At 42.9% G+C, this 50,501-nt stretch carries 45 protein-coding genes, 4 tRNA genes and 2 riboswitches; of the genes, 9 read left to right on the forward strand and 40 right to left on the reverse strand.

The window, feature by feature from the left end; genetic code table 11:
* Positions 1–437 precede the first annotated feature (437 nt).
* The 10 genes from DWW86_RS13285 to DWW86_RS13330 all read right to left on the reverse strand — a co-directional run bounded on the left by DWW86_RS13285 (position 438) and on the right by DWW86_RS13330 (position 12,547).
* Entirely contained in the window at positions 438–1,622 is a 1,185-nt protein-coding gene (locus DWW86_RS13285) for a phosphoribosylaminoimidazolecarboxamide formyltransferase (protein ID WP_117943655.1), read from the reverse strand.
* Positions 1,623–1,638: 16 nt separating this feature from the next.
* Positions 1,639–2,352, reverse strand: a complete 714-nt coding sequence (locus DWW86_RS13290; protein WP_072521547.1) for an IMP cyclohydrolase — start codon at positions 2,350–2,352, stop codon at positions 1,639–1,641.
* A gap of 87 nt (positions 2,353–2,439) precedes the next feature.
* Positions 2,440–2,520, reverse strand: a riboswitch (ZMP/ZTP riboswitch).
* A 52-nt stretch (positions 2,521–2,572) separates the two neighbouring features.
* On the reverse strand, positions 2,573–4,027 hold the full coding sequence (gene guaB / locus DWW86_RS13295) for an IMP dehydrogenase (protein WP_072521548.1): 1,455 nt from the start codon (positions 4,025–4,027) through the stop codon (positions 2,573–2,575).
* Between the two features lie 68 nt (positions 4,028–4,095).
* The gene (locus DWW86_RS13300) at positions 4,096–4,599 is read right to left on the reverse strand and encodes a DUF6106 family protein (RefSeq protein ID WP_117943656.1); all 504 of its coding nucleotides are present in this window, start codon (positions 4,597–4,599) and stop codon (positions 4,096–4,098) included.
* A 90-nt stretch (positions 4,600–4,689) separates the two neighbouring features.
* Entirely contained in the window at positions 4,690–6,315 is a 1,626-nt protein-coding gene (gene groL / locus DWW86_RS13305; protein ID WP_015540860.1) for a chaperonin GroEL, read from the reverse strand.
* A 170-nt stretch (positions 6,316–6,485) separates the two neighbouring features.
* Positions 6,486–6,770 (reverse strand): co-chaperone GroES, encoded by a 285-nt coding sequence (gene groES / locus DWW86_RS13310; RefSeq protein WP_015540859.1) that lies wholly within the window; start codon positions 6,768–6,770, stop codon positions 6,486–6,488.
* Between the two features lie 251 nt (positions 6,771–7,021).
* Entirely contained in the window at positions 7,022–7,810 is a 789-nt protein-coding gene (gene codY / locus DWW86_RS13315; RefSeq protein WP_015540858.1) for a GTP-sensing pleiotropic transcriptional regulator CodY, read from the reverse strand.
* A 130-nt stretch (positions 7,811–7,940) separates the two neighbouring features.
* Complete coding sequence (gene topA, locus DWW86_RS13320) at positions 7,941–10,010, reverse strand: type I DNA topoisomerase (RefSeq protein ID WP_072521551.1); 2,070 nt, start codon at positions 10,008–10,010, stop codon at positions 7,941–7,943.
* 62 nt (positions 10,011–10,072) lie between these two features.
* A complete protein-coding gene (gene dprA, locus DWW86_RS13325; RefSeq protein ID WP_117943657.1) occupies positions 10,073–10,960 on the reverse strand; it encodes a DNA-processing protein DprA in 888 nt (295 codons plus the stop codon).
* Between the two features lie 66 nt (positions 10,961–11,026).
* Positions 11,027–12,547 (reverse strand): YifB family Mg chelatase-like AAA ATPase, encoded by a 1,521-nt coding sequence (locus DWW86_RS13330; RefSeq protein ID WP_117943658.1) that lies wholly within the window; start codon positions 12,545–12,547, stop codon positions 11,027–11,029.
* 254 nt (positions 12,548–12,801) lie between these two features.
* Here DWW86_RS13330 and DWW86_RS13335 point away from each other — a divergent pair, with 254 nt between their 5' ends.
* Positions 12,802–13,017, forward strand: coding sequence for a helix-turn-helix domain-containing protein (locus DWW86_RS13335; RefSeq protein ID WP_015540854.1), 216 nt, complete (start codon positions 12,802–12,804; stop codon positions 13,015–13,017).
* Positions 13,018–13,100: 83 nt separating this feature from the next.
* Here DWW86_RS13335 and DWW86_RS13340 read toward each other — a convergent pair whose 3' ends face one another.
* The 10 genes from DWW86_RS13340 to DWW86_RS17430 all read right to left on the reverse strand — a co-directional run bounded on the left by DWW86_RS13340 (position 13,101) and on the right by DWW86_RS17430 (position 26,955).
* Positions 13,101–14,027 carry a YARHG domain-containing protein gene (locus DWW86_RS13340; RefSeq protein WP_072521554.1) on the reverse strand — a complete coding sequence of 309 codons (927 nt, stop codon included), beginning with the start codon at positions 14,025–14,027 and terminating at the stop codon, positions 13,101–13,103.
* A 48-nt stretch (positions 14,028–14,075) separates the two neighbouring features.
* Complete coding sequence (locus DWW86_RS13345) at positions 14,076–16,031, reverse strand: fructose-1,6-bisphosphatase (RefSeq protein ID WP_117943659.1); 1,956 nt, start codon at positions 16,029–16,031, stop codon at positions 14,076–14,078.
* Between the two features lie 84 nt (positions 16,032–16,115).
* Positions 16,116–20,591, reverse strand: coding sequence for a PolC-type DNA polymerase III (locus DWW86_RS13350; RefSeq protein ID WP_117943660.1), 4,476 nt, complete (start codon positions 20,589–20,591; stop codon positions 16,116–16,118).
* A 15-nt stretch (positions 20,592–20,606) separates the two neighbouring features.
* Positions 20,607–21,662, reverse strand: coding sequence for a flavodoxin-dependent (E)-4-hydroxy-3-methylbut-2-enyl-diphosphate synthase (gene ispG, locus DWW86_RS13355; protein ID WP_117943661.1), 1,056 nt, complete (start codon positions 21,660–21,662; stop codon positions 20,607–20,609).
* Between the two features lie 65 nt (positions 21,663–21,727).
* Entirely contained in the window at positions 21,728–22,900 is a 1,173-nt protein-coding gene (locus tag DWW86_RS13360) for a toxic anion resistance protein (protein WP_117943662.1), read from the reverse strand.
* Between the two features lie 65 nt (positions 22,901–22,965).
* Positions 22,966–24,162, reverse strand: coding sequence for a 5-bromo-4-chloroindolyl phosphate hydrolysis family protein (locus DWW86_RS13365; protein ID WP_117943663.1), 1,197 nt, complete (start codon positions 24,160–24,162; stop codon positions 22,966–22,968).
* Between the two features lie 137 nt (positions 24,163–24,299).
* Positions 24,300–25,325, reverse strand: a complete 1,026-nt coding sequence (locus DWW86_RS13370; protein WP_117943664.1) for a branched-chain amino acid aminotransferase — start codon at positions 25,323–25,325, stop codon at positions 24,300–24,302.
* Between the two features lie 93 nt (positions 25,326–25,418).
* Complete coding sequence (locus tag DWW86_RS13375) at positions 25,419–25,910, reverse strand: dihydrofolate reductase (protein ID WP_117943665.1); 492 nt, start codon at positions 25,908–25,910, stop codon at positions 25,419–25,421.
* 46 nt (positions 25,911–25,956) lie between these two features.
* Entirely contained in the window at positions 25,957–26,805 is an 849-nt protein-coding gene (gene thyA, locus DWW86_RS13380; protein WP_072521562.1) for a thymidylate synthase, read from the reverse strand.
* Between the two features lie 24 nt (positions 26,806–26,829).
* Entirely contained in the window at positions 26,830–26,955 is a 126-nt protein-coding gene (locus tag DWW86_RS17430; protein ID WP_286187732.1) for a hypothetical protein, read from the reverse strand.
* Between the two features lie 162 nt (positions 26,956–27,117).
* On the opposite strand from DWW86_RS17430, the gene DWW86_RS13390 reads away from it, so the two are divergent.
* The gene (locus DWW86_RS13390; RefSeq protein WP_072521563.1) at positions 27,118–27,651 is read left to right on the forward strand and encodes a VanZ family protein; all 534 of its coding nucleotides are present in this window, start codon (positions 27,118–27,120) and stop codon (positions 27,649–27,651) included.
* Positions 27,652–27,696: 45 nt separating this feature from the next.
* Here DWW86_RS13390 and DWW86_RS13395 read toward each other — a convergent pair whose 3' ends face one another.
* From DWW86_RS13395 to DWW86_RS13405, 3 genes are all read right to left on the reverse strand, one after another.
* On the reverse strand, positions 27,697–28,137 hold the full coding sequence (locus DWW86_RS13395) for a DUF308 domain-containing protein (RefSeq protein ID WP_072521564.1): 441 nt from the start codon (positions 28,135–28,137) through the stop codon (positions 27,697–27,699).
* The gene (malQ, locus tag DWW86_RS13400; protein ID WP_072521565.1) at positions 28,137–29,711 is read right to left on the reverse strand and encodes a 4-alpha-glucanotransferase; all 1,575 of its coding nucleotides are present in this window, start codon (positions 29,709–29,711) and stop codon (positions 28,137–28,139) included. The genes DWW86_RS13395 and malQ overlap by 1 nt, the downstream gene beginning before the upstream one ends.
* Positions 29,712–29,772: 61 nt before the next feature.
* The gene (locus tag DWW86_RS13405; protein WP_117943666.1) at positions 29,773–30,705 is read right to left on the reverse strand and encodes an alpha/beta fold hydrolase; all 933 of its coding nucleotides are present in this window, start codon (positions 30,703–30,705) and stop codon (positions 29,773–29,775) included.
* A 155-nt stretch (positions 30,706–30,860) separates the two neighbouring features.
* Here DWW86_RS13405 and DWW86_RS13410 point away from each other — a divergent pair, with 155 nt between their 5' ends.
* A complete protein-coding gene (locus DWW86_RS13410) occupies positions 30,861–31,958 on the forward strand; it encodes a DUF5067 domain-containing protein (RefSeq protein ID WP_072521567.1) in 1,098 nt (365 codons plus the stop codon).
* 94 nt (positions 31,959–32,052) lie between these two features.
* On the forward strand, positions 32,053–32,268 hold the full coding sequence (locus DWW86_RS13415; protein ID WP_072521568.1) for a DUF378 domain-containing protein: 216 nt from the start codon (positions 32,053–32,055) through the stop codon (positions 32,266–32,268).
* Here DWW86_RS13415 and deoD read toward each other — a convergent pair whose 3' ends face one another.
* The 4 genes from deoD to DWW86_RS13435 all read right to left on the reverse strand — a co-directional run bounded on the left by deoD (position 32,269) and on the right by DWW86_RS13435 (position 34,283).
* Complete coding sequence (gene deoD / locus DWW86_RS13420; protein ID WP_117943683.1) at positions 32,269–32,976, reverse strand: purine-nucleoside phosphorylase; 708 nt, start codon at positions 32,974–32,976, stop codon at positions 32,269–32,271.
* A 66-nt stretch (positions 32,977–33,042) separates the two neighbouring features.
* Positions 33,043–33,115 (reverse strand) — tRNA-Gly (locus DWW86_RS13425).
* 5 nt (positions 33,116–33,120) lie between these two features.
* Positions 33,121–33,191, reverse strand: a tRNA-Gly gene (locus DWW86_RS13430).
* A 159-nt stretch (positions 33,192–33,350) separates the two neighbouring features.
* Complete coding sequence (locus DWW86_RS13435; protein WP_072521569.1) at positions 33,351–34,283, reverse strand: serine O-acetyltransferase; 933 nt, start codon at positions 34,281–34,283, stop codon at positions 33,351–33,353.
* Positions 34,284–34,442: 159 nt separating this feature from the next.
* On the opposite strand from DWW86_RS13435, the gene DWW86_RS13440 reads away from it, so the two are divergent.
* Positions 34,443–34,530 (forward strand) — tRNA-Ser (locus tag DWW86_RS13440).
* 70 nt (positions 34,531–34,600) lie between these two features.
* Positions 34,601–34,671: transfer RNA gene (locus DWW86_RS13445), tRNA-Trp, on the forward strand.
* A 129-nt stretch (positions 34,672–34,800) separates the two neighbouring features.
* Here DWW86_RS13445 and DWW86_RS13450 read toward each other — a convergent pair.
* From DWW86_RS13450 to DWW86_RS13505, 12 genes are all read right to left on the reverse strand, one after another.
* The gene (locus tag DWW86_RS13450; RefSeq protein WP_083585480.1) at positions 34,801–35,394 is read right to left on the reverse strand and encodes a thiamine phosphate synthase; all 594 of its coding nucleotides are present in this window, start codon (positions 35,392–35,394) and stop codon (positions 34,801–34,803) included.
* Positions 35,375–36,634 (reverse strand): 2-iminoacetate synthase ThiH, encoded by a 1,260-nt coding sequence (gene thiH / locus DWW86_RS13455; protein WP_117943667.1) that lies wholly within the window; start codon positions 36,632–36,634, stop codon positions 35,375–35,377. The genes DWW86_RS13450 and thiH overlap by 20 nt, the downstream gene beginning before the upstream one ends.
* Before the next feature lie 15 nt (positions 36,635–36,649).
* Positions 36,650–37,414, reverse strand: a complete 765-nt coding sequence (locus DWW86_RS13460) for a thiazole synthase (protein WP_117943668.1) — start codon at positions 37,412–37,414, stop codon at positions 36,650–36,652.
* A gap of 48 nt (positions 37,415–37,462) precedes the next feature.
* Positions 37,463–37,657: a sulfur carrier protein ThiS gene (gene thiS, locus DWW86_RS13465; RefSeq protein WP_117943669.1), complete on the reverse strand. Its 195-nt coding sequence runs from the start codon at positions 37,655–37,657 to the stop codon at positions 37,463–37,465.
* Positions 37,658–37,896: 239 nt separating this feature from the next.
* Entirely contained in the window at positions 37,897–39,072 is a 1,176-nt protein-coding gene (locus DWW86_RS13470; RefSeq protein WP_117943670.1) for a cation:proton antiporter, read from the reverse strand.
* Between the two features lie 49 nt (positions 39,073–39,121).
* Positions 39,122–39,200: riboswitch (Fluoride riboswitch) on the reverse strand.
* A 438-nt stretch (positions 39,201–39,638) separates the two neighbouring features.
* Positions 39,639–40,268: a flavodoxin family protein gene (locus DWW86_RS13475; RefSeq protein WP_117943684.1), complete on the reverse strand. Its 630-nt coding sequence runs from the start codon at positions 40,266–40,268 to the stop codon at positions 39,639–39,641.
* Between the two features lie 25 nt (positions 40,269–40,293).
* Positions 40,294–41,439 carry an aldo/keto reductase gene (locus tag DWW86_RS13480; RefSeq protein WP_117943671.1) on the reverse strand — a complete coding sequence of 382 codons (1,146 nt, stop codon included), beginning with the start codon at positions 41,437–41,439 and terminating at the stop codon, positions 40,294–40,296.
* Positions 41,440–41,721: 282 nt separating this feature from the next.
* Positions 41,722–42,342, reverse strand: a complete 621-nt coding sequence (locus DWW86_RS13485) for a methylated-DNA--[protein]-cysteine S-methyltransferase (protein WP_117943672.1) — start codon at positions 42,340–42,342, stop codon at positions 41,722–41,724.
* Positions 42,343–42,379: 37 nt separating this feature from the next.
* A complete protein-coding gene (locus DWW86_RS13490; protein ID WP_117943673.1) occupies positions 42,380–42,919 on the reverse strand; it encodes a phosphohydrolase in 540 nt (179 codons plus the stop codon).
* Between the two features lie 273 nt (positions 42,920–43,192).
* Positions 43,193–44,551 carry a M20 family metallopeptidase gene (locus tag DWW86_RS13495; RefSeq protein WP_117943674.1) on the reverse strand — a complete coding sequence of 453 codons (1,359 nt, stop codon included), beginning with the start codon at positions 44,549–44,551 and terminating at the stop codon, positions 43,193–43,195.
* 78 nt (positions 44,552–44,629) lie between these two features.
* A complete protein-coding gene (locus DWW86_RS13500) occupies positions 44,630–45,112 on the reverse strand; it encodes a CinA family protein (RefSeq protein ID WP_083585482.1) in 483 nt (160 codons plus the stop codon).
* Between the two features lie 49 nt (positions 45,113–45,161).
* Positions 45,162–46,046, reverse strand: a complete 885-nt coding sequence (locus DWW86_RS13505) for a ferredoxin-like domain-containing protein (RefSeq protein ID WP_072521578.1) — start codon at positions 46,044–46,046, stop codon at positions 45,162–45,164.
* A 124-nt stretch (positions 46,047–46,170) separates the two neighbouring features.
* Between DWW86_RS13505 and DWW86_RS13510 the strand changes: the two genes are divergently transcribed.
* The 3 genes from DWW86_RS13510 to DWW86_RS13520 are packed head-to-tail and all read left to right on the forward strand — an operon-like array spanning position 46,171 to position 49,520.
* Complete coding sequence (locus tag DWW86_RS13510) at positions 46,171–47,082, forward strand: LysR family transcriptional regulator (protein WP_117943675.1); 912 nt, start codon at positions 46,171–46,173, stop codon at positions 47,080–47,082.
* Between the two features lie 36 nt (positions 47,083–47,118).
* A complete protein-coding gene (locus DWW86_RS13515; protein ID WP_117943676.1) occupies positions 47,119–48,147 on the forward strand; it encodes an RluA family pseudouridine synthase in 1,029 nt (342 codons plus the stop codon).
* Between the two features lie 32 nt (positions 48,148–48,179).
* On the forward strand, positions 48,180–49,520 hold the full coding sequence (locus tag DWW86_RS13520; protein ID WP_117943677.1) for an MATE family efflux transporter: 1,341 nt from the start codon (positions 48,180–48,182) through the stop codon (positions 49,518–49,520).
* Positions 49,521–49,528: 8 nt separating this feature from the next.
* Here DWW86_RS13520 and DWW86_RS13525 read toward each other — a convergent pair whose 3' ends face one another.
* Positions 49,529–50,170: a DUF4317 family protein gene (locus tag DWW86_RS13525; protein WP_117943678.1), complete on the reverse strand. Its 642-nt coding sequence runs from the start codon at positions 50,168–50,170 to the stop codon at positions 49,529–49,531.
* Between the last annotated feature and the right edge of the window lie 331 nt (positions 50,171–50,501).

Raw genomic sequence — 50,501 nt, forward strand, 5'->3', positions numbered from 1 at the left:
AGCCCCGTCTATCGCTCTTTTTATTTAAGAGTCAGGATAATTTCCTGATTCTTTTTTATTTTTAATAATGCACCTTTTATTACACAATGCCCTGTTAATCCTATTTCTTATATTATCAGCAACCTTCTATATATTTAATCTTATATTTCCTTCACCAATACCTCCCACTGCTTCGCTTTGCTCCCGTCCCCTATATACAGACCACCCGGTCATTTATGTATCTCGTTGAAAACCTCTGCAGAAAGTTCCAGATTTCTTAGTTGTATCCATCCTGTGTTACTCCCCCAACAATACACTGTCCGAACCTGTGAGTTTGTATTGTTGGGGGAATGCCCTTAACAGGATTGATACATCTTAGAAACCTGCACTTTCGAAGCCGTTTTCATACAGATACATAAATGACCGGGTGGTCGTAATATAAATATATACTCTTTTCTTTAATGATGGAACAGTCTGATTCCCGTAAACGCCATCACCATTCCATATTTATTACATGTCGCGATCACATCGTCGTCTCTGACTGATCCGCCTGGCTGTGCAATAAATTCCACACCGCTCTTATGTGCTCTCTCGATATTATCACTGAATGGGAAGAACGCATCAGAACCAAGTGTTACGCCTTTTAACTGATCCAGCCATGCACGTTTTTCTTCTCTTGTAAAGACTTCTGGTTTCTCAGTAAATCTTCTCTCCCATTCTCCATCAGCAAGCACATCCATATATTCCTCACCGATGAAAACATCGATTGCATTGTCTCGCTCTGCTCTGCTGATGCCGTCCTTAAACGGAAGATTCAGCACCTTCGGACTCTGACGAAGGAACCAGTTATCTGCCTTCTGTCCGGCAAGTCTGGTACAATGTACACGTGACTGCTGTCCGGCTCCAACACCGATTGCCTGACCGTCTTTTACGAAGCATACGGAGTTGGACTGTGTATATTTCAGAATAATCAAAGAAATCTTAAGATCACGTTTTGCCTCTTCTGCAAGAGTTTTGTTGTCAGTTACGATATTGGAGATCAGTTCATCGTCAATTGCCAGTTCCTGACGTCCCTGCTCAAAAGTCACACCAAATACCTGTTTGTGTTCCAGCGGTGCCGGTACATAATCAGGATCAATCTCGATCACATTGTAATTTCCTTTTTTCTTCTGTTTCAGGATTTCCAGTGCTTCTTCTGTATATCCCGGTGCGATCACACCATCAGAAACTTCTCTCTTGATCAGCATTGCTGTATCCTTATCACAGACATCCGAAAGCGAAATAAAATCACCGAAAGAGGACATTCTGTCCGCACCTCTTGCTCTTGCATATGCACATGCAAGCGGAGAAAACTCTTTCCAGTTCATATCATCTACCCAGTAGATCTTTGCAAGTGTCTCTGTAAGCGGAAGTCCTACAGAAGCTCCAGCCGGAGAAACATGTTTGAAAGAAGTAGCCGCCGGAAGTCCTGTGGCTTTTTTAAGATCACGTACAAGCTGCCAGCCGTTAAATGCATCAAGAAAATTAATATATCCCGGTTTTCCGGACAGAACTTTGATCGGAAGATCTTTTCCCTCCTCCATGTAGATTCTGGAAGGTTTCTGATTCGGGTTGCATCCGTATTTTAACTGTAATTCATTCATCTTCGTCTGTTCCTCCTTAGTGGTTTTTGTTTACGATCTTTGTTGTATAAGTACCTGTTGCAATATCAATATAACGTACAAACAGAGAAACTTTGTTGTCTTCATTCAGGCTGTTCCAGAGCAGTTCTGTAAATGCCTCTATATCATCTGGAATATCAACCAGTTTCGGTTCTCCTTCAAAGCTCGGAAGCGGATTTCCGTCACATTTGTATGTATGAATGAAACGGCCTTCGCCGGCAACTGCTTTTTCATAAGCGTATGTATAACGGAGACAGGAATCCGGATTTCCATTATCACTTTTCAGAATGGACATCGCATAGCTGTAATTTCCATTCTCAATGTGCATCACACCGGAAATTCGAGGTGTATAATTCGGTCCATCCGGTTCAAATTCACGAGATCTTAAGGACTGCTCAAAAGTAAGCTGTTTGTCCAGCCCTTCATAAATTGTATCGGTCTGATCACCATTTGTCACGATGGTTTTGTTTCCAAGAACACGCACCGGTGCATAAATGATCAGGCTCGGATCTGTCAGCTTAGAAGGATCAAACGCCTGTGTACGGATACCCTCTCCTTCTGTGACAAATACGCGGTTTCTGCTGTTTTCGCTTCTTCCCATGATAAAGTAAGCAGTTACTGCTTTTGTTCCGTCTGCAGAACGTCCGATGATAATTCCGCGTCCCGGATAAGAATTGCTTTTCAGTTCATTTTCCAGTGAGATTTTTTCCATGATCATTCTCCTTTTTTGTACATAATAGAATCGGATGCGCCACCTTGATTTTAAATCGAAAGTAAAGACCGCCTGGTCAGTCTGTTATCAGGCTGCCCAGGCGGTCGGCACATTCACTTACTGCACTCCCTGTAGTTCATCCTACTTCCGCCAGTCATGCAGTCGTTGTCTTCATAATATACTAATTTATTCAGTTTAGCAAGAACAAAAATTTAAACAATTATTCGTCTACGCTGTAGTTTGGAGCTTCTTTTGTGATATGAATATCATGTGGGTGAGATTCTTTCAGGGAAGCTGCGGAGATTTTTACAAATTTGCCGGTTGTCTTCAGTGTTTCGATATCTTCTGCTCCACAGTAACCCATACCGGAACGAAGACCTCCCATAAGCTGGAATACAGTATCCTCCAGATGTCCTTTGTAAGCCACACGGCCTTCTACACCTTCTGGAACAAGTTTCTTCGCATTCTCCTGGAAATAACGGTCTTTACTGCCGTTTTCCATAGCTGCGATAGATCCCATACCGCGGTATACTTTGTATTTACGTCCCTGATAAAGTTCGAATGTTCCCGGGCTCTCATCGCATCCTGCAAAGATGCTTCCCATCATGCAGACATTTGCTCCGGCAGCAATTGCTTTTGTGATATCTCCGGAATATTTGATACCGCCATCTGCGATGACCGGAATACCGTAGCGGTTTGCCACTTCATAACAATCCATAACTGCTGTGATCTGTGGAACACCAATACCTGCAACTACACGTGTGGTACAGATAGAACCAGGTCCGATACCAACCTTAACCGCATCTACGCCAGCATCAATCAGTGCCTTTGTAGCTGCACCGGTTGCAACATTACCTGCAATTACCTGAAGATCCGGATATGCATCCTTGATCTGGCGTACGGCACGGAGAATGTTTTCGGAATGACCATGCGCAGAATCTACTACGATTACGTCAACATTTGCTTTTACTAGAGCATCTACACGTGCAAGCACGTTGGATGTAATACCAACAGCTGCACCGCAGAGCAGACGTCCCTGCTCATCTTTTGCTGCAAGAGGATATTTGATCTGTTTTTCGATATCTTTAATCGTAATCAGACCTTTTAAATTAAAATCGTCATCTACAATGGGTAATTTTTCTTTACGGGATTTGGCAAGGATTTTCTTTGCCTCTTCAAGTGTGATTCCTTCTTTGGCTGTAATCAGTCCCTCAGAAGTCATGCATTCTCCGATTTTCTTTGTGAAATCAGTTTCGAATTTCAGATCTCGGTTGGTAATAATACCTACCAGTTTCTTGCCTTCTGTGATCGGCACACCTGAAATACGGAATTTTGCCATCAGATTGTTGGCATCTTCAAGTGTATGATCTGCGGATAAAAAGAATGGATCAGTAATAACACCGTTCTCAGAACGTTTTACCTTATCTACTTCCTCAGCCTGTGCTTCAATGGACATATTTTTATGAATGATACCGATACCGCCCTGTCTGGCCATTGCAATTGCCATTCTATGCTCAGTAACTGTGTCCATTCCTGCACTCATCATAGGAATGTTCAGCTTGATTTTTTTCGTTAAGTGTGTTGTAACATCTACCTGATTCGGAATTACTTTTGAATATGCCGGAACTAACAGGACGTCATCAAATGTAATGCCTTCACCGATAATTGTACCCATTGCATTTCCTCCCTTGTATTATGTTGTTTTGATTTTGATTCAAAGTGTAACAAAAAAGAACTGAGGTGTCAATCCAAAAAAACTTTGCTCGGAGCTGAATTTTTGATAGCTTTTGCCATCTCATCATCCGGCTCAATGATGATCCGGCTGTTCTCCCCACCGGCTTTCATGATGATTGCAAAGCGTTTGTGTTCCGGATTTCCCGAAGAATAATCCAGTGTTTTCATGCGGCTGTTTCCGTTGTAATAATCCATTTTGTGGGAATTCAGCGGAGCGATCAGATCTGCTTCTGACAGATTCACAGACATCACTTTTTTACGTTTGGACTTTGCCATAACCATGTCAATGTCAAATTCCCCGTTTACAAAAAGATACTCATACTCCAGATCCGTCCGCGGAATCACAAAATAACATGCAACTCCCAGCGCAATTGCCAGAACCAGAAGCAATGGACTGATAAACAGCCCGGCTCCTGCCGCAAGAATGGTCAGCACGATCAACCCGTACTTAACTATTGTATCCTTTGCTGTCGATTCTTTCTTCACCAGAAATTCTGAATAAAGGTCACTCATATCATCTTCTCCTTAAAGGTATTTTAAATAATTTTATCACAAAAAGGGATCAGCGTCTATGACGCCAATCCCTTAATTTTTGTACTTTATTTACATCATGCCGCCCATTCCCGGAGCACCTGCCGGCATAGCCGGAGTATCTTCTTTGATTGTGGCAACTACAGACTCTGTAGTCAGGAGTGTAGAAGCAACACTTGTTGCGTTCTGAAGAGCACTTCTTGTAACCTTAACCGGGTCAAGGATACCAGCACCTACCATATCTACATATTTCTCATTCAGAGCATCGAAACCAATGCCCGGTTCGGATTCTCTTACTTTGTTGATGATAACGGAGCCTTCCAGTCCTGCGTTTGCAGAAATGTGGAATAACGGAGCTTCCAGAGCTTTGAGAATGATGTTCGCACCAGTCTTCTCATCACCTTCCAGAGTTGTGGCAAGCTCAGCAACTTTTTTAGATGCATGGATGTATGCAGATCCGCCACCTGCGATGATTCCTTCTTCTACTGCTGCTCTTGTAGCTGCAAGAGCATCTTCCAGACGAAGTTTTGCTTCTTTCATCTCAGTTTCAGTTGCAGCCCCAACACGGATAACAGCTACGCCACCTGCCAGTTTTGCAAGTCTTTCCTGTAATTTTTCTTTATCAAATTCAGATTTTGTTTCTTCGATCTGTTTACGGATCTGAGCAACACGATCTTCGATTGCTTTCTTGTCACCAAGTCCATCAACGATAACTGTGTTTTCTTTTGCAACTTTAACGGATTTTGCACGTCCAAGCTGAGCCATTGTAGCTTCTTTGAGTTCCAGACCCAGTTCTTCGGAAATTACCTGACCGCCTGTCAGGATTGCGATATCCTGAAGCATTTCTTTTCTTCTGTCACCATATCCCGGAGCCTTAACAGCTACTACCTGGAATGTTCCTCTTAATTTGTTTACAATCAGAGTTGTAAGTGCTTCACCTTCTACATCTTCAGCGATGATGAGAAGTTTTGCACCGGCCTGAACAACCTGCTCCAGTAACGGAAGAATTTCCTGAATGTTACTGATCTTTTTGTCAGTGATCAGGATGTATGGATCTTCAAGGTTTGCTTCCATTTTTTCCATATCTGTGGACATATATGCGGAAATATATCCACGGTCAAACTGCATACCTTCTACAAGATCAAGCTCTGTATGCATGGTCTTGGATTCTTCTACTGTGATAACACCGTCGTTGGACACTTTTTCCATTGCATCTGCAACTAACTGTCCGACTTCTTCATCACTTGCAGAGATAGAAGCAACGTTTGCAATCTGAGCTTTTCCACTGATTTTCTGGCTCATCTCTTTGATTGCATCTACAGCAGTATCTGTTGCTTTTTTCATTCCTTTTCTCAGGATGATCGGATTTGCACCTGCTGCCAGGTTCTTCATTCCTTCATGAACCATTGCCTGCGCAAGTACAGTAGCTGTAGTAGTACCATCACCTGCTACGTCATTTGTTTTGGATGCAACTTCTTTGATAAGCTGTGCACCCATATTTTCGAATCCGTCTTCCAGTTCGATTTCTTTTGCGATTGTAACACCATCGTTTGTGATAAGCGGAGCACCAAACTGTTTGTCAAGTACTACGTTTCTTCCTTTTGGTCCGATTGTTACTCTTACTGTATCTGCAAGTTTGTTTACACCAGCTTCAAGTGCAGCTCTTGCTTCTGCGCCGAATTTAATTTCTTTTGCCATGATGACTGTCCTCCTGAATATTATTCATAACTGTTCAGTACCCTCTCAGTTACGAGTCAAAATGCATTCCAATTCACCTTCGGTGATAGCATTTTGCCTTGTATGTCTCGGGCTTTTGGCCAAAACATGCCAAATCACCTCGCGGGATACTACCTACTGAATGCTTACTACTATTCTACAATTGCCAGAATGTCGCTCTGTTTTACGATAATGTATTCTTCACCGTCAAGTTTTACTTCTGTTCCTGCATATTTGGAATAGATAACTTTGTTTCCTACAGCAACTTCCATCTTCACTTCTTTGCCTTCAACTACTCCACCAGGTCCTACAGCGATAACTTCTGCCTGCTGTGGTTTTTCCTGTGCCTGTCCCGGAAGTACGATACCGGATTTTGTTGTTTCTTCTGCTTCTAACTGTTTTAATACAACTCTGTCACCTAAAGGTACTAATTTCATGATCTATGTCCTCCTTTATTGTTGCCTTTTTATTACTAGCACTCATTTCGCTTGAGTGCTAATCACTGTCCCTATATTATTGAAATTCGTGATTTTGTGCAACTCTTTTTACAGTCATAAATCAATAGGTTTTTATTTATATTCTTTTATTTTCTCTTATTTTCTCTTGTTTTCTCACTTTCTTATTTTAAGCAAAGAAAAACCTCTCCCAAAATGGGAAAGGCTTTTGCTTTTTGTACGACTATATTCATTTATGAAGATTTTTTATTCCTCTGTGCCTTAATCTCTTCCAGTTCATCAAAGATCACTTCATTCAATACTTTAATGTACGTACCCTTCATTCCGGAGGAACGAGATTCGATAACTCCGGCACTTTCAAACTTCCGAAGTGCATTGACAATAACTGATCTCGTAATACCCACACGGTCTGCAATCTTGCTTGCAACCAGAATACCTTCCTCACCATCAAGCTCATCAAAAATATGAATAATTGCCTCCAGCTCGGAGAATGACAGCGTATTAAATGCGGATTTAACGACCTGCTGCTTACGATCCTCTTCTGCATTTTCTTCATGGACTGCACGCATCATTTCCAGACCGACAACGGTCGTGCCATATTCACTGACAATGATATCCTCTATATCATATGGTCTGTCATTTCTGTACATAAATACAGTTCCCAGACGTTCTCCCGCGATATCGATTGGATTGATGATACCATAGCAGCTGCTGTTTACATGTTCAAAGCCAAGTGTCTGAAGATTTACATTTTCTTTTGTAGATAATACGCCCAGAAAACGTTCATTCAACAGGGAATCAATATGTCCGCCTACGTTGTCCTCGATCAGTTCAGTGATTTCTTCGACACCCGGACACAGACTGATTCCAAGCACTTTACCCTTTTTGCTGAGCACCAGAATGTTAGAGCTTAAAGTTTCCATCAGAACCTGACAGATATCATTAAACACAACTTTACTGGAACTGCTGTTGTGCAAAAGTTTATTAATTTTTCTGGTTTTATCCAACAACTGAACGCTCATTACGGCCTCCTTCTCATGTTTTCTCGATGTTTCTGTCTTTATGTTTTAATTTTACACGTTTTATAGCGAAAACACAAGATATTTTTATATTTTTTTCGATTTTGTCCGCATTTTCAGAAAATTTGTATATTTAGTCTTCTTTAGACTTTTGCTCCACATAACCGCAAGTTGTCTCACTGCAGACAATCTTATTTCCTTTTTCGACCATATAGCTTCCACACTTCGGACATTTCTTTGCCGATGGCTTCTGCCATGACATGAAATCGCATTCCGGATTGTCAATGCAACCGTAATATTTACGTCCCTTCTGAGTCTTTTTCAACACGACATCCTTACCGCACTTCGGACATGCCACACCAATCTTTTCATAATATGGCTTGGTGTTTCTGCACTCCGGAAATCCCGGGCACGCAAGAAATCTTCCATGAGGTCCATATTTGATGACCATGTTACGTCCACAGACATCGCATACCTCATCACTGACTTCATCCTGAATCTCAACCTTTTCCAGTTCCTTTTCTGCCGCGTCAACATCTCGCTTCAGATCCGGATAGAAGTTACGCACAACTGTCTTCCACTGAACCGTGCCTTCTTCCACGCAGTCAAGCAGTCCTTCCATCATCGCAGTAAAACGAACATCTACAATACTCGGGAAAGCCTGTTTCATAATATTATTGACAACTTCTCCGAGTTCTGTCACGTAGAGATTTTTCTGTTCTTTAGACACATAACGACGGCTGATGATCGTTGTGATCGTCGGCGCATACGTACTCGGACGTCCGATTCCCTGCTCTTCCAGCGCTTTTACCAGAGATGCTTCCGTATAATGTGCCGGCGGCTGTGTGAAATGCTGTTCCGGCTTTAATTCTGTCAGTTCCAGTTTCATGCCTTTTTCGAGGCTCTGGCTTAATACATTGCCTTTCTGATTATCTTCTTCCTGCACATACACAGACATAAAACCATCAAATACAATCTTTGAAGCCGCAACTGTAAAGGTATATTCTCCTGCTCCGATTTTTACAGATGTTGTCTCATATTTCGCTGCTGACATGCGGCTGGCAGTAAAACGTTTCCAGATAAGCTGATACAGGCGGAACTGATCTCTGGACAAAGACTCTTTGATCATTGCCGGAAGTCTGGTAATATCGGTTGGTCGGATTGCCTCATGCGCATCCTGAATCTTCTGTTCCTTCTTGACAGTCTTACCTGTAGTGGAAACATAGTCGTCTCCATACTGCGCTTCAATATACTCTCTTGCTGCCTGATCTGCTTCCTGTGAGATTCGCGTGGAATCGGTACGCAGATAACTGATCAGACCAACAGTACCACTGCCCTTGATGTCCACACCTTCATACAACTGCTGTGCCAGACGCATAGTTTTCTGAGTGGAAAAGTTTAACGTCTTGGCAGCCTCCTGCTGCAGAGTACTGGTCGTAAACGGAAGCGGTGCATTCTTGGTACGCTCACCCTTTTTAACTTCTGTGATCTCATACTCCGCATTTTCCAGTGCTTTCAGTATTTTATCCATCTCTGCTCTGTTATGGACCGGAAGCTTCTTATCCGTACCGTAGAATTTAGCCTGCAGAGGTTTCTTCTCTCCCTTTATCTTGAACTCGCCGTCAAGACTCCAGTATTCTTCCGGAATAAATGAATTAATCTCCTCTTCTCTGTCACAGATAATACGCAGTGCAACCGACTGTACACGGCCTGCACTTAATCCTCTTTTGACCTTTACCCACAGAAGCGGGCTGATCGTATAACCTACCATTCGGTCAAGCATTCTTCTCGCCTGCTGTGCATCCACAAGATTCAGATCCAGATCGCGTGGCTGCTTGATTGAAGCTTTTACTGCAGTCTTTGTAATCTCATTGAAGGAGATTCGGCGCATTTTAGACGGATCTTCTTTCAGTGCCTGCATCAGATGCCAGGAAATTGCTTCTCCCTCACGGTCAGGGTCAGTTGCGAGATAAATCTTATCTGCTTTTTTGGCAGCCTTTCTGAGATTTGCCAGAAGTTCGCCTTTTCCTCTGATCGTGATGTATTTCGGTTCAAAATCATTCTCTACATCAATACCGAACTGGCTTTTGGGAAAATCCCGCACATGTCCGTTGGATGCCTGTACATCATAGTTACTTCCCAGAAATTTCTTTATAGTTTTTACTTTCGCAGGTGACTCTACTATCACCAGATATTTCGCCATGCTATCTCTCCTACTTATCCATTATTCATAAAAACTTCCGGGAAAATCATCGTCACCCATTGTTATGTTGTCTTTACGTAGTAGTGTCTGCCGACTTCAAGTGCCAGTCCTGACAATGTCAGTTCCAGCAAAAGACTGCCGATTTTTTCCGGCGGAAGTCCTGTTTTCTGAATCAAAAAATCCATAGATTTTGGTCGTAAATCGAGACAACTATACACCAATTTCAAATCGGTTGCAAGCCCTAAGTCATTTTTTGTCTTTATTTTAACAGGATTTTCATACTCTATTCCCATCTCACGGAGCAGGATTTCCGGTGTGTAAGCAATTCCTGCACCATCATAGATCAGTTTATGACATCCCATACTTCTCTCCTCATTGACCGGTCCCGGTACAGCAAAAACTGCCTTGCCCTGATCCAGGGCCCACTGTGCCGTTATCAGGGAACCACTCTTTTCACATGCCTCTACGATCAGAACAAGATCTGCCAGTCCACTGATAATCCGGTTTCTTGCCGGAAAAAAATAATTTCGTGCTTTTGTCCCCGGTGTCTGCTCGCTGATGATTCCTCCACCTGTACGCAGGATACGTTGATACAGCCCTCTGTTGCCTGACGGATAGCAGATATCAGGTCCGTTTCCAAGAACAGCCCAGGTTCCTCCTCTTCCTTCCAGAGCCCCTTTATGTGCCTCCGTGTCGATTCCGTAAGCCATCCCACTAATGACCTGTACTCCCGCCTCACTTAAGTATCTCGCATACCGAAATGCCTGTATACGCCCGTAAGGAGTTGCCGCCCGCGCACCGACAATCGCTGCTGTCGGTTTTTCCGGATCCGGAAAGTTACCTCTGATATATAACTTCTCCGGCATTCCAGTATACTGACGCAATTTTTCCGGATATTCTTTATCCTTCGCCCCTACTTCCCTGATTGGCATTTTTTGAGTTTCTTCCATATAAATATCTCCTCTATACATTATCTCTTTTACCTGATTTTTATTCTGAATGTTTTTAATCATTTTTCAGTTCCAGTATTTTTTGTCAAAGGAACGATACGATAAAGCTTCCCCTAAATGTTCTTTATTGATATTCTCCGAAGCCTCCATATCTGCAATCGTACGTGCCACCTTCAAAATCCTGTGATACGCTCTCACACTGAACGGCATATGCTGAAATGCCATCTTAAGAAGCCTGCCTGCCGAATCATCCAGATGGCAGAATTTTTCGACCTGCTTTCCGCTCATTTCTCCGTTAAACTGAATCTTCTCATCCTTAAAGCGTTCTTTCTGTATCTGCTGTGCTGCTTCTACCCGCATACGTATCTGTTTCGTGTTTTCGCCAATCTTTCCATTGCTCATCCCATCGAAATCTACCGGTGAAACATCTGCACAGAGATCCAGTCTGTCCAGAAGCGGCTGGCTGAGTTTCCCTAGATATTGCCCTACCTGTGCCGGTGTACATCTGCATCGGTTCATATCCGGATAATATCCACAGGGACATGGGTTCATTGCTGCACACAACATAAAATGTGCCGGAAAATCATACGTTCCATAAACACGCGAAATATGGATCACCTTATCTTCCAGTGGCTGACGCAGGATTTCCAGGCTTCTTCTGGAAAACTCCGGCATCTCATCAAGGAACAGTACCCCTCTGTGTGCCAACGTGATTTCTCCCGGACGTGGATTCCTTCCGCCGCCTGCCAGTGCCTGTGCAGAACAGGTATGGTGCGGACTTCGGAAAGGACGTATCCGGATCAGTGGGTCTTCTGCCGGCAGTAATCCGGCAATACTGTAAATTTTCGTCAGTTCCAGTCCTTCTTCTACTGTAAGCTCCGGCATGATTCCCGGAATTCGCCTGGCGATCATCGTCTTACCGGCTCCCGGCGGACCGATCATCAGAAGATTATGAAATCCACTGACAGCAATCTCGACTGCTCTTTTCAGACTTTCCTGTCCATGGATCTCACAAAAATCCACTGCATTTTCCTGTTTCTCTTTTCTTTTGGTCTCCACTGCCTTTTTATAAGAATCCGGTGCACCAACATAGCGGAGCATCTCCTGCAGATTAGATACACCGATCACTTTCATATCAGGGATCAGATGTGCTTCCCTCAGATTATCATACGGAACTACACAGAAACGACACTTTTCTTCCCTTGCCCGAATGATCATCGGCAGGATTCCAGATACCGCATGGATTTCTCCATTCAATCCGATTTCTCCCGCCATCATTACATTTCCCAACTGTGCTGCTGAAAGCACGCCGGCAGCCGCAAGTACAGCCGCTGCCAGTGGAAGATCAAAACCTGCGCCCTCCTTCCTGATATCCGCCGGTGCCAGATTAACGGTGATCCTCTTGGGTGGAAGCGCGATTCCGTTATTCTTAAGGGCTGTACGTACCCGATCCTGTGCTTCTTTTACCTGAGTCGACGGCAGACCGACCATAGTGAAGGAAGGAAGTCCGTCACTTACATCTGCTTCAACCTTTATGAGATGAACTTCCATTCCTGAAATGGCTGCTGAAAAAACACTTGCAAACATAAATCTCCTTTCTGTCTGTAAATGCTCCCGATTTGCATTTTCTTCTCAATGAACCTCATATAAATCTGTATTTTGTTATATCACTCATGGGATTTTAAAGATTTTAGCCCTCCATAAATAAGAGCGGCAAAAAAGATAGATAGAATTTGTATATAAGCCCTCTGTATTTCATTTCATTATAGTCCATTTTGCTCCCAAACGCAATAGCACATTTCGGTCTGTTTTATAATTGCAAAAAAACAGGAGGTGAGCTTATGAAGTTTCAACGTATTCAGGATCTTCGTGTAGATTCTGACCTTTCTCAGCGACAGCTTGGTGAAATTCTGCATATCAGTCAGCGTTCCTATTCTCATTATGAAACAGGCTCACGTGGCATTCCGATTGAAATGCTCATCCGCCTTGCTGACTATTATGACACAACGATTGATTATCTTGTAGGTCGTACCGACAACAAAGCACCTGTAAAATAGTCATTTCTGTTTCATCAACGAAAAAAAGAGGAAGCCATCCCGATTGGATTGCTTCCTCTTTTTCATTATAAAATCAAAATTTCTCAGTTTCCTTCACTTGCTTTTTGATCTTCCCACTGCTGGATTTTATTAATATTTGCGATTTCATACTCATTAAAAACAGAACCCTGTTCTGCATCAAAAGTCTCCGGATCTATCGTTCCCTGATACCAGGATTTGCTGTTAAAATAGTCCGCAATATAATCCGTCACGAACTGTCTTCCATGACGCGCATAAATCTCATTTTTTGCAAGCTCCAACTGATCTGAGGTATAGTTGGAAATTTCTTCATCTGTAAGATAACGGCTGCTACTCTCCGGGAAGAAATATTCCCCACTCTCCGCGGTGACCTGTGGCTGCTCTTCTGAAGGTGTCGGTGTAGCCGTCGGTTCCGGCGGGTTGATCACGACCTGATTTCTGCTCATGATACAGCTTACATTCGGATACACGGAAGATACCGGCTCTGCTGTAGTCACTCTCAGATAAAGCTGCCCATTATCAAATGTCAGATTACCTGACGCTGAGTTTCCCGCTGAATCACCGAAGGAAAACGCCGCTGCATTGCCGGCAACTTCTGCAGTTATATCCGCAGATACTGCCTGTGTCTGTCCTGCATCCGTCTGATAAAAACTAAATGATACGGTATCCTGACTGATATTGTAAATATTGATTGTTACAAGGCCATCTGTACTGTACCAGTAATCCCAGAAATTATCCGGATTAAACGTAACTCTCTGCTCCGGAACCGGAGTAGGTGTAGCCGTTGGTCTCGGCGTCGGACTTGGAGACGGTATCGCTGTAGGCTCTGCCGTTGGTGTCAGTTTTGCCGCATTTTCAATTGCTTCCTTTTTTTGCTTCGCTTCTCTCGCACTTCTCTGAAAGCTTGCCAGAAGAAGTGCCGCTGCCGCAAACATAATAAAGATCGATATCAGGATAATCAGCAGCATTTTCAGCCTGTTTTTTCTTCTCATTGGTACCACCTCTGTTTCAGTCTTACCTGTTGTGTTTCTTATTTCTGTCTATTTCTTTTCTTTTATGTATCCCTTACGATATGCATCCAAAAGCTGCATAAGTTCTTCAATACGCTCCCGCAGTGCCTTTCCGGTATCAGTGTCACCCACCAGGCGTCTCTTTGACGTATAATGTACGGACACTCTGTTTGATACGATGTCGCTTTCTTTTGAAACGGCATCTTCCTTGGATGTAAACGGTTCATGTGCACTTAAGATCAGCCCGTAAGAGTTGTAAATCAGAGTATAACCTGCAATTCCGGTCACCTTCTGATATGCCTTGCAGAAGCCGCCGTCAATAACGATCACCTTGCCATTGCATTTTACCGGGCTTTCTCCCTCTCCCTGATGTACCGGTACGTGACCATTGATAATATGTCCGTGCTCCGGAGAAAGGTCGAATTCCTGAAGCAGCGTATCCACTACTTTTTCATCTTCAAGCAGATGATAGTATGCACCTTTCGTCTCTTTGTGTGTTTCTTTATCTGCTATAAAATATCTCTCAAATGTGGTCATCTTATCCTTGCCAAATAATGGTGACGACGGACTTGCCCAGATAAACCAGAGAATATCCATCCCTTTTCGCTGTTCCATACTGTCCACTGCAAAAAATGCTCTTCTTACATAAGTCTCAAGTATGTCATACAGTTCACGCCCTTTGTATTTCTTTCCGTAAATCTGGATTTCTTTCAGGCTTCCATCCTCGTTCAACGGAATACATCCATGGAAAAGCAGATTTCCATTATATATCTTGTACAGGCCGCCTTTATCCAGAAGCAGGCGCATATGTTTCTGAAGTTTTTCGCAGTTGCGGAAAGCTGTTTCCATACGTTCTATCACATCACGCTCTCCTGCTGTCAGCTCATATGGATGTTTCCAGTCAATCGTCGGGAATTCTGTATCCAGCATCGGATATTCCTTTCCGTCCGGAAGCGTCACAGTTCCCTTCACCGGATCGATCCTGTGAAGCAGACAACGGTCTTCCATATGGAATTCCCTGTGTCTTCGGATAAGCTGTCCCTCCAGCTTGAACTGAATGATAGAAATCGCTTTGTGCATCTTCTGGCCGAGTTCTTTTTCCAGTGCATTATAATTAGAAGTACCTTTCATCTCAAAAGCACTGCACGGATCATCTTTGTAAACTTCCATGGAAAAGGTTGCAAGCGGCAGCATATTGATTCCATAACCGTCCTCAAGAATGTCAAGATTGCCATAACGAATGCTGTTGCGAAGTACCGTCGCAATGCATGCCCGCTGTCCCACAGCTGCTCCCATCCATACAACATCATGATTTCCCCACTGGATATCAAGGGAGTGATATTTCATCAGACGGTCCATAATAAAATGCGGTCCCGGTCCACGGTCAAAAATATCCCCGAGAATATGAAGATGATCCACAACAAGACGCTGGATCAATTCTGCAAGTGCAATGATAAAATTCTCTGCACGTCCGATCTGAATGATCGTATTTACAATTGAATCATAATACGCTTCTTTATCAAGAACCTCCGCCTTTTCCGTGATCAGTTCCTCGATCACATAAGCATAATCCGGCGGCAGGGCTTTACGTACCTTGGATCGTGTATATTTCGATGCCGTCGTCTTGCAGACTTCGATCAGTCGGTACAATGTAATCTTGTACCAGTTTTCCATATCATCTTCTGTTTTTTTGACCAGCTGTATTTTTTCTTTTGGATAGTAGATCAAAGTTGCCAGCGCTTTCTTATCGCTGTTGCTCAGGGTATGCCCAAATACATCATCTATTTTCTTTCGGACTGCACCGGAGCCATTTCGGAGCACGTGTGAAAACGCTTCGTATTCGCCATGCAGATCCGACATAAAATGCTCCGTGCCTTTCGGAAGATTTAAAATCGATTGAAGATTGATGATCTCCGTAGAAGCCTTCCCGATCGTCGGGTACAGTTCCGCAAGTCTCTGTAAATATCTCAATTCCTCTTTTTTCATGTTCTTCTCCTTTTTGCCATGTTAACATATACCACATTCCAATCAGTAATACAAACTTACTACATGACTTTTATATATGTAGGATCATGCAATTACCCCGTCGAACAGTGAAAACTGGTTCGACTGCGGAATATCTCCAAACAATCCCATATCATCCATAAGGTCGATGACTGTTTTGCTGACTTTTGTCCTGTCACGGAAGTCATCCTTTGACAGGAATTTTCCCTGCTTTGCCGCATCTACCACGGCCTCGGCAGCCTTATCTCCCATACCTTCAATACAGTTCAGTGCCGGCATCAGTTTCCCATCTATGATCTGAAAACGGTTTGCCTTTGCGCGGTAAAGGTCGATCGGCATAAACTCCAGACCACGCGCATACATTTCCTGTACGATTCGCATATCTTTGATAGTATCCTGTTCTTTCTTTGATGCTGCATCACCCTTTTTACGCAATTCTGCCAGATAAAAGTCCAGACGCTCACGACCCATACACATTGTCTCATAAGAAAATGCCGTTGCCCGGATACTGAAAAATGCCGCATAATATGCCAGCGGTTTAAACACCTTGAACCAGGCAATACGCCATGCCATCATAACGTATGCCGCAGCATGTGCCTTCGGGAACATGTACTTAATTTTTTTACAGGACCAAATATACCATTCCGGTACATTATGTTCTCTCATAGTTGCTTCCCACTCATCACGAAGTCCCTTTCCTTTACGGACGGCCTCCATGATAGTGAACGCAAGACTGCTCTCTACGCCCATACTGATGAGGTAGATCATGATGTCATCTCGTGTACAGATTGCGGTGGAAATCGTTGCTTTTCCCTCTTCGATCAAGGTCTGTGCATTGCCAAGCCATACGTCCGTACCATGAGACAGACCGGCAATACGTACAAGGTCAGAAAAATACTTTGGCTTTGTATCAATCAGCATCTGCATCGCAAAATCCGTACCAAACTCCGGCACACCAAGGCAGCCAAGCTTACAGCCGCCGATATTTTCCGGTTTTATTCCCAATGCCTCCGTACCTGCAAACAAAGACATAACTTCTTTGCTGTCCAGAGGAACATCTCTGGCACTTAAGCCGGTAAGATCCTCCAGCATACGGATCATTGTCGGATCATCGTGTCCGAGAATATCAAGTTTCAGAAGGTTTCCGTCAATGGAATGATAATCAAAATGTGTCGTGATGATATCACTGTTTTCGTCATTTGCCGGATGCTGCACCGGTGTAAATTTCTCAATCTCCTCACCAACAGGAAGAACAATGATACCGCCCGGATGCTGTCCGGTCGTTCTTCGGATACCGGTACATCCCTGTACGATACGGTTGATCTCACAGTAACGTTTGTGCTGTCCACGTTCTTCGTAGTAGTTTTTCACATAACCAAACGCTGTTTTTTCCGCAAGTGTACCGATGGTTCCTGCCTTGAATGTCTGACCCTTTCCAAAAATAACCTCTGTATAACGATGGGCATTTGCCTGATATTCACCGGAGAAGTTCAGGTCAATATCAGGCTCTTTATCACCTTTGAAACCAAGGAATGTTTCAAAAGGAATATCGAAGCCTTCTTTGTTCATCTTTGTTCCGCACTTCGGGCAGATACGGTCCGGCATATCACAACCTGCCATACCACCAAATTTTTTCACCTCCGGTGAATCAAAATCACTGTATTTGCAATTCGGACAAAGATAATGTGGCGGCAGCGGATTTACTTCCGTAATACCGGACATCGTTGCTGCAAGCGAAGATCCTACAGATCCTCGGGAACCTACCAGATATCCATCCTCATTGGATTTCCACACCAGTTTCTGCGCAATGATATACATAACCGCATAACCGTTGGAAATAATAGAGTGAAGTTCTTTATTCAGTCGGTCTTCTACAATCTGCGGAAGTACTTCTCCATACATCTCATGTGCTTTATTAAAACAGATATCCTTCAGATCCTGATCAGAGTTTTCAATGACCGGAGGATATTTATCCGGATGAATTGGTGAAATCTTCTCGATCATATCTGCGATTTTGTTTGTATTTGTAATAACGACTTCTTCTGCTTTTTCGCTTCCAAGATAGGAAAACTCTTCCAGCATTTCCTCGGTAGTACGAAGATAGAGAGGTGCCTGGTTATCCGCATCAGAAAAACCATTTCCAGCCATGATGATACGGCGGTAGATCTCATCCTCCGGATCCATAAAATGCACATCACAGGTCGCAACGACCGGCTTCTTGAACTGGTCACCCAGCTTGACGATTTTTTTGTTGATCTCGATCAGGTCTTCATTGGACTGAATACGGTCGTTCTTTTCATCTGCCAGCATAAATGCATTGTTTCCGAGCGGCTGGATTTCCAGATAATCGTAGAAATTAACAAGTCTTGCAATCTCCGGTTCCGGTGCATTTCGAAGAATTGCCTGATACAGTTCTCCCGCCTCACAAGCACTTCCGATCAGAAGCCCATCCCTGTGTTCGAGAAAAAGACTTTTCGGTACACGCGGACGACGGCGATAATATTTCAGGTGCGACTGGCTGACAAGCTTATACAGATTAATTCGCCCGGTCTCATTTCTTGCAAGAATAATTGCATGGTAAGTTGGCAGCTTCTTTATCGTATTGACCGAAACATTTCCCTGCTGATTCAGTGCATCCACATCATAAATATCGCGCTCTTTCAGCATTTCCACAAATCGTACAAAAATTTCTGCCGTACATGCTGCATCATCCACTGCCCTGTGGTGATGATCCAGAGATACGCCAACTGCTTTGGCAACTGTATCCAGTTTAAAACGGTTCAGCGCTGGCAGAAGAAAACGCGCCATACCGACTGTATCGACATATGTATACTCCTGTGGAAGCCCCTGTCTCTTGCAGTTTTCAATGATAAAACTCATATCAAAATCTGCATTATGCGCCACCATGACAGCACCCTCACAAAATTCCAGGAACTGTGGAAGTATCGTCTGAATATCCGGTGCATCCATGACCATTGAATCATTGATACTTGTCAGCTGCTCGATTCTGTATGGAATCGGTACTTTCGGATTTACAAATGTTGAAAAACGATCTGTGATCACCCCGTTTTCCACACGGACCGCACCAATTTCAATGATCTGACAGGTCAGCGGTGAGAAACCTGTCGTCTCGATGTCAAATACAACAAATTTTCCATCTATCAACTGTCCTTTACTGTTGGTCACAATACCTTTCAGGTCATCTACCAGATAAGCTTCCATTCCGTAAAGAACTTTGAAATCGGATTCCTTCGGTACACACCCGCCCCATGCATCAAAACAGTGATTCGCCTCAGGGAAGGCCTGTACAACACCATGATCCGTGATTGCGATTGCCTTATGCCCCCACTCGTACGCTCTTTTGACCAGATCTTTTGCAGTGGTAACACCATCCATATCGCTCATCTTTGTATGACAGTGCAGTTCCACACGTTTCTGCGGGCTGGTATCCATTCTCGTACTGCGGAAGTCAGCAATCTTTTTAATTCCGGAAATCGAACCGACAGTAAGTTCACTGTCAAATCTGTCGATTGTCGTAACACCTTTAAATTTCAGGAAAGCCCCTTTCTTCACAGATTCTGTTATCTCCGGCACCTGTTCATTACGAAGAAACATCTTGATCACAATGGAATCTGTAAAATCCGTCACAGGAAAAATCAAAATCGTTTTTTCGTTACGGATCTCCCTTGCCTCTACATCCATGACCTGACCGCGGATAATGACTTCGCCCATCTCACCTGTTATGGATTCCAGATCGATCGTATCACCCTCAAAATCTCTTCCATAAACCACGTCCGGATTGCTGTCCCTGCGGAAGCCGCCATGGAAATCCCCACGTGCACCTTTCTTTTCGAAAGTTTTCTGCTTCTGATCTGATTTAGCTTTTGTCTCTGTTTTTTGGCTGTCCTTTTGGGCTTCTGCGGCCTCTTCCGTCTTTTCTTCCTGCACCTCTTCCGGAGTCAGTTTTGCATGTTTTAATACGTTTGCAACTTCCTGTCGGATCTGCAGAGCTGCATTCTTACGGTATTTGCTTTCTTCTGCTTCAACAAACTGCAGATTGATCTTAAGGTTCATGCCACAACGCTCACAGAAGACTTTCTGCAGATATTCTACAAGAATCTCACTTTTTTCTCTGGAAATTACAGAATCTGGAAGTGTCAGATCCATCTGTTCGTCAGACGGAAAACTAATCTGCGAACGTTTAAACAGATTGTACTCAAGCATATTATAGTTCTTCAGCTCTATTTCCATGCTGGAACGGTAAACATCCAGAAAATTCGCCGGTGAATACTGTTTGGACAAATGGAACCGTTCGATCACTGTCACCTGCATTTCCAGCCCTGCAAAAAACTGTCGTTCAATCTGATTTTCCAGCGCCATGATATATTTCTTATGAATCCAGCGCTCACTGTGGATATACACCCACAGTCTGGTTTTCGCCGGATTGCATGCCACTCTCGAAACAGTAACCATCTCAAGCCATTCCTGCAGCTGATCATTCACTTTTAAGTTGGGAAATACATCGAAAAATTCTTTTTCCACGTTTTATGCCTCTCTTTATGCTTCCCAGTGGAGCAATTCCTCACGAAGTGTATCCAGGAGCTGATTTTCCGGTACCTTCCTTACAATTTCACCTTTTTTGATAAGAAGTCCCACGCCGACTCCACCTGCAATTCCGATATCTGCTTCCTTTGCCTCTCCCGGTCCGTTTACTACGCAGCCCATGACGGCAACTTTAATATCCAGCGGAATATCCTGTACCATTGCCTCAACCTGATTTGCAAGTCCGATCAGATCAATACGTGTACGTCCACAGGTCGGACAGGAAACGACTTCAATGCCTCCCTTACGCAGTCCAAGTGTTTTAAGAATGCGTTTCGCAGATTTGATTTCTTCCAGCGGTGCACCTGTCAGAGAAACACGTATCGTATCACCGATTCCCTGTGACAGAATAATTCCCAAGCCTACTGCTGATTTGATATTTCCAGAATAAAGAGTTCCTGCCTCTGTGATTCCCACATGAAGCGGATGATCTGTCTTTTCGGCGATCAGCTCATGCGCTTTGGCACACATCATAACATCAGAAGATTTGATACTGATCACAAGATTATCATACCCCATTTCTTCGATAATACGAACTTTGTCCAGTGCACTTTCCACAAGACCTTCTGCCGTCACACCATGATATTTTTCTACAAGTTCTTTCTCGAGGGAACCGCTGTTTACACCAACACGGATCGGAATGTTACGTTCTTTTGCCACATCCACGACAGCCTGAATCCTGTCTGTACTTCCGATATTTCCGGGATTAATACGGATTTTATCTGCGCCGTTTTCCATTGCTGCAATTGCAAGGCGATAGTCAAAATGAATATCAGCAACGAGCGGAATATGAATCTGTTTCTTAATTTCTTTTAAAGCCTGTGCTGCTTCCATCGTCGGTACTGCACAGCGAATGATATCACATCCGGCAGCTTCAAGTTCCAGAATCTGACGCACAGTTGCCTCTACATTTTCTGTTTTTGTGTTTGTCATAGACTGGATCAGGATCGGGTTTCCTCCGCCGATCTTTTTATTTCCTATCTGTACAACTTTTGTATGATCACGATACATAATCTTCTCTCCTTTTAGCGAAAAAGCGGAGCTGTCTATGTCAAACAGCTCCTCTTATCCATATGTCAGTGCTGGATTTCCAGCAGTTTTGCCTTCAGATCATTCTCCATCTTAAGCATTTCTGCCTCAGCAGCCTGTCGTTTCTCTCTGCCTTCTCTCTGAATTTTCATCACATCATCCAGTGTCTGGATCAGGTCGGCATTTGTTTTCTGTAAAGTTTCCATATCAACAATGCCACGCTCGGATTCTTTTGCAGTCTCCACAGATGCCATATGAAGTTTCTCAGCGTTTTTGCGAAGCAGTTCATTCGTAAGATCAGACACCTGGCTCTGTGCCTGTGCCGCCTCTGTAGAATGTGCAATACCAAGAGCAAGCACCATCTGGCTTTTCCAGAGCGGGATTGTGTTGACCAGTGTCGTCTGGATCTTTTCTGCCATCATTGTATCGTTATTCTGCACCAGACGGATCTGCGGTGCTGTCTGAAGGGAAATCATTCTGGTAAGTTCCAGATCATGAAGCTTCTTTTCGAATCTGGCACATTTGCTGTCCAGATCTTTTGCTGCCTGTGCATCTTCCGGAAGACCGGTTAGCTTTGCTTTCTCTTCCAATTCTTTAAGCTTGCCGTCCCGCATTCTGGAAAGGCTTAACTTGCCTGCCTGAATGTACATGGACAGTTCCTTGAAATACAGAAGATTCTGCTCATACATCTTATCCATCATCGCAGAATCCTTAAGAAGGCGCACCTGATGCTGCTCCAGTGTCTCGGAAATTTTTTCGACATTTGCCTCTGCTTTGTCATATTTGTTTTTCAGAGTTTCGATCTTGTTTGCCTGTTTCTTGAAGAAGCCAAACAATCCCTTTTCTTCTTCAGCATCAAAACCCTTTAATTCTCCGACTACTCCGGTCAGAAGATCGCCTACCTCGCCAAGATCCTGTGAACGTACATTTTTCAGTGCTTCATCAGAAAAATCAGCCATCTTCTTCTGTGTTCCAGCTCCATACTGCATAACCTGTGTCAGATTTTCCAGATCGATCTTTCCTGCAAAATCTTCGACCATCTGCTGTTCTTCCGGCGTAAGGACAGTCTGTGCCATTTTCTGCTGTACCGGATTCATTTCCTGCGTAACCTCCATCAGCTGTGCCTGTACTTCCGGTTCTTTTTCCTGTTCCATGACAAGTTCCGGCTCCAGTGTCAGCGACGGCATTCCTGTTTCTGCCTGCTTCATTTCATCACCCATAACGTTTTCCCTCTCATTTTCTGCATGTCGTATATCCTTGCTGCTTTTATTTTGAATTGCTTAAATTACTTTTTCTCAAAATCATTTACTGTCAGCCCCTCCTGTGCAAGCATGGTATGCAGAACGGATATATCACTTGACACATCCCATGCCGTATCCTGAAATACAGAATCCAGAAGTTTTGCAAATGCTTCGTTCAATGTATCCAGAGTATCCTCAATTTCTTTCTTTGAAGCCCGGATTGTCTCCCCCTGAATCGGCTGTCTGTCCATATCTTCATAAGCATCCAGAAGTTTCACTGTCATCGGAAGATAATAATCCATCATCTTTTTGAGATCCGGAATAATCTCCGGGTGCTCCTCTGCTCTCTGGAAAATCTGCTCTACGATCTGTTCCATTTTTGCAATTTTTGCTGAAATCTCTTCTCCCGGAATCGCATCATTACTTGCATGGATTTTCTTAATATATGCTTCACCCTTATCAAGGACTTCCTGCACCTGAGGACTGATCCGGCTCTGCTTTTCACTCTCCTGCATTCTCTTCTGCGCTTCCTCGGCACTGCGCTGTTCCAGCGCCTTCTGCGTTTCTTCATACTGTCTGTAGGTTTCATTGCTTGTGATCAGGCAGGTTTCCTTTGTATCTGTTCTTCCTTCCAGAAACCAGCTTTTCGCGATCATATAGTGAATATCTTTTTTGACTGATTTTATGCTTCTGCCGACTGTTTTCGCCAGATCTTCAAAACTACAATATGTTTTGTGTCCCAGTGTTTTTTTGTATTTCTGAAAACGTTTCAGTCTGCCCAGACCAGTGCATCCGCTGCCGATCATCCCGACTCCGGCAAGTGTACCGATCAGTGTCACAACTGTGGAACCAATACCTCCGTGTCCCATGACCGCCTGCAGGATCTGCACAGTCAGAAGCCCGATTGCCATACTTCCGGAAATAATTCCGCCAAACACGATCAACAGGATATCCTTTACTTTTTCTCCGCCGGTATTACCATAAAGCTCCGGATGCGTTTCTGTATTTTCGACAGTCCCCCGCACTTTCTGTGCCCCTGCTTCCGGCTTACGATATCCAGCCTTCTCCGGATGCTCTTTCTGATATTGTTTCAGGGTGCTGTTTACCATTCTTGTGATTGACTGGTTCAGTTCCTGATAATTGCTTGTTTTGACCGCATTTTCTATAGTTGTCTGAACTTCGCGGACTTTCTGCTCTACAAAGCTGAAATCCGATCCGTTGTCATAAGATTTTTTATCCATGCCATCCTCCTGTAAACTATTTCTTATTATACAGAAATACGGACAAAAAAACAAGGTACAGGAAAGCGTCCTGCACCTTGTCTTGAATTTATGAGTAAGCTCATATGGATTTAAATCTTTTGGCCCTGCATCATAAATTATTCGATAACTTTGATCCATCCTTCCGGAGCTTCGATGCGTCCCATCTGGATTCCGGTAAGTGTCTCGTAAAGTTTCTTTGTTGTCGGTCCCATTTCTTCCATTCCACTTGGGAAGCAGATTTCTTTGCCATGGTCTACGATCTTTCCAACCGGAGAGATAACTGCTGCAGTACCGCAAAGTCCGCATTCTGCGAAATCTTTTACTTCGTCCAGATATACTTCACGTTCTTCGACTTTCAGTCCGAGATAATGTTCTGCAACATATATCAGAGAACGGCGTGTGATGGATGGAAGAATACTATTGGACTTCGGTGTTACAACGGTGTTGTCCTTTGTAACGAAGATGAAGTTTGCTCCACCTGTCTCTTCAACTTTTGTTCTTGTAGCAGAATCAAGATACATATTTTCGTCATAACCCTGACGATGTGCATCCATAATTGCATGAAGGCTCATTGCATAGTTCAGACCTGCTTTGATGTGTCCTGTTCCATGCGGTGCGGCACGGTCAAAATCTGTAACACGGATCGTAATCGGTTTTGCGCCGCCCTTGAAATACGGTCCAACCGGTGTAGTAAGGATACGGAACTGATATTCATCAGCCGGTTTTACACCGATAACAGGGTTGCTTCCGAACATGTACGGACGTACATAAAGTGTTGCACCTGAGCCGTATGGCGGTACATAAGCTTCATTTGCTTTGATTGTCTGCACGACAGCATCAACAAAACGATCCTCCGGGAATACCGGCATTTCCAGTCTTCTTGCAGAATTTGCAAGGCGCTCTGCGTTGAGGTCCGGACGGAATGTTACAATATGTCCGTCTTCTGTTGTGTAGGCTTTCATACCTTCAAATACAGTCTGTGCATACTGGAATACACATGCACATTCGTTCAGTGTAACGTTCGGATCTGTGGTCAGAGTTCCTTCATCCCATTTACCATCTTTGAAGTTGGCAACATAACGATAGTCTGTCGGAATATAGCCGAATCCGATGCTGCCCCAGTCAATGTTCTTTTTTTCCATAATATATCTTCCTCCATTCGTATGGATATCTTTGCTACCCATTTTAGCACTTTATTGTGGTGACTTCAATGTAAAAATCACAGAGAAAAAGATTTATTTTACTCTTTCATATTTTACGAAGGAATATTCCAGATCAAAATATGTCTGTTCATCACTTTCTGCAGTGATTTTCCATTCCGGCATCTCATCAAGATTCGGGAAATAACTGTCTGCTTCATATCCAAAGTCAATCTTTGTCACATGGGCGATATCGCAGTAAGGAAGAAGCTGTTTGTACACACTGTCTCCACCGATACAGTATACTTCCTCTGACGGATATTTTTTAATTTCTTCAAGGAGTTCTTCAATAGTATGAACGATAATTGCATCTTTTACTTTATAATTTTTGTTTCCGGTAAGTACGATATTGGTTCTGTTTTTGAGCGGAAGCCCGTTCGGAAAACTTTCCAGAGTCTTGCGTCCCATAACAACGACCTTACCAGTCGTTTCCTGACGGAACATTTTCATATCTGCCGGAATGCTCACCAGAAGTTTGTTGTCTTTGCCGATTGCCCAGTTTTTATCTGCTGCTACGATAATATTCATTTTAACGTTCCTTTCTCCAGGTAGATTTCTTTCCCGTTCACACGGATCAGACTGCGATCGGAATATTTTTGATCTGCGGCCATGTCTGATAATTTTCTACGATCAGATCATCCGTTGTAAAATCATAGAAATTTTTGATTTCCGGGTTAAGTTTCACGGTCGGTGCCGGATAAGGTGTACGACTGATCAGTTCTTTGATCACCGGTACATGACGGTCATAAATATGACAGTCTGCGATCACATGCACAAGCTCTCCAGCCTCCATATCACATACCTGCGCAATCATCATCAGAAGGATGGAATACTGACATACATTCCAGTTGTTTGCAGCCAGAATATCCTGTGAACGCTGGTTCAGCACCGCGTTTAGTGTAAGTTTGTCTTTTCCCGGTTCTTTCGTCACATTAAAAGTCATAGAATATGCACATGGATACAGATTCATCTCGTGGAGATCCTGATGCACATAAATATTAGTCATGATACGACGACTGTACGGATTATTTTTGAGATCATATAAAACACGGTCAACCTGATCCATCATGCCCTCTTTGTACTGGTGTTTTACCTGCAGCTGATAGCCATATGCCTTGCCGATAGAACCATTTTCATCTGCCCAGCTGTCCCAGATATGACTGTGCAGGTCATGGATATCATTGGATTTTTTCTGCCAGATCCATAAGATCTCATCCATTGCACTCTTCAACGCTGTCCTACGTAGAGTCAGTGCCGGAAATTCTTTACGTAGATCATAACGGTTCACCACGCCAAATCGTTTGATCGTGTAGGCCGGTGTGCCGTCTTCCCATACCGGACGTACTTTCTCGCCTTCTGTACTTGTCCCGTTTTCTATTACATCTTTGCACATATTAATAAAAGTAACATCTGCCAAACTCATTGCATTTCTCCTTTCATTTCCCCATCATATAAACTTTATATTCTCCAGATCCGCTTTCGGTCCCGGCTCTGTATCATTTCCGTATAAATTATAACACATCACAACATAAGATGCACCTTCTGAAAATTCCGGTTCATCATAAATATTCATCTTTTTTCCTGACATTCTTTTTAACACTGTTTCCTTTCATTTTACCACCTATCGTTTTTTCTGTGAACCTTCGGATTCATTTAAAAAACATTGTATTTTTCAGCATTTTTGTCATTTTTTCCTATCTTTACTTTTTTCTGGAGCCATGCTATATTAAAACCCATGAAAATACTGATTACACTTTTGAAACCCTTATCTTTTCTTCCTGCGCTTCTTATGATGTATCTGATCTTTTCATTCTCAGCCCAGACCGGGGAGGTGTCCGGGGAATTAAGTTACAAGATCAGCTATAAAATTGTAGAAGTCAAGAACGAGGTTTTACACGAAAACAAGGATTCTTATGAATTAAGCTATGAAGCAGACAATATTCATTTTTATGTAAGAAAAGCAGCGCATATGACCGAATATTTCCTTCTGGCCGTAGCAATTTCTTTCCCACTTTACGTTTATCGTATCCGCGGTATCTGGCTGTTCCTTCTTGCCGGCATTTTCTGTGTCGGTTTTGCCGGACTTGACGAATACCACCAGTCCTTTGTCGGCGGCCGTGGTCCCTCTGTCAGGGATGTTTGCATTGACAGCTCAGGTGCATTGATCGGAATTATTCTGGTTCAGCTTTTTTGCTGGTCCTCCTTACATACACCTGGTTCTTCTTCACGCAAACGTAAAAAAAATCGCAAAAAGCGCCGCAGATCCTGATTCTGCGACGCTTTTTCTTATCTATAAGAATCTCTGTCGATATTCTTATTCTTCTTTTTCTGTATCAGCCTGTGTTTCAGTCTCCCCGACATCATCCAGACTTTCTGCAAGTCTTGCACGTTCTGCAATACTCATGGTCTTCTTTTCTTCTGCCGGCTGTGTTTCCCTGATAACCTGTGTCTGTGCTTCCTGTTCTGCACGTTTTTCCTTTTCACGGCGCAGATAATTCCTTCCACCTGTAAAAAGCATTACAGCACCGACGATGATAAATCCGACACCTGCCGCAAAAAATCCCCAACTGCCACCTTCTACACCCTCCAGCACATTCTTGCAAAGCCGATAGCCCGTATACAAAAGATAACATCCTGCCAGAATCATCAATATCATACTCCTGGTTGGTACTTCCGGTTTCTTTTCTTCCTGCGAGTTCTCACCAGAGGCAGTCACTTCTGTCTCCTGCTCTGTCATTTTATCCTGTTCACTCATTATGCCTCTCCTTTTTTCTCAGCCTTAGTGTCTGTTTCTGCCTTAATCTTTTCTTTCTCAGTTTCTTTTTCTTCGGAGACAACCGATTCTTTTGCCAGGCGGCCATAGATTCTGGTTACTTCTCTTATATGGTACAGTGTTGTCTCGGAAATCTGATTCTTTGTAAGTCTCCATTTCCAGTTATCACCAAGTGTAGACGGTGCATTCATACGTGCTTCATTACCAAGACACAGATAATCCTGAATCGGGATGATTGCAAGTTCTGCCACACTTGACAGTGCCGTACGTATCAACGCCCATACACAGTCATTAACCGGCTGTTCATAACAATTTATGTACTCTCTTACAAAGTTCAGGTCATGACCCTGAAGGTTTTCGAGCCAGCCTTTTGTTGTTTCATTGTCATGCGTTCCTGTATAAACGACACAGTTACTGTCATATTTGTATGGAAGATAACTGCTGTCCTCACTTCCGTCAAAGGCAAACTGTAATACCTTCATTCCCGGGAAACCGCTTTCTTTCAGCATGTCCAGAACACTCTCTGTAAGGAATCCCAGATCCTCGGCGATCACACGCAACTCTTTGATATCTTTATGCAGAGCGCGGAACAGATCCATACCCGGTCCCTTTTCCCATTCACCGTTTTCGGCAGTCTTGTCCCCATACGGGATCGCATAATACTCATCAAATCCGCGAAAATGGTCAATACGCACAACATCATAAAGCTTCAGACTGTGGCGCATTCGCTGAACCCACCAACCGTAATTGTCTTTTTTCAGCTTTTTCCAGTCATACAGAGGATTACCCCAAAGCTGTCCGCTTGCAGAAAATGCATCCGGCGGACATCCCGCAACAGCTTTCGGATTATAGTCTTCATCAAACTGGAGCATCTCTGGATTTGCCCATGCATCTGAACTGTCCAAAGCTACATAGATTGGCACATCTCCAATGATCTGGATTCCCTTTTTGTTGGCATATTTTTTAAGCTTGCTCCACTGCGTGGTAAAGCAATACTGCTGGAAACTATAGAATTCAACTTCTTCTGCCAGTTCTTTCTCTGCTTCTTTTACGGCTTTTGAATGGCGGTCCTTTAATTCTTCCGGCCAGTCGATCCAGCATTTACCATTCTGTGCATTCTTGATTGCCATAAACAGGCAGTAGTCCAAAAGCCAGTCTTCTTCTTGTTTCAAAAATGCAACATAATCCGGATCATTTTTTAAATTGGCTCTTTCATATGCTTTGCGGAGCAGTTTGAAGCGGGACAGGTACATCTTCTCATAATCAACATAAGATTCGCTTCCGCCCCAGTCACAGCTTTCACATTCTTCCTTTGTCAGTAATTTCTTATCGATCAAAGTCTCCAGATCAATAAAGTACGGGTTTCCTGCAAATGTGGACACTGACTGGTATGGCGAATCACCATATCCGGTTGGTCCCAGTGGAAGAATCTGCCAGTACTGCTGTCCGGCCTTCTCCAGCTGATCTACAAAATCATAGGCCTCCTTTGAAAAACATCCTATTCCATACTTTGACGGAACACTGGATATTCCCATCAAAATGCCACTTGCTCTCATTGTCTCTCCTCCAAATCTGGTAAATATTCACAAAAATCATTATACCAGAATTGTTGCTATTTTAAAATCCTTTTTTCTTTATGTATGCAGCAATATCCTTCCAGACTTTTTCGTGATCTTTTTCATTCAGAATTTCATGCCGCATACCCTGATAGAGCTTGCCTTTGACATCCAGATAACCGGCTCTGCGCATCGCATGGACAGCACCCGCAAACTTACGTACATTACCAAGACACGGATCCTCTGCTCCACTTATAAAAAGAACCGGCATTTTGGATCGTGTACATCTCCAGCCGTGAACATCATATGCCTTTTTCATCAGGTCAAACAATGCCAGATATGCATCATCCGTAAAGGTAAATCCGCATAAATCTGATTCAGTATATGCTTTATAAACTTCCGGGTCCGAACAGATCCAAGAATTTCTGTTCCCTTCGCCGCGGAATTTCATTGCATACGCGCCAAGCGACATTGCCTCAAGCAGTTTACTTTTATGATGCGCACCCAGAATTCTGCCTTCAACACAGGCAATCGCCTTACCGAGCGGTCTCGCCTTGTTTTCACTCGGAGAGCCACAGACAATCAGCATATCGATACAGTCATCATGCTCCGCTGCAAAAGCACGAACCGCCAGAGATCCCATGCTGTGCCCAAACAAAATCACAGGGAGGTCCGGAAAATGTCTGTGTATTTCTTTATTTACTGTCCCGATATCCTGAAGCATCGCCTCTGCTCCGCCGCCATACATATATCCCAAATCATCCGGATTCTTCACGCTCTTTCCATGTCCGCGATGATCATGAATAACTGTTATGTACCCTTTTTCCGCCAGATATTCCATAAAAGGAATATAGCGTTCTTTATGTTCGCTCATTCCATGAACCAGCTGAATCACTGCTCTGTACTCTGTCTTTTCTTCCGGCATGATGCATAATGCAGAAATTTCCAATCCATCCGCCTCAGACAAAAATGTGCCTTCCTGTTTTCTTATCATATTTTTCCTCCACAGTTTTATCGGTAGTTTCTTATATGTTATTAATCTTCATTGTAGAGTGGGGAATTGACCTTGTCAAGCAATGCCGGCTTCTGCTATAATGAAATTATATATAAATAAAAAACTTTTTAACCGGAACTTCATAAGGAGGAAATATGGATACAAACAATCAGGAATTTTTTGAGGATGAGGAAGTGCAGAAAACTCCAGTCCGAAAGAAAAAGAAGAAAAAAGGACTGATCATCTTTCTGGTCATCCTTGTTCTGGTTATCGCGGGCGGTGCCGGATATTACTTCTACGAGCGTCAGAAACCAATTGAAACCACCAAAGATTTTCTTGAAAACATGCGTGCAATGAATTTTGACGGCATGAAGGCTCTTCTGCAGAGCAATGACATGTCCGCCCTCGATGACGCAGACATCACGAGTAATGCCTACACCTCATTTTTCAAAAAAATCAATGAAAAAATGAGCTACAAAATCACGAAGACAAGTTTCCAGATCCAGAACGGAACTGCTTCTGTAACTGCGCACATCCGTTATATTGACGGTGCCGACATTTACAAAGAAACTATCACCGAGTTTCTGAAACAGATCGTTTCCACCGCATTTTCCGGTTCAACACTTACCGAAGAAGAAACAGAGCAGAAACTTGCTTCCCTTCTCGATGAGAAATCATCTACTGTAGAAGATAAATTTACAGAAACCGATATTACTTATCCGGTAATTGAATCCGATGGTAAATGGAAGATCGTTGCCCTTGATGCTGATACTGTAAGAGTCATGTCTGCAAACTTTACCAACGTACAGGATGAGATTGACCAGTCTCTTGCAGATCTGAACAATCCGGACGCTACAGTTGAAAATACAACACCGAGCAGTACCACAAGCATTGATATGGAAAATGATCATTTCACACTGAGACTGACGCAGTTCCGTATCGCACAGGAAATCGATGACAGCGACTGTCTGATGCTCTACTGTGATTATACAAACAACAGCAGTTCTACTTCCAGCGCGCTTGTCGATGTACAGCTTTCAGCCTCACAAAATGGAGAAAAACTTTCTCCGGCAGTACCGAAAGAAGATGATCCGGCAATCAACAACTACATCGCAGAAGTTGAACCGGGAAAAACCGTGACCATCTGTTACGCATTTTCTTTGAATGATAAATCCGATGTAACGCTGGAAGCATCCGAAGCGTTCGCATTCGGAGATGGTAATGTCACTTCACAGACAATCAAATTACAGTAAAATGAATTTTCAAAAAAATTCGCAGCAGAAAAATCTGCTGCGAATATTTTTTTTGCGATTATGGAATACTAGCACTGTGAAAGGATGGTGACTTATGGGAAATAAATTCTTACAGTATTTTTCACTTACAATTGCCATAATCGGTGCGATCAACTGGGGCCTGATCGGTTTTTTCAATCTGAACCTCGTTGCCCTTCTCTTTGGCAGTATGAGCTGGCTCTCCCGTATTATCTACGGTCTGGTCGGAATCTGCGGTCTGTATCTTCTGTCTTTTTACGGACTGATTGAGAAGGACAGAACAACTTCCTGATCAGCAGGATTCCAGAGCCACCTTCATCATATTTTCAAAAGATTCCTGTCTTGCCAGTGAAGAAAGCTCTTCATGTGTCACGAAAGAATCTGAAATTGTCAGAAGGCAGGCTGCATTTTTTCCAAGAAGCTTCGCATTGTGAAACAGTGCGAAGCTTTCCATTTCTACACACTCGCACTGATGTTTCCGATAAAGTTCCCGGAAATCGTCCATATTATCTTCTGCATAAAATACATCAGAGGAATGAACTCTCGCCGGTTTTACCGGTATCTGCAAGCGTTCTGCTGTCTCAAGGATCTTTGCATTAAATTCTTTTGACGGATACATTACATCATCCTGACATCCATTCTGTACTTTTGCAAAGCTGGATTGGCTCCATGCACTGTCCACAAGAACTACGTCATACACTGCCAGGTGGTCTGTATATGCGCCGGCCGATCCAATACGGATAATATTTTCCACATCATAAAACTTAAACAGTTCATAAGAATAAATCCCCATGGACGGCATGCCCATTCCACTTGCCATTACAGTAAGTTCCTTACCTCTGTAAGTTCCGGTATAACCATATACATTCCGGACTTTATTTACAAGTTTTGCATTCTCCAGAAAGTGCTCGGCTACATACTTGGCACGAAGCGGATCACCCGGCATGATGACCGTTCCTGCAATTTCCTCTTTTTTCGCTTCAATGTGTGGGGTTGGTATCGGCATATTTCATTCCTCCTTATTTTTATAATAGAAAAAGGACTCTGAAATCTCAGAGTCCTCAAGAGCGATAGACGGGGCTCGAACCCGCGGTCTCGACCTTGGCAAGGTCGCGCGTTACCAACTACGCCACTATCGCATAAGAGCGGGTGATGGGAATCGAACCCACGTATCCAGCTTGGAAGGCTGGTGTTCTACCATTGAACTACACCCGCATATCGCTGTGCTTGCGATGCGTTTTTGTTTCGCTCGCTTCAACGATATTGAGTATATCTTATAACTCATGATTTGTCAACAGGTATTTTTAAATTTTTTTAATTTTTTTTATAATATATTTTTTCCTGTTATTTTGGGTAGTTTTGTCAACTTATGTTTTAGTCCTGCCAGTCCCACACATCGGCTTTTGATACAGCATTACGCGGCTTCTTAATTACAAGTTCCGGACTCTTGGCGCTGACCTTTGTATTCGCCGGAATAGATTCTGTAATAAAGGTATTACCACCAATGATTGTATTCTCTCCAATCACAGTCTCACCGCCGAGTACAGATGAATTTGAATAAATCGTTACATTATCACAGATTGTCGGATGACGTTTGACATTTGCAAGCTGCTGTCCCTGTCTGGTAGAAAGTGCTCCCAGAGTCACTCCCTGGTACAGCTTCACATTGCGGCCAATTTCTGTAGTCTCACCGATTACCACACCGGTTCCATGGTCAATAAAGAAATAATCGCCGATCACAGCCCCGGGATTAATATCGATACCGGTCTTGCCATGTGCATACTCTGTCATAATTCTAGGAATATGAGGAACATTCTCCACATAGAGAATATGTGCCAGACGGTATACATAGATTGCAAACACGCCCGGATAGGAAGAAATAATCTCTTCTTTGCTCTTTGCAGCCGGGTCTCCATCAAAACCAGCCTGCACATCTTTCAGAAGTCTCTCCTGCACTTCCGGGAGCTTTTCAAAAAATCCGCCGCAGATACGATCTGCCTGCTCTGATGCCTCCTGCTGCTCTATTTCCTGATTTGCATACAGAAGTGCGATTTCAATCTGCTCTTTCAGTCTGTCGTAAAGATCATTTAGTCTGTAGCCTGTATAATATTCCGGAAACATGCCTGCTGCAGAATCTGACCAGAAATATCCCGGGAAGATTACAGCACGCAGCTCCTTTACTACATCAATGATCACTGCTCTGCTCGGAAGACTTCTTCCGTTCTTCGGCATAAATAATTCTTCATTTTTATAATTTTCAGTCAATGCAGCTGTTGCTTTTAAGATCGCATCTTTTTTTCTGTCCATAAGTCAACCTCTTTCCATTCAATTCAATGCTTTTATATTAACATATTATTATAGTATCCTTTTCACGTCAACAAAAAGAATTGTCCTTTCCGCATAAAAAAGATTGACCTTTCCCCCATCACCTTATATAATGGAACATGTTTGGTGGATATCAGACATGGAGATGTACCCAAGTGGCTGAAGGGTCCGCACTCGAAATGCGGTAGATCGGGCAACCGGTGCGAGGGTTCAAATCCCTCCATCTCCGCTTGACAACAACAGCGTTATCTGTTATAATTTCATTCGTTGCAGATGAAATAATTACACTTCGCTGATACAGGGGATTGGTCAAATGGTATGATAGGGGTCTCCAAAACCTTTGGTGGGAGTTCGATTCTCTCATCCCCTGCTCATTAAGAGCCTGAAAGCCTTTAACATCAAGGCATTCAGGCTCTTTTGTTTTGCCCGAATAGGGGCAGGGTACCACTCAGGGTACCACTCAGGATACCACCCTCTTATTCTGACAGCAGATTTTATGCTATATTTTCATAAAACCGGACATCATACATCCGCCGGCCGCACCTGCATCAATCACCTGCGGCAGACGCTCCATATTGATACCGCCGATTGCATATACCGGCACCGGACATGCTTTGCAGATTTCCCGAACAAATTCCAGTCCTTTTCCCTTAAGTCCTTTTTTGCATTCCGTTTCAAAGATCGTTCCAAGAATAATCTGCGTGGCTCCGTTTTTTACAGCAGTTTTCATATCTTCCATACTGTGACAGGAAACACTGATTTCCTGAAAATCTTTTCTGAGATTTCTTTGTTCCTCTTCTTTCATTTCCTCAATTACGGGAATGGACAGATGAATCCGTCCGCAGCCCAGACTTTTTGCTATAGTAATTCTGGAGTGCAGGAAACAATTTACGTCTTCTTCTCTGCACATGTCCAGAACTTTTTCTGCAACTACTTCATACGCATCATCCGGCAGATCTTTTTCTCGTAAAATCACCGCATGTGGATGCAGAAGAATCACTTTTTGCATCTGCTCAAAAAAATCTCCCTGCACCAGTGTACGATTCGTAATTACTATAGTATGTTCATATTTTTTATACATAGATGTAATCATTCAGAACCGGCTGTAAACCGCCCTGCTCCATATCTTCATACATTTTTCCGAAGGAACGGTCATCGTTAATTTCAAACTGCTCGTCTCCGACATTATCATCTTCTTTGCCTTCATATTTTTCTTCATGATCACCAATTCCGGTAGAAACGCCTGCCGACACCTTCGTTGCACAGATTTTTGCGATTCCATTTCGAAACGTGGCACTTTCACGGCTTGATACTGTAATTCCCGCGAACGGAAGAAATATACGATATGCACACAATACCTGACAGAGTTCTTTTTCTCCCACATCACGCGGATTGATTCTGTCGTTGTTGACAATCGGACGTAGACGCGGACAGCTCAAAGAAAGCTCTGCATGTGGATATTTGCGGTTAATGTAGTAAACATGCAGTGCTGTAGCCAGTGCATCTTTCCGGAAATCATCCAATCCCAGAAGTGCAGAAAATCCGGCTCCTCTCATGCCTCCTATCAGTGCACGTTCCTGTGCATCAAAACGGTATGGCCAGACACGTTTATGTCCCATAAGATGAAGTGTCTCATATTTGTCTGTATTATAAGTTTCCTGAAAAACCGTGACGTAATCCACACCACATTCATGCAGATATTGATATTCGTCTACATTCACAGGATAAATCTCAATTCCGATATTTTTGAAATATTTTCTTGCAATCTTTACAGCTTCACCGATATATTTCACATCAGAATATGTGCGGCTCTCTCCTGTCAGCATCAGGATCTCTTCCATACCGGTCTTTGCAATGACCTGCATCTCATGTTCAATTTCTTCAAACGTCAGCTTTTTACGCCTGATATTATTGTAGCAGTTAAATCCACAGTAAATGCAGTAATTCTGGCAGTAATTCGCAATATATAACGGAGTAAAAATATAGACCGTATTTCCGAAATGATTCTTTGTAAGTTCCTCTGCTTTTCTTGCCATCTGTTCAAGATACGGTGCCGCTGCCGGGGACAAAAGTGCTTTAAAATCTTCTATCGAACAGGATTCATGGGAAAGCGCCCGTTCCACATCACCTGCGGTATAAGCGTCATAATCATACTCATCCATTGCCCGAAGTACTTTATCTTTTATATCAGATTGAATAACCTGCATTCCTTCCATATATTCCATATGATTTGTACGGAAAGACGGATCCTGCTCAAGTCTGTGTTTTCTCTCCAGCGCTGCCGGTGGAAGTTTGTCACTGTCTATAAAATATACCTGATTTTCTTCATTCATGATTCCGCTTCCTCCTTAGCGCAAAAATCCTGTCAGCGGATCGGATGCGCTTCCACCTCTGGCAAGAACTCGTCCCATTCCGGTAAGATAAGCTTTTCTTCCGGCTTCAATCGCCAGTTTAAATGCAGATGCCATTTCCGGCACATTTCCCGCTGTTGCAATCGCGGTGTTGGCCATGATCGCTGCTGCACCCATTTCCATTGATTCACATGCCTGAGATGGTTTTCCGATTCCCGCGTCTACAATAACCGGCAGATCAATCTCATCAATCAGTATCTGGATCATAGCTTTTGTTGCAAGACCTTTGTTGCTGCCAATTGGGGCTGCCAGCGGCATAACCGCAGCCGCACCTGCATTCTGAAGGTCTCTTGCCACATTCAGATCCGGATTCATATAAGGCAAAACAACAAATCCTTCCTTAGCCAGAATCTCCGTTGCCTTGACCGTTTCATAGTTATCTGGGAAAAGATACTTCGCATCACGCATAACTTCAATTTTTACAAAATTTCCGCATCCCATTGCCCTGCTCAGTCTCGCGATACGGACCGCCTCTTCTGCTGTTCTCGCTCCTGATGTATTTGGCAGCAGCGTCACTCCTTTTGGAATAAAATCAAGAATATTTTCACTCTCCTGCGTATTTGCACGACGAAGTGCAAGCGTAATGATCTCCGCACCACCCTGTTCAACTGCTGCTTTGATCAGATTCAGATTATATTTTCCTGATCCAAGAATAAAACGACTTTTAAATTCTTTTCCGCCTAATACTAATTTATCTTCCATCTTCTGTTCTCTCTTTCTGTTTATTTTGCCTGGTTCATTGCAGGATTTTCAGCCTCCTCCGACAAAACGAAGGACTTCTATTTCATCATTATCCTGAATCGTCACATTGCCGAGATTTTCTCTTGGGATGATCTCAAAATTGCGTTCTACAACTACCCATTCTGATTTATATCCCGCTTCATTCAGATATTCCAGAAGATTTTTTCCTGTAATGTCTTTATCCTCACCATTGATTTTTACCATCTATACGCTCCTTTCACTTTCTTATATACGCAAAAAGGCACCGGACAACACACTTATGGTGTTGTCCGGCGCCTAAAATATCCTGTGAAAAGTGGTGCCCCCAGTTCACACTCAACCCATTCATCCGGGCTGCATATATGCAAAATATTATACAAAACTCAGGAAGACTTTGCAAGTGTTATTCTGAAAGATTTACAAAAGCTTTTACATTATTCTCTTTACATATTTTATCCCATTCATTATTTATTCAGTAATTTCTTATATGACAAATCAATAGCAAATGCCCCCAGCGGTGCAGTAAATACTATTGCAAGAACCGCCACAGTAAGTACGGTATCTCCACAGGCCAACCCCAATGCAAGCGGGATTCCTCCAATCGCAGCCTGAACAGTTGCTTTTGGTGTATAGGCCATCATAGCAAACAATTGCTCTTTTCTTTTAAGATTTGTTCCCAGCAGACATACAAATACACCAAACATTCGAAATATCAATGCCCCAATAATAACAACGAAAGCTTTGGCTCCGACTTTTCCAAGGTATTCAATATTTACAGTTGCTCCTACAAGCACAAACAGAAAAACTTCTGCCGCAACCCATAACTTCCCATATTTTACAGAGAGTCTTTTAGCAACAGCTTCTCTCTTTTTCTGTAATCCTATTCCGATAAACATAACCGCAATCAATGATGAAAATGTAATTGCTGTTGTCAATTTATCCTCAATTACTACAAGCAAAAATGAAATGCTCAAAATGATAAGCACTTTTGATGTATCCCGTATATGTACTTTTTTAAAGAAATATGCCAGTAACACACCCAGGAACAATCCTATTGCAATTCCGAAAAATATGGAAACCGGAATATTTACAAACTTAAGTATAGAAGCGCCTTCCCCCTGCATCATTCCGACAAATGTGGAAAACAGAACTATGACATACACATCGTCAACGGATGCGCCTGCAAGGATCAATTGTGGAATTCCTTCTTTTACTCCATAGCCCTCATCCATAAGCTTCACCATTCTGGGAACAACAACAGCCGGTGAAACTGCTGCAAGTACTGCGCCCATAACAGCCGACTCTAATACGCTTAATCCCATTAGTTTTGGTGCCAGCAGAATCATACCCAGCAATTCAAAAGATGCCGGTACAAAACACATAAGAACTGCAGGTCTTCCAATCTTTTTAAGTCCGGACAGATCCAGCCCGAGACCTGCTCTTGTAAGAATGATGATCAATGCTATTTTACGAAGTTCTGCAGATATTCCAAGAATACTGCCATCCAGCAGATTAAGCCCATATGGTCCCAGAATAATGCCGGTGATTAACATTCCAAGTAAAGCCGGTAACTTCATTTTCCGGCATATCCATCCCATGAACATTCCCAAAATTAGAATCAGTGAAATACTTAATAACATAAAATTCCTCCCTATATACGCAGAAAAAGCTGAGACTTTCTGCGTCAGTTTACTCGCAGAAGTCATCAGCTTTCATAAGCGGTTTAAGTAATTTATTACTCAGGGAGAACTTCATTCCCTTTATAGCCTTAATAAGAATAGCACATAAGCTCCTCTTTCGCAAGAAAAAATCATTTTACTCAAACGATCCTACCCCAAATCAGACTTATTCACATTTGAACCATCCATTTTTGTCGCTTGCCATGACTTGCACTATATTTTCCAAGGTATAAGTCATCTAATTTTTAAAATCTGGATGACTTTATACTCATTTACTATTATCTGAGGTATCTCAAATCTGAAATTTGGTGGACCCGGATAACAAATAAAGAAATTGCAGCAATCCCTGCCAGTACCTGTCCTGTCATATTTATTTCCCCATCGTATAGAATTAACTATTTTGTCAATTTCCAGAGGTTTTCCCCTGTTGCCTCTAGTTAGTTGCCACTGACTTTATTTTAGTACTAAAAACAGCTATATATATTCTCAATTAAATATACACAGCTGTTTATGTAGATTTGTTTTTCTTATCGGATAAAATGTGTTGCTACTCTTTCTTCTTTTTCAGGAAGTCCTAACTGCTCTTTGCCAAGTGCGATGCTCTTCATCAGGAATGTCATATTGGCAGCAAGGGTGCGCATGGTCTGCTTGCCTTCTTCGTCCTTTTCGGCTTCACCCGGAGTTCTTCCGTAAATACTGTTCCAATACTGGCTGGATGCAATCGGCATTCCGGATATGGTAAAATATTTATTGAGTTCGTCAAACGTCGCCGAACATCCGCCTCGTCTGGCACAGGCGATACTTGCACCGACTTTCATCGTCTTATCAAAATGACTGCTGTAAAACAGGCGGTCAAGACAGGCGATCAGCGTTGCATTTGCAGACGCATAATAGACCGGACTTGCAACCACAAGACCATCTGCTTCTTCAAATTTCGGTGCAAGTTCATTTACGATATCGTCAAAGACACATTTACCTTTTTCATAGCAGGAATTACATGCAACACATCCACGAATGGCTTTATTTCCAACTGTCACTGTTTCCACATCGACTCCGTTTTCTTTAAAAACTTTCTCCATCTCTCGCAGTGCGATTGATGTATTTCCATTTGATTTCGGACTTCCGTTTATCATAAGTACCTTTAAATTTTCTTTCATAATCTTCTTTCCCTGTCTGTGCTTTTTAACATCCAAATAATTTTGCTGTTTTTTCCATACGTTCCGCGATTGGCACACCGAACGGACACCTTGCTTCACATGCCTGGCATCCGATACATTCAGATGCTTTGTGCTCCAGCAATTCATAATGCGATTGAACCGTTGCCGGAACTTCCGGCTGCATCGTCGCAAGATCATAAAACTTGTTGATCATTGCGATATCCAGATTAGATACACATGGTTTGCAATGACCGCAGTATGTACACTCTCCTCTGTAGGAGTGAAAAGGTGCACTGGCAATCACTGATGCATAATCCTTCTCCTCTTCGTTCGCATTTTCGTATGCTGTTGCCTGATCCACCTGTTCTTTTGTATCATAGCCGCACATGATCGAACAGACCGCCGGACGTGTCAGTGCATAGTGAATACACTGTACCGGTGTCAGGCTTACTCCGAACGGGGAACGTTTTTCATCAAAAAGTCTTCCGCCTGCAAAACCTTTCATTACTGTAATTCCCACATCATTCTGTTCACATACCTTGTACAGACGTGCACGATCCGGGTCTGTTCCTTTCAGATTTTCATCAAATTTCTCCGCGAACATCGTATCAATATTTTCACTTGCAGGAAGCATGTCAAATGCCGGATTGATGCTGAAAAGAATCATTTCCACATAACCGGACTCTGCCGCCTTTACCGCTACTTTCGGGTTGTGGGAACTCATACCGATATGACGGATCACTCCGTTCTTTTTTAAGTCCATCACATACTCCAGATAATCCGAATGCTGGATCTGCTCCCATTCTTCTTCAGAATCCACATAATGAATCATTCCGAGATCAATATAATCTGTCTGCAGTCTCTTCAGAAGATCTTCAAAAGCCGGACGCACATATTTCATATCTCTTGTACGGAAATACTGCTCATCTTTCCATGTAGAACCGATATGTCCCTGAATAAACCATTTGGAGCGGTTTTCTTTGATTCCCTCTCCGATAATATTTCTGGATTTCGGATCTGCCATCCAGCAGTCCAGAATGTTGATTCCCTTTGATGAAGCATAACGAATCAGCTCAATACTTTCCTCTTCCGGATGACGTTCCAGCCACTCACCGCCAAAACCAATTTCACTGACCTCTAATTCAGTTTTGCCCAATCTGCGTGTTTTCATTAGTTTTCCTCCAATAAATATAATCATCCTATTTTCACACAAAATATCAAACATTTCTACAACAGTATAACATAAGCTTTTCCGAATTATAATCGTCTAAAAAAGTGGCTATCGTTACCGGTACCGCAGCATTCCCGCTTGGGCTGTCATTTTCACCATATTGCCGATATTTATCCTGCTGTTTCCATTTCGAATCATCGGTACATTACATATCGCTGCGATGACTTCCATGTTGGTCTGGATGATCCTGCTATAAGAAAGTGATATGCTCCCTTCTTTTTTTCAGATTCCATATTTTTTGAGATCTACTTTGCCATTGACCACTTCTACACCGTCTGCTTCCAGAAGTTTTGCCTGTGCGCCGCCTCCTCCGAATGCAAAGGCTCCGGCAAGTTCTCCCTTCGAATTGACTACCCGAAAACACGGGATATGCTCCGGATCCGGATTTTTATGCAGCGCATTTCCGACTGCCCGTGACATTTTGGGGTTCCCTGCCATTTCTGCAACTTTCCCATATGTTGCAACATGGCCTTTTGGGATTCGTTTTACTGCCTCATAGATTCGCTTCGTCGGACTGTCTGTGATCAGATCATAACTTTCGGCAATCATTCTCTTGATGTCTTTATCCGGTATGCTTCCATCCAGTATAATCGTATTCCAGTGTTCTTTATCCTGGTGGTATCCCGCTGTCACAGACTCATATGCGGATCGCCAGAAATCGCGCCATTCCGGATCTGTTTTTACATTCAGATTGATATATCCGTTGCGTTCATAAATCCATAGGAAAGCCTTTTTGCTTCCTTTTACCCTTATCAGCTGCCAGTTCGGATCATGGAAAGGTTTTTCTTCGTATACACTTTTAAATGACAGGCCAAACTTTAATGCTTCTTCACGTGTTTTCATATACACAACACTTCCTTATTTCTGCAATTTTTATAGCTTATTTCTCCTTTATCAGTGCCTCCGCCAATATTATAAATTCCTCTGCAACATCCTTCCAGTTTCGCTCTGTCATATCCGTAACAGATGCCAGTGACTTTACGGGTCTGTCTTTTTCTCCGATCATCAGTTCTCTGAGTTCATGATCCAGTATCTCATCATCGATCTGCCTCCATCTGGAATTTTCTTCTTCACTCAGATCACCCAGACCAAATTTCTCCAAAATACAGTCCATTATTTTGCTTTCAATTTTATAATACTCTGGCAGATGTACTTTTACCGGTCTGATAATATCCGCAATATATGCCTCACTCGCATCATGCAGAAGACATGCAAGCTGTACCCTCTTCGACCATCCTCTTGCCCTTGCTTCTTTCATACAGTTTATCGAATGCTGTCCTACGGAATAAAAATATTTTAAATGTCCTCCTCCACGACATAACAGACTCAGTGCATGCGCAAGATCTTCCAGTGATACATCTTCACTGTTCATGTGCATAGGATCAAACTTTTTCCCGGAAAATGTGTTCATCACACTCATATCTTTCCAACTCCATTCTCATCTCTTCCAAACGATGCAATGCCTCGTCCAGTGTCTCTTTTTCATCATCACTTCTGTTTTCCCACAGGTTACCACGATTTCTTTATTCGGGTCAATACCCCTGTGGATTGCTTTTCCAGCTTAATTTTCATTGTAAATATCTTATCTCATCCAAAAAGAGAACCTTCCCTGTCCGGTGGCAGGGAAGATTCTCTTTATTTGTTTATGCATTATCATAATTTCTGTTATAAATCAACAGATTTCAGAAAACGATCAGATTGCAAGAAGATTTTTGATTGCTTCCATATATATGAGTACAGCTTCTTCCATTCCTGATTCAAGAATAAACTCATCTGCACCATGAATACGGTAATCGATTCCCGGCATTTCCGGTCCGAATGCGATAATGTTTTTAAGTGATTTCGCATAAGTTCCGCCGCCGATAACCATCGGTTTATTCTCTGTGTCACCTGTTACATCGACATAAGCTTTGTACAGTGCATTTACAAGAGGAGATTCTCTCGGGAAGAACAGAGAATCACCAATTCCAAGGATCTCAATACGTCCGTTTTCATCTTCCAGTCTGTCTTCGCACATCTTACGGACTTCCCCACTCTTGAGAGTAACCGGTACACGGATGTCAATTGTAGCAGAAATCACACCGTCTTCTGTCTTAACGATACCATTGCACAGTGTCAGTTCGCCGTATTCGTCAGCAAACTTAAGACCAAGACCGGAACCATCGCAGGCTGTACCGATATGTTCATTGTAGAATTTTACAAAATCATCTTCGAAGCCGGCTTTTGCAAGACATTCAAATGTCACTCCTGCTGCATTGACACCAAGAGTCGGTGTGCTGGCATGTGCCGGAACACCTTTTGCATAAATGCTGATCTCACCATTTTCTTCTGTTACTTTGTATTCCTGAAGTTTTGTCTCAGCAAACGCTGCCTCAAGCTTTTCTTTCAGTCCTGATTCTGCCGGAACTATAGTATTACAGGTGTCACACACAGCGTTGGAAACAAAACCGCCATTCATGGAAATAATCTTTGTATTTTTAGAATATGCCATCATTCCCATCTGACCCTTTTCACCATGGATACATGGGAAGTTTGCATCCGGTGTAAAACCACAGGATAATTCCTCTTCTACTTCATTGTAATGTTCCATACATTTTGATCCGGTTTCCTCGTTACATCCCATGATCAGGCGGACTCTTTTGTTTAATTTCACACCAGAATCACGTACGAGTTTCATTGCATAAAGTGCCTCAAGAATCGGTCCTTTGTCATCTGTTGTTCCACGTCCGTAAATATGATCTCCATCACGTGTAAGAGTAAATGGATCATATGTCCAGTCACCGCCTACCGGTACAATATCAAGATGTCCGGCGATACCAACAATTTCCTCTCCCTCGCCCATCTCTGCATAACCGCAGTAGTTATCAAGATTTACTGTTTTGAAACCAAGCTCATCTGCAATTTTTAATGCTTCCTCAAGAACCTTTGCAGGTCCTTCGCCAAACGGCATTCCCTCTGCCGGTGTACCAAGCTGCGAATCAATCGCAACCAGTCTGCCCATATTTTTAATAATTTCGTCTGATAATCCGTGAATTTCTTCTTTTATACTCATTACCATTTCCTCCAGATATTATTCTCCTGCCAAAAACCATATATTCTGCAGTCTTTCTTAAATATACACTTTTTTTCTCTACATCACAAGTGTTTCCAGCTTTTCAAATACCATATCGGTATACATCTGCTTAATTTCATGACGCTCCAGTCCTGTAACCTCTGCATGCACTTCAAAAGTATTTACTTTATCTCTTATGCGAATGCAAAAATATACAACTCCCTGCACACTGTCCGAATTATTTGGATCAATATTACCGGTCGTTCCCGTTATTCCGACAGCAATATCCGTATGCAACTTTTCCTGTACTGTTTTTGCCATTGCCTCTGCACATTCTTTGGAATATACCCCGTACTTTTGTATAATTTCTTTCTCAACACCAATAAAGATTTTGGTCTCATTCAGATATGTGACATAGCCTCCCGGAAAAATTGCGGATGCACCTTCTGTATCTGTGATTGTGGATGCAATCATACCAGATGTGCAACTTTCCATCGTAGAAATTGTTGTATGTGTATCAATCAGTTTTTTAATGATACTGTTTTTTTCTTTCTGTTCCACACTCTTCATCTCCGAATCGAATTGCTACCTTTATCCTAACAGATATTGCTCATCCAATCAATTCTTTTTCCACGTTTTCAAAACCGATGCGCTCTATTGTTTCTGCAAAACGTTCCCCTTTATTTCCATGATCCCTGAAAAAAAGAATCGCTTTTTCAACGACATCAAGTGCTTCTTCTCTGGAAGTAAAAATTTTGCTGAGTGCTCTGCCCTTTGATACTTTTTTCCCCCAGCGTCCGCCGACATAAATCTTATAACCATATGTACCATCTTCGATTGTGTGGAACGGACATTTTCCAACACAGCGTCCGCAGTGTCGACACTTTGTCTCATCAATTGTGATTTTTCCATCCACTACTTTTGCAACCTTGTTTGGACAGGCTGCTTCGATCGCACATTTTTTGCATCCTTTGCAAATGTCAGTATTTACTTTCGGAATGCGCTGACCGATGATTCCCACATCATTTAAGTTCGGTTTTACACAGTTGTTCGGACATCCGCCAACTGCAATCTTAAATTTGTGTGGCAGTACAATGTCTCTGTATCCTTCATAAAAGCGTTTATAAATTTCCTCTGAGATTGCATAGGAATCCAGAAGGCCATACTGACAGGTTGTTCCCTTACAGGATACGACTGGACGGACTTTTGCTCCTGTTCCTCCTGTCACCAGATTTTCTTTGGCAATAAACTCTCTAAATTCATCAATCTTTTCATATGGGATTCCCGGAATTTCCACAGAAAGTCTTGTTGTATATAGAAGTTCACCGCTGCCAAACTTTTCTGCAGCTTCTGCCATACAACGATGCTGCGCTGCCGTTACTTTTCCGTTTATCGTCAGGACCCGTGCGGAAAAAAGATCTGTTCCGCGGTTATTCAGAAATCCCATTCCTTTTACTCGTTTTTCGTCCTCTTTACTTACTGTTAATGCTGACATGTATTTCCCTCATCTCATTTCATATTTTGATTTGCATTTCATAATATACCACTTGAGTATGTATTTGAAAAATGATATTATTTTATAGAAATAATAGGTATTTTCTATAAAAGGAGCATATCATATGACGATACGACATCTGACTATTTTTGTTGCGGTAGCTGACCAGGGTTCCATGAGTGCTGCTGCTGCTTCTCTGTATTTATCGCAGCCCACCGTAAGTCAGGCAATCCGTGAGCTGGAAAAACATTACAATGGACTTCTCTTTGAACGTCTCGGTAAAAAGCTTTACCTCACAGAACGTGGCAGACTTTTGCTTCCTCAGGCCCGCAGTCTGATTCAGCAGTTTCGGCAGATTGAGGAGCTGATGCTGAATCAGGGACAATCTCAGATTCTGAAACTTGGTTCTACGATTACAGTCGGAACCTGCCTCACTCCTTTCCTAATTCCGAAACTTCAAAAGGACCTTCCGGATGTCCACGTCCATTCTTATGTGAGTAATACCAAGGACATTGAGCAGAAACTTCTGCGCGCTGAACTTGACGTTGGAATTGTAGAGGGTGAAATTCTTTCTCCTGACCTTACCGTTCTCCCGATTATTGATGACTGTCTGGTACTTGCCGTCGGCAAATATCATCCTTTATATCATAGAAATTGCATTCAGATTCGGGATCTTGCAGGAGAAGGCTTTGCAATGCGAGAGCAGGGGAGCGGAACCCGGCAGCTTTTTGAGGACTATATTGCCAAACATCAGATTTCTGTTCGTACGGTCTGGGAAGCAAACAGCCCCCGAACACTTTTAAATGCTGTGCTCTATGACCAGGTACTTTCTGTTATGTCGCTTCGCCTTATGACACATGAGATCCGCCACAATACAATTCGTGTTTTCTATAACAAAAATGGCGAATGGAACCGTAAATTCAAACTTGTCTATCACAAAAACAAATTTCTTACTCCTGTGATCCATGACCTGGAAAAACTGCTCCACACATACAAGAATATCAAACTCCCGCCAAATATAGGAATACTGGAATAAAATGAATCTTACTCATATGATAAAGGAATTTTTTTTATGGAAAAACATATTACTTTCGACGTTGAAGAACATATGACCGGACAGACTGTCGAAAAAGTTCTACGCACCGCTCTCGGTCTCACAAAAAGGCAGATCAGCCGTGCCAAATTTCAAGCGGACGGGATACGTAAAAACGGTGTGCAATGCCGGACAACCGATATCGTACAGACCAGTGATCAGATCATAATCTGTATCGAGGCTGCCAAAAACGATTTGAATCATCTGGTGTCATTTTGTGGAGATGCACATCCTCTCGAAATCTTATATGAAGATGAAGATATTCTCGCAGTAAACAAGCCAGCCGGAATACTTACTCACCCTTCCGGTGCACATTACGCAGACACACTTTCCAATCAGGTATCCGGATATTTTCATAAGAAAAAAGTCTCCTGCCGCGTCCGCCCGATAGGACGGCTCGACAAAGAGACTTCCGGTATTGTTTTATTTGCAAAAAATCAGGTGTCTGCACAGCGGCTTCAGGCTCAACGTGAGTCCGGCATTTTTCATAAACAATACATTGCCATAGTAATGGGAAGTTTTTCTGATGATACAAGTGCTTCATCGAATACTGCGTGGCACACGGTTTGTTTTCCGATCAGAAAAACAGCAGATCATCCATTGCGGATGGAAGCAATAACTGATTTCGGCAGTTCTTTTGTTCCTGAATCTGCTGACTTTGTGACACCTCTGGCTGGTATGACAACATTGCTTTCTGCTGTCACACATTACCAGATTCTTTACAGGTCACCAGACTGGTCGATCGTAACTTTAAAGCTGGATACCGGACGCACGCATCAGATCCGTGTCCACATGAAGGCTCTCGGGCATCCGCTTCTTGGAGATACTTTGTATCAGAAAACTTTTCCGGCAGATTCTTTATCCGAACAGCCTGTATTTCATCGCACAGCCCTGCATGCATGGAAGATCCAATTCCGGCATCCGTTTAACAATGCATGGATTTCACTGGAAGCTCCACTCCCTGATGATTTCTGTAACTGTTTTCAAAACATCAATTTTAGTTTATAATTACTTTTATACACAGAATATTGGAGGTTTTTATGTCTGCTCAAATTCGGGATATGACAAAGGGTTCTCCGGCGAAGCTTATTCTGCTTTTTGCAGTACCGTTGATGCTGGGGAATATTTTTCAGCAATTATATACGATGGTTGACACGATTGTTGTCGGACAGGTTGCCGGAGTACAGGCTCTTGCCGCACTCGGTGCTGTCGAATGGATCATGTGGATGGTTCTTGGTGTTTCCACAGGTGTCACACAGGGATTTTCTATTTTGATCTCTCAGCATTACGGTGCACGTAAATGGAATGATCTCAAAAAAGCCGTCGCTCACAGTTATCTGCTTACTGCCATTACTGCGATTTCTCTTCTGATTGTCAGCCAGCTTGCAGCCAGATGGATCCTGCTGCTTTTAAATACACCGGATAATATCATCGGAATGTCTCTGATCTATCTGCGGATTGTTTTCTGCGGAATTCCGGTAGTTGCGGCTTATAACATTTTTGCGTCTGTGCTGAGAGCTCTCGGAAACAGCCGCACACCGCTGATTGCCATGATCATTGCAGCTCTGATCAACGTTATTCTGGATCTTACTTTTGTTGCCGTGCTTCACTGGGGTGTTGCCGGAGCTGCGCTTGCAACCGTTACCGCTCAGGCTTTTTCCGCACTGTATTGTTTTATGATTGTTCGCAAAATCGATATTGTACATACTTCTAAAGAAGATTTTGAAACAGTACCCGGCCTTAACAGAAAGCTTCTCGGACTTGGTGCACCAATCCTTTTTCAGGATGTCATCATTTCCGTCGGAGGTCTTGCCGTACAGTTTGTCATCAATGGTTACGGTTTTCTCTTCGTCGCCGGTTTTACTGCCACCAATAAGCTTTACGGAGTACTTGAGATGGCTGCGATTTCCTACGGTTATGCCATTGTCTCTTACGTAGGTCAGAACCTTGGCGCAGGAAAGATTGACCGAATCAAAAAAGGTATATATACAAGTGCTTTTCTTGCCTTTCTCACTTCAGCATTTATCAGTATCATGATGTTTCTTTTTGGAAAATTTTTACTTTCTATGTTTATCTCCGGTGATCCCACGCAGGCGGAACAGGTTCTTGGAATTGCATGGCATTATCTGTCGATCATGGCATCCTGCCTTTGCATTCTGTATTTTCTCTACGTCTATCGTTCTGCACTTCAGGGACTTGGAAATACGATGCTCCCCATGCTGAGCGGTGTTGTAGAATTTTTTGTACGTGTCGGTGTTGCTCTCCTGCTTCCGAAGTTTATCGGACAGAATGGCATTTTTTATGCAGAGATTGCTGCATGGACAGGAGCTACAGTACTTCTTGTTGTCAGTTATTACATCAGTATTCGAAAATTTATGTGATCCGGTCATCAGTCGCATAACTGTAAAATCTTTAATAAGTCATTTTTGGGGAGATCTGGATTGCTTTGATAGACATCAATGTAGTCTGGATCTTCTGTTCTGTCCTGAAAAGCCGGAAACAAAAATCCACACTCCGGCTCTCCCGGCTCATAATCGCCACTCACCGGACAAATTGCACAGATAAGATATTCATACATTTCTTCTGATTCCCAGAGATTTTTCTTATCTGATGTCTTCAGAGGAATATCATACGTATTATGAAAAAGATATATCGCATACTCATGATCTGTATGATATTTTTCAACCACATATTCATAAAATGCTTCCAGAAGCGCATCATTTTTCAGTGCACTGGATTTCATGCCCAGAAGGAGCTGGCGGATTCCTCCCGATCGACATGCGTTCTCAGGAAGAATGTATCGTTTCAGATTTTTGTTTGTAGGCGAAAATGGAATTATTTTGGCTATCGCAAGATTTTTTTCCTTCTCTTTTGGTTTGAGTTTCAGAAAATTTGTATTAAACGTTCCATCAATAAAACCTTCTGAATCCATATAACTTCCCGCAATGCGCGTCATTGAAGTCCGGGACAATGTCATTCTCCGTGTCAGCTCCAGTATTTCTTCTCTGTTGATCGGTATAATGGATGTCATGATAAATTCCTTTCCTGATATTTTTCTTATTTTGACGCTAAAAAGCCGGAACAGATTTTATCTGCTCCGGCTTCATTATCGTATCTTCAAAACCACATACATGTTGACTAAGCAATCGATCATCTTAACCATGCTTTCGCTTTCGCCGAGCTTGGTCACCTCGCAACTTCGTTGCTCAGTGCCTTTTGCTTCGCAAATGTCTGTCTCCTCACGTTTCCGTTCTGAAATGCAAGCATTTCTCACTCCACGCTCAGCGACAGCCGCTCGTCTCAGCTTTTTGGTCAAGCCCTCACCCTATTAGTAGCAGTCAGCTCCATGTGTTACCACACTT

Source organism: Ruminococcus sp. AF17-22AC, assembly GCF_003460065.1.
Classification (GTDB): domain Bacteria; phylum Bacillota; class Clostridia; order Lachnospirales; family Lachnospiraceae; genus Blautia_A.

Bases quoted from the DNA above. Each gene is read 5' to 3' on its own strand.
- DWW86_RS13285 (WP_117943655.1), bottom strand. From the start codon at position 1,622: ATGAATGAATTACAGTTAAAATACGGATGCAACCCGAATCAGAAACCT.
- DWW86_RS13290 (WP_072521547.1), bottom strand. From the start codon at position 2,352: ATGGAAAAAATCTCACTGGAAAATGAACTGAAAAGCAATTCTTATCCG.
- guaB (WP_072521548.1), bottom strand. From the start codon at position 4,027: ATGGGTACAATTATCGGTGAAGGCATTACATTTGATGACGTCCTGTTA.
- DWW86_RS13300 (WP_117943656.1), bottom strand. From the start codon at position 4,599: ATGAGTGACCTTTATTCAGAATTTCTGGTGAAGAAAGAATCGACAGCA.
- groL (WP_015540860.1), bottom strand. From the start codon at position 6,315: ATGGCAAAAGAAATTAAATTCGGCGCAGAAGCAAGAGCTGCACTTGAA.
- groES (WP_015540859.1), bottom strand. From the start codon at position 6,770: ATGAAATTAGTACCTTTAGGTGACAGAGTTGTATTAAAACAGTTAGAA.
- codY (WP_015540858.1), bottom strand. From the start codon at position 7,810: ATGAGCGTTCAGTTGTTGGATAAAACCAGAAAAATTAATAAACTTTTG.
- topA (WP_072521551.1), bottom strand. From the start codon at position 10,010: ATGGCGAAATATCTGGTGATAGTAGAGTCACCTGCGAAAGTAAAAACT.
- dprA (WP_117943657.1), bottom strand. From the start codon at position 10,960: ATGGAAGAAACTCAAAAAATGCCAATCAGGGAAGTAGGGGCGAAGGAT.
- DWW86_RS13330 (WP_117943658.1), bottom strand. From the start codon at position 12,547: ATGTTTGCAAGTGTTTTTTCAGCAGCCATTTCAGGAATGGAAGTTCAT.
- DWW86_RS13335 (WP_015540854.1), top strand. From the start codon at position 12,802: ATGAAGTTTCAACGTATTCAGGATCTTCGTGTAGATTCTGACCTTTCT.
- DWW86_RS13340 (WP_072521554.1), bottom strand. From the start codon at position 14,027: ATGAGAAGAAAAAACAGGCTGAAAATGCTGCTGATTATCCTGATATCG.
- DWW86_RS13345 (WP_117943659.1), bottom strand. From the start codon at position 16,031: ATGAAAAAAGAGGAATTGAGATATTTACAGAGACTTGCGGAACTGTAC.
- ispG (WP_117943661.1), bottom strand. From the start codon at position 21,662: ATGTATCGTGATCATACAAAAGTTGTACAGATAGGAAATAAAAAGATC.
- DWW86_RS13360 (WP_117943662.1), bottom strand. From the start codon at position 22,900: ATGGGTGATGAAATGAAGCAGGCAGAAACAGGAATGCCGTCGCTGACA.
- DWW86_RS13365 (WP_117943663.1), bottom strand. From the start codon at position 24,162: ATGGATAAAAAATCTTATGACAACGGATCGGATTTCAGCTTTGTAGAG.
- DWW86_RS13370 (WP_117943664.1), bottom strand. From the start codon at position 25,325: ATGGAAAAAAAGAACATTGACTGGGGCAGCATCGGATTCGGCTATATT.
- DWW86_RS13375 (WP_117943665.1), bottom strand. From the start codon at position 25,910: ATGAATATTATCGTAGCAGCAGATAAAAACTGGGCAATCGGCAAAGAC.
- thyA (WP_072521562.1), bottom strand. From the start codon at position 26,805: ATGAGTTTGGCAGATGTTACTTTTATTAATATGTGCAAAGATGTAATA.
- DWW86_RS17430 (WP_286187732.1), bottom strand. From the start codon at position 26,955: ATGAATATTTATGATGAACCGGAATTTTCAGAAGGTGCATCTTATGTT.
- DWW86_RS13390 (WP_072521563.1), top strand. From the start codon at position 27,118: ATGAAAATACTGATTACACTTTTGAAACCCTTATCTTTTCTTCCTGCG.
- DWW86_RS13395 (WP_072521564.1), bottom strand. From the start codon at position 28,137: ATGAGTGAACAGGATAAAATGACAGAGCAGGAGACAGAAGTGACTGCC.
- malQ (WP_072521565.1), bottom strand. From the start codon at position 29,711: ATGAGAGCAAGTGGCATTTTGATGGGAATATCCAGTGTTCCGTCAAAG.
- DWW86_RS13405 (WP_117943666.1), bottom strand. From the start codon at position 30,705: ATGATAAGAAAACAGGAAGGCACATTTTTGTCTGAGGCGGATGGATTG.
- DWW86_RS13410 (WP_072521567.1), top strand. From the start codon at position 30,861: ATGGATACAAACAATCAGGAATTTTTTGAGGATGAGGAAGTGCAGAAA.
- DWW86_RS13415 (WP_072521568.1), top strand. From the start codon at position 32,053: ATGGGAAATAAATTCTTACAGTATTTTTCACTTACAATTGCCATAATC.
- DWW86_RS13435 (WP_072521569.1), bottom strand. From the start codon at position 34,283: ATGGACAGAAAAAAAGATGCGATCTTAAAAGCAACAGCTGCATTGACT.
- DWW86_RS13450 (WP_083585480.1), bottom strand. From the start codon at position 35,394: ATGATTACATCTATGTATAAAAAATATGAACATACTATAGTAATTACG.
- thiH (WP_117943667.1), bottom strand. From the start codon at position 36,634: ATGAATGAAGAAAATCAGGTATATTTTATAGACAGTGACAAACTTCCA.
- DWW86_RS13460 (WP_117943668.1), bottom strand. From the start codon at position 37,414: ATGGAAGATAAATTAGTATTAGGCGGAAAAGAATTTAAAAGTCGTTTT.
- thiS (WP_117943669.1), bottom strand. From the start codon at position 37,657: ATGGTAAAAATCAATGGTGAGGATAAAGACATTACAGGAAAAAATCTT.
- DWW86_RS13470 (WP_117943670.1), bottom strand. From the start codon at position 39,072: ATGTTATTAAGTATTTCACTGATTCTAATTTTGGGAATGTTCATGGGA.
- DWW86_RS13475 (WP_117943684.1), bottom strand. From the start codon at position 40,268: ATGAAAGAAAATTTAAAGGTACTTATGATAAACGGAAGTCCGAAATCA.
- DWW86_RS13480 (WP_117943671.1), bottom strand. From the start codon at position 41,439: ATGAAAACACGCAGATTGGGCAAAACTGAATTAGAGGTCAGTGAAATT.
- DWW86_RS13485 (WP_117943672.1), bottom strand. From the start codon at position 42,342: ATGAAAACACGTGAAGAAGCATTAAAGTTTGGCCTGTCATTTAAAAGT.
- DWW86_RS13490 (WP_117943673.1), bottom strand. From the start codon at position 42,919: ATGAGTGTGATGAACACATTTTCCGGGAAAAAGTTTGATCCTATGCAC.
- DWW86_RS13495 (WP_117943674.1), bottom strand. From the start codon at position 44,551: ATGAGTATAAAAGAAGAAATTCACGGATTATCAGACGAAATTATTAAA.
- DWW86_RS13505 (WP_072521578.1), bottom strand. From the start codon at position 46,046: ATGTCAGCATTAACAGTAAGTAAAGAGGACGAAAAACGAGTAAAAGGA.
- DWW86_RS13510 (WP_117943675.1), top strand. From the start codon at position 46,171: ATGACGATACGACATCTGACTATTTTTGTTGCGGTAGCTGACCAGGGT.
- DWW86_RS13515 (WP_117943676.1), top strand. From the start codon at position 47,119: ATGGAAAAACATATTACTTTCGACGTTGAAGAACATATGACCGGACAG.
- DWW86_RS13520 (WP_117943677.1), top strand. From the start codon at position 48,180: ATGTCTGCTCAAATTCGGGATATGACAAAGGGTTCTCCGGCGAAGCTT.
- DWW86_RS13525 (WP_117943678.1), bottom strand. From the start codon at position 50,170: ATGACATCCATTATACCGATCAACAGAGAAGAAATACTGGAGCTGACA.